The 41,316-nt window shown below is 33.4% G+C and carries 37 protein-coding genes (1 of these 37 cut by a window edge); 20 read left to right on the plus strand and 17 right to left on the minus strand.

Annotation, left to right across the window (positions count from 1 at the left end; translation table 11 throughout):
- From B0E44_RS11885 to B0E44_RS11895, 3 genes are all read left to right on the plus strand, one after another.
- Window positions 1-1,364, plus strand: the 3' portion of a protein-coding gene (locus tag B0E44_RS11885) for an MATE family efflux transporter (protein WP_077375198.1). 19 nt of this gene lie to the left of the window's left edge; 1,364 of the gene's 1,383 nt are visible here — the last part of the coding sequence; its start codon lies off the left edge, out of view; the stop codon is at window positions 1,362-1,364.
- A 68-nt stretch (window positions 1,365-1,432) separates the two neighbouring features.
- On the plus strand, window positions 1,433-2,341 hold the full coding sequence (locus tag B0E44_RS11890) for a prohibitin family protein (protein WP_077375201.1): 909 nt from the start codon (window positions 1,433-1,435) through the stop codon (window positions 2,339-2,341).
- Between the two features lie 80 nt (window positions 2,342-2,421).
- On the plus strand, window positions 2,422-2,652 hold the full coding sequence (locus tag B0E44_RS11895; RefSeq protein ID WP_077375204.1) for a hypothetical protein: 231 nt from the start codon (window positions 2,422-2,424) through the stop codon (window positions 2,650-2,652).
- Here B0E44_RS11895 and B0E44_RS11900 read toward each other — a convergent pair whose 3' ends face one another.
- The 4 genes from B0E44_RS11900 to B0E44_RS11915 form a co-directional block, all read right to left on the minus strand.
- Window positions 2,653-4,287 (minus strand): glycosyltransferase family 39 protein, encoded by a 1,635-nt coding sequence (locus B0E44_RS11900; protein WP_254423290.1) that lies wholly within the window; start codon window positions 4,285-4,287, stop codon window positions 2,653-2,655.
- Entirely contained in the window at window positions 4,268-4,900 is a 633-nt protein-coding gene (locus B0E44_RS11905; protein WP_077375206.1) for a lipid-A-disaccharide synthase N-terminal domain-containing protein, read from the minus strand. The genes B0E44_RS11900 and B0E44_RS11905 overlap by 20 nt, the downstream gene beginning before the upstream one ends.
- Window positions 4,900-5,613: a glycosyltransferase family 2 protein gene (locus B0E44_RS11910; RefSeq protein ID WP_077375209.1), complete on the minus strand. Its 714-nt coding sequence runs from the start codon at window positions 5,611-5,613 to the stop codon at window positions 4,900-4,902. The genes B0E44_RS11905 and B0E44_RS11910 overlap by 1 nt, the downstream gene beginning before the upstream one ends.
- A 113-nt stretch (window positions 5,614-5,726) precedes the next feature.
- Window positions 5,727-6,689, minus strand: coding sequence for an NAD(P)-dependent oxidoreductase (locus B0E44_RS11915; protein WP_077375212.1), 963 nt, complete (start codon window positions 6,687-6,689; stop codon window positions 5,727-5,729).
- Window positions 6,690-7,098: 409 nt separating this feature from the next.
- On the opposite strand from B0E44_RS11915, the gene B0E44_RS11920 reads away from it, so the two are divergent.
- The 4 genes from B0E44_RS11920 (at window position 7,099) to B0E44_RS11935 (ending at window position 13,544) form a co-directional block, all read left to right on the plus strand.
- On the plus strand, window positions 7,099-7,776 hold the full coding sequence (locus B0E44_RS11920; RefSeq protein WP_077375215.1) for a response regulator transcription factor: 678 nt from the start codon (window positions 7,099-7,101) through the stop codon (window positions 7,774-7,776).
- Entirely contained in the window at window positions 7,769-9,031 is a 1,263-nt protein-coding gene (locus B0E44_RS11925) for a HAMP domain-containing sensor histidine kinase (protein ID WP_077375218.1), read from the plus strand. Before B0E44_RS11920 ends, B0E44_RS11925 begins: the two co-directional genes overlap by 8 nt.
- Window positions 9,032-9,095: 64 nt before the next feature.
- Entirely contained in the window at window positions 9,096-11,507 is a 2,412-nt protein-coding gene (locus B0E44_RS11930; protein WP_077375221.1) for an outer membrane beta-barrel family protein, read from the plus strand.
- Between the two features lie 78 nt (window positions 11,508-11,585).
- Entirely contained in the window at window positions 11,586-13,544 is a 1,959-nt protein-coding gene (locus tag B0E44_RS11935; RefSeq protein ID WP_077375223.1) for an LTA synthase family protein, read from the plus strand.
- Between the two features lie 85 nt (window positions 13,545-13,629).
- Here the strand turns inward: B0E44_RS11935 and B0E44_RS11940 are convergent, their stop codons facing one another.
- Window positions 13,630-14,391, minus strand: a complete 762-nt coding sequence (locus tag B0E44_RS11940) for a phosphatase PAP2 family protein (protein ID WP_077375226.1) — start codon at window positions 14,389-14,391, stop codon at window positions 13,630-13,632.
- 86 nt (window positions 14,392-14,477) lie between these two features.
- The gene (gene meaB / locus B0E44_RS11945; protein ID WP_077375323.1) at window positions 14,478-15,566 is read right to left on the minus strand and encodes a methylmalonyl Co-A mutase-associated GTPase MeaB; all 1,089 of its coding nucleotides are present in this window, start codon (window positions 15,564-15,566) and stop codon (window positions 14,478-14,480) included.
- 140 nt (window positions 15,567-15,706) lie between these two features.
- On the opposite strand from meaB, the gene B0E44_RS11950 reads away from it, so the two are divergent.
- Both B0E44_RS11950 and B0E44_RS11955 read left to right on the plus strand, forming a co-directional pair.
- The gene (locus B0E44_RS11950; protein ID WP_077375228.1) at window positions 15,707-15,904 is read left to right on the plus strand and encodes a hypothetical protein; all 198 of its coding nucleotides are present in this window, start codon (window positions 15,707-15,709) and stop codon (window positions 15,902-15,904) included.
- Between the two features lie 52 nt (window positions 15,905-15,956).
- Window positions 15,957-16,868 carry an AEC family transporter gene (locus tag B0E44_RS11955; RefSeq protein ID WP_077375231.1) on the plus strand — a complete coding sequence of 304 codons (912 nt, stop codon included), beginning with the start codon at window positions 15,957-15,959 and terminating at the stop codon, window positions 16,866-16,868.
- A gap of 13 nt (window positions 16,869-16,881) precedes the next feature.
- Here the strand turns inward: B0E44_RS11955 and nudK are convergent, their stop codons facing one another.
- From nudK to B0E44_RS11990, 7 genes are all read right to left on the minus strand, one after another.
- The gene (gene nudK, locus B0E44_RS11960; RefSeq protein ID WP_077375234.1) at window positions 16,882-17,463 is read right to left on the minus strand and encodes a GDP-mannose pyrophosphatase NudK; all 582 of its coding nucleotides are present in this window, start codon (window positions 17,461-17,463) and stop codon (window positions 16,882-16,884) included.
- A 56-nt stretch (window positions 17,464-17,519) separates the two neighbouring features.
- Window positions 17,520-18,791, minus strand: a complete 1,272-nt coding sequence (locus tag B0E44_RS11965; RefSeq protein WP_077375237.1) for an adenylosuccinate synthase — start codon at window positions 18,789-18,791, stop codon at window positions 17,520-17,522.
- 18 nt (window positions 18,792-18,809) lie between these two features.
- A complete protein-coding gene (locus B0E44_RS11970; protein WP_077375240.1) occupies window positions 18,810-19,289 on the minus strand; it encodes a Fur family transcriptional regulator in 480 nt (159 codons plus the stop codon).
- A 19-nt stretch (window positions 19,290-19,308) separates the two neighbouring features.
- Complete coding sequence (locus B0E44_RS11975; RefSeq protein ID WP_077375243.1) at window positions 19,309-19,581, minus strand: hypothetical protein; 273 nt, start codon at window positions 19,579-19,581, stop codon at window positions 19,309-19,311.
- 15 nt (window positions 19,582-19,596) lie between these two features.
- A complete protein-coding gene (locus B0E44_RS11980; RefSeq protein WP_077375246.1) occupies window positions 19,597-21,816 on the minus strand; it encodes a bifunctional (p)ppGpp synthetase/guanosine-3',5'-bis(diphosphate) 3'-pyrophosphohydrolase in 2,220 nt (739 codons plus the stop codon).
- A gap of 132 nt (window positions 21,817-21,948) precedes the next feature.
- Window positions 21,949-23,499 (minus strand): serine hydrolase, encoded by a 1,551-nt coding sequence (locus B0E44_RS11985; RefSeq protein ID WP_077375249.1) that lies wholly within the window; start codon window positions 23,497-23,499, stop codon window positions 21,949-21,951.
- Between the two features lie 53 nt (window positions 23,500-23,552).
- Window positions 23,553-24,338 (minus strand): RNA methyltransferase, encoded by a 786-nt coding sequence (locus B0E44_RS11990; RefSeq protein ID WP_077375252.1) that lies wholly within the window; start codon window positions 24,336-24,338, stop codon window positions 23,553-23,555.
- Between the two features lie 135 nt (window positions 24,339-24,473).
- Here B0E44_RS11990 and B0E44_RS11995 point away from each other — a divergent pair, with 135 nt between their 5' ends.
- From B0E44_RS11995 to B0E44_RS12015, 5 genes are all read left to right on the plus strand, one after another.
- Window positions 24,474-25,079: a trimeric intracellular cation channel family protein gene (locus tag B0E44_RS11995; RefSeq protein WP_077375255.1), complete on the plus strand. Its 606-nt coding sequence runs from the start codon at window positions 24,474-24,476 to the stop codon at window positions 25,077-25,079.
- Between the two features lie 94 nt (window positions 25,080-25,173).
- A complete protein-coding gene (locus B0E44_RS12000) occupies window positions 25,174-26,151 on the plus strand; it encodes a GNAT family N-acetyltransferase (RefSeq protein WP_077375275.1) in 978 nt (325 codons plus the stop codon).
- On the plus strand, window positions 26,148-27,230 hold the full coding sequence (locus B0E44_RS12005) for a DegT/DnrJ/EryC1/StrS aminotransferase family protein (protein WP_077375278.1): 1,083 nt from the start codon (window positions 26,148-26,150) through the stop codon (window positions 27,228-27,230). Before B0E44_RS12000 ends, B0E44_RS12005 begins: the two co-directional genes overlap by 4 nt.
- A gap of 4 nt (window positions 27,231-27,234) precedes the next feature.
- Entirely contained in the window at window positions 27,235-28,722 is a 1,488-nt protein-coding gene (locus B0E44_RS12010) for an oligosaccharide flippase family protein (RefSeq protein WP_077375281.1), read from the plus strand.
- Window positions 28,715-29,479 carry a transferase gene (locus tag B0E44_RS12015; RefSeq protein WP_254423291.1) on the plus strand — a complete coding sequence of 255 codons (765 nt, stop codon included), beginning with the start codon at window positions 28,715-28,717 and terminating at the stop codon, window positions 29,477-29,479. The genes B0E44_RS12010 and B0E44_RS12015 overlap by 8 nt, the downstream gene beginning before the upstream one ends.
- 14 nt (window positions 29,480-29,493) lie before the next feature.
- Here the strand turns inward: B0E44_RS12015 and B0E44_RS12020 are convergent, their stop codons facing one another.
- Window positions 29,494-30,396: a glycosyltransferase gene (locus B0E44_RS12020; protein ID WP_077375284.1), complete on the minus strand. Its 903-nt coding sequence runs from the start codon at window positions 30,394-30,396 to the stop codon at window positions 29,494-29,496.
- A 52-nt stretch (window positions 30,397-30,448) separates the two neighbouring features.
- Here B0E44_RS12020 and B0E44_RS12025 point away from each other — a divergent pair, with 52 nt between their 5' ends.
- The 3 genes from B0E44_RS12025 to B0E44_RS12035 are packed head-to-tail and all read left to right on the plus strand — an operon-like array spanning window position 30,449 to window position 33,043.
- Complete coding sequence (locus B0E44_RS12025) at window positions 30,449-31,546, plus strand: glycosyltransferase (RefSeq protein WP_165688794.1); 1,098 nt, start codon at window positions 30,449-30,451, stop codon at window positions 31,544-31,546.
- 1 nt (window position 31,547) lies between these two features.
- Window positions 31,548-31,952: an FdtA/QdtA family cupin domain-containing protein gene (locus B0E44_RS12030; protein ID WP_077375290.1), complete on the plus strand. Its 405-nt coding sequence runs from the start codon at window positions 31,548-31,550 to the stop codon at window positions 31,950-31,952.
- Window positions 31,949-33,043 (plus strand): glycosyltransferase family 4 protein, encoded by a 1,095-nt coding sequence (locus tag B0E44_RS12035; RefSeq protein ID WP_077375293.1) that lies wholly within the window; start codon window positions 31,949-31,951, stop codon window positions 33,041-33,043. The genes B0E44_RS12030 and B0E44_RS12035 overlap by 4 nt, the downstream gene beginning before the upstream one ends.
- Here the strand turns inward: B0E44_RS12035 and B0E44_RS12040 are convergent.
- Both B0E44_RS12040 and B0E44_RS12045 read right to left on the minus strand, forming a co-directional pair.
- Window positions 33,014-33,931: a glycosyltransferase family A protein gene (locus B0E44_RS12040; RefSeq protein ID WP_077375296.1), complete on the minus strand. Its 918-nt coding sequence runs from the start codon at window positions 33,929-33,931 to the stop codon at window positions 33,014-33,016. The two genes, B0E44_RS12035 and B0E44_RS12040, sit on opposite strands and share 30 nt — an antisense overlap.
- On the minus strand, window positions 33,931-34,614 hold the full coding sequence (locus B0E44_RS12045) for a cell division ATP-binding protein FtsE (RefSeq protein WP_077375299.1): 684 nt from the start codon (window positions 34,612-34,614) through the stop codon (window positions 33,931-33,933). The genes B0E44_RS12040 and B0E44_RS12045 overlap by 1 nt, the downstream gene beginning before the upstream one ends.
- A gap of 267 nt (window positions 34,615-34,881) precedes the next feature.
- On the opposite strand from B0E44_RS12045, the gene B0E44_RS12050 reads away from it, so the two are divergent.
- From B0E44_RS12050 to B0E44_RS12060, 3 genes are read left to right on the plus strand one after another with little or no spacing between them, the layout of a single operon-like run.
- Entirely contained in the window at window positions 34,882-37,896 is a 3,015-nt protein-coding gene (locus B0E44_RS12050; RefSeq protein WP_077375302.1) for a tetratricopeptide repeat protein, read from the plus strand.
- 9 nt (window positions 37,897-37,905) lie between these two features.
- The gene (locus B0E44_RS12055; RefSeq protein ID WP_077375305.1) at window positions 37,906-38,769 is read left to right on the plus strand and encodes a PhzF family phenazine biosynthesis protein; all 864 of its coding nucleotides are present in this window, start codon (window positions 37,906-37,908) and stop codon (window positions 38,767-38,769) included.
- 46 nt (window positions 38,770-38,815) lie between these two features.
- A complete protein-coding gene (locus tag B0E44_RS12060; RefSeq protein ID WP_254423292.1) occupies window positions 38,816-40,627 on the plus strand; it encodes a TonB-dependent receptor in 1,812 nt (603 codons plus the stop codon).
- Window positions 40,628-40,697: 70 nt separating this feature from the next.
- Here B0E44_RS12060 and B0E44_RS12065 read toward each other — a convergent pair whose 3' ends face one another.
- Complete coding sequence (locus tag B0E44_RS12065; protein ID WP_077375308.1) at window positions 40,698-41,243, minus strand: DUF2911 domain-containing protein; 546 nt, start codon at window positions 41,241-41,243, stop codon at window positions 40,698-40,700.
- Window positions 41,244-41,316: the final 73 nt, after the last annotated feature.

Below are 41,316 nucleotides of genomic sequence, written 5' to 3' on the forward strand. Positions count from 1 at the left end.
CTAAAGAATTCTCGTATAATATAAAATTGGCTTATCCTGTTGTTCTCGGAATGTTAGGGCATACCTTGATAGGGATTGTAGATAATTATATGGTTGGTAATTTGGGCTCAACCGAGTTGGCAGCCGTGTCCTTGGGAAACAGTTTTATCTTTTTGGCAATGGCAATTGGGATTGGTTTTTCAACTGCAATAACGCCTTTGACTGCTGAAGCGAATGCTGAGAAAAATGATAAGAAGATTAGAACCACATTTCATCACGGTTTGTTGTTGTGCACCATTTTGGGAGTGTCATTGTTTATGTTAACAGTATTGTCCAAGCAATTGATGTATTTTATGAATCAGCCAGAAGCAGTTGTTATATTGGCGGCTCCTTACATTGATTGGGTAGCTTTTTCTTTAATCCCAGTTGTGATGTATCAGGGTTATAAGCAATTTGCTGATGGATTGTCTTTGACTAAATATTCGATGTATTCGATTATTTTGACTAATGTCGTACATGTGTTTTTTAATTATGTGTTGATTTATGGGTTTTGGATTTTTCCAAAATTAGGTGTGACAGGAGCTGCTTTGGGAACAGTAATTTCTAGAATAATGATGGTGGTTTTTATGCATTATCTGATGAAGCATAATGTTGTTATGAAACAGTATTTCAAAAATTTCACCTTTAAAGAAATCAAAAAATCAATTATTAAAAAGATAGTTAATCTTGGAATTCCTTCGGCTATGCAAATGTTGTTTGAAGTGACTTTGTTTACAGCAGCAATTTGGCTTTCAGGGTCTTTAGGAAAAAATAGTCAGGCGGCGAATCAAATTGCGCTTATATTGGCTTCGTCAACGTTTATGGTGGCTATGGGCTTGAGCGTTACTGCCATGATTCGAGTGGGACATTCCAGGGGAGTGGCAGAATATAAAAACTTGATTACCGTAGCTCGATCTATTTTTTTATTGGCAGTAATTACAGAAGCATTTTTTGCATTGATATTTGTAGTTTTTCATAATTTCTTGCCACATTTATTTTTGAATATGCATGATCCAGCACAGGCTTTGGATAATAAAGAGATCATTATGATTACTTCTAAATTGTTGCTGATTGCAGCTATTTTTCAAATTTCGGATGGAATTCAAGTGGTTGTTTTGGGTGCTTTAAGAGGTTTACAGGACGTGAAAGTCCCAATGTATATTACCTTTGTGGCCTATTGGGTTGTTGGTTTTCCTATTTCTTTTTATTTGGGAAAATATACCGACTTAAAAGCAGTTGGAGTTTGGATTGGTCTTTTGGCAGGACTAACAGCGGCAGCGGTGTTTTTGTATATTCGGTTTGCGCGTTTGACAAAAAAGTTGGTTCTTGAAAATTCCGAAAAATAAGTGTTTGTAAGAATGTAACTTATAATTGGTTTTAACGTATAATCACCGTACCAATTAAAAACTATAAAATGATACTATTAATTATTCTTGGGGTAGTTCTACTGATTCTCGGATTTGCATTAAGCCATAATGTTAATCCGTTTTCGAAATTTGCCAGTGTATTGAGAATTATTGGATTTGTTCTAATTGCTTTGGGAATTTTTTCTTCCATGTTTAAGCAAATTGATGCGGGAAAAGTAGGAGTCAAGTCTCTTTATGGAAGTGTTCATACAGACATATTGGAAAGTGGTTTGCATATCATAAACCCGCTTTTGGATATTACAGAATTTGACATTCAAACACAAAATTACACTATGTCTGCCATTCACGCTGAAGGAGCACAAGAAGGAGATGATGCCATTCGTGTTTTGTCGAATGATGGATTGGAAGTGGTTATTGATTTAACTGTTTTGTATCGAGTGGTGCCTACTGAGGCTCCTGTAATTTTCAAGAAAATTGGGGTTGATTATACTGATAAAATTGTTCGTCCTGTAACTCGTACGCGTATTCGTGACAACGCAGTTTATTATGATGCCGTGGCTTTGTATTCGACTAAAAGAAATGAATTTCAGCAACGAATTTTCAAGAGTATTGAAACCGATTTTAAATTAAGGGGTTTGGTTTTGGAGCAGTTATTAATTCGTAATATCAATCTTCCAATATCGGTTAAAAAATCGATAGAAAGTAAGATCAATGCAGAGCAAGATGCTCAAAAAATGACATTCGTACTTCAAAAAGAAAAACAAGAAGCCGAACGTAAAAGAGTGGAAGCGCAAGGTATAGCCGATTATCAAAGAATTATTTCACTGGGACTAACGGATAAACAATTGCAATACGAACAAATTAAAGCACAGAAAGAGCTGGCGGCTTCACCAAATTCCAAAATTATTTTTATGAATGGAAAAGGTAACGTACCGGTTATTTTGTCGGATAAATAATAACTGTTTGTTGTATATGGTTTGTTGTTTTGAATTGAACAATAAACCATAGACAACAAACCATAAACAATAAATTAAATATGGAATTACCAAAATTTTTACTGGGTGATAATACCGATTTTCCTGATGATATCTTTATCATTCACATGGATTACCCACGTTTTATTATCAATTTGAAAGATGATGAAGTTGAATTCATGGAAGAAGCAGAAGATCTTGATGAAGCCGAATTGAATGCCGAAATGGAAGGACTTATTGTTCTTGCCAATGAATTTTATGATAGAGAAATGGAACGTTACGAGAAAGAATAATCATTTCTTTGTAACGATATAATATATTCTAGTCAATCGGTCATTATGTTTTTTTGAATCTGTTGGAACATGATTCAAATCAATATACGAAACCTTTTTTAGATTGTAATTCTGGAATTCTTTTTTAGAATTTATGAGATCTTTTTCCAAAGCCAATAGACCAAATTTACTTTCAGAAGGTAAGTTTGGTTTCTTGGTTTTTTGATTTAATAGAATAGGCATACTAAAGCCATAATCCCATATAATTTCGGGTGTAAATGAGTTTAATTCGTAAGTTTTAACTCCTAGATTCTTTTCTGTTTGTCTAATTGCTTTTGCACTGGCGTAATCTGGATTTTTTAAAATGAGTTTTGTGAATGGTATTCCAAAAACAACTACGGCTACTTGTACGGCTATAACCGCATAGAATACTTTTGTGAAGTTTTTATTTCTAAGGTTTGTAAATAGCACATAAGCTATTACTAATAAAGATAAACTCAAGCCAATTAGCCAAAATTCGAATCCTGCTAAATCATTTTTTATTTTTATAAAAATTCCAACTGGAATGATAACACAAATGATTCCGATAAGTCCGAAAGCAAAATAAATAATTCCTTTTTCCTTTTTTAAACTAATGTTTTTAAAATTGTTAATTAAGTATTCAATATAAAATCCAGTGTTCATAGCCATCGGAATTAAAACTGGCAATAAATATCTTGATTTTTTTTCGGGTACTATCGAAAGTAAAACCACAGAAGCTAACGTCCAGATTAATGTAAATTGATAAGCTTTTAAATTGCTGACTCTGCTTTTTAAATACGGATAAATTAAAGCAATAAATGCAGGGACTGTCCAAATACCGCTTTGAGTAAAAAAGCTCCAATAATAATAAAAAGGTCTGGTGTTATAATTGCCCCATCGGCTGCTTTCTATTTTGGTCACTTTTAAATAGGTTGCAGGATCTGCCCATTTTACAAACAGAGGCCAAGATAAACCAATGATTAGACCTATTGCAAGAATTAGGAAAAGGTATAGTTTTTTGTCTTTTAATTGAAATTTATAGGTGAATCCATAAGCAATTAAAAAAGGTAATAATAAGGCGTAAACCGAAATAGGTCCTTTACTTAAAAAGGAGAAACCGAAAAACAATCCTGCCATGACAGCATTAAAAAGAGGTTTCTTAGAGCCATTCAATAAATCCCATAAAAACAAGATGCAAACGACCATAAAACTGTGTGTGTACATGTCCCATTGGTTGTCTCTTCCTGCGAAATAAATATAAAAAGATGTAATTAAAATCAGTCCGTTATGGAAGCTTTGTATTTTGGATAAACCTATTTTTTGTGAAAATTTATAAATCCCAAATACAAGCAACAATGTAATTAATGCAACAGGAATTCGCATTCCATAAATACTGTCAAATCCAAAAATAATTCCTGAAATGGCTGTCAACCAAGTTGGCAATGGTGGTTTTTCATATCGTGGCAAATCATTGATTGTGGTCAGTATCCAATGATTGTTATTTACCATTTCTCGGGCAGTAATAAAGTTTCGGGCTTCCATGATGTTTACTTCGATGACATCCAAATGTGGAAAAAGTATGAAAAAAGCTACAAAAAAAAGCCAGAAAGCGTAATTATGCGTTAATTTTGACATCCTTTTTTATGATTATTATATTTCTGGAATAAATGACTAAACCGATTGCATGACCAGCCAATAATACAGGATCTTTTCGGATTATGGCATAAATGAATATGATAAAGGATCCCATTAAACTAATGATCCAAAAGCCCAATGGCAAAACGGAATCTTTTATCTTTTCTGAATAAATCCATTGATATACAAAACGCAATGTAAATAATACTTGCCCTATGATACCTGTCCAAAGCAACCATTTTGGTATTGCTTCATTTCGTAAAAGATTGTCTAAATCATATACATTGTTATTGTAAGAATACCAAACTATAAAAGCAGGGAATAAAAGTATGAACCATCGGAGTGCTACATGTAATTTTTTCCAATCATTTTGCAGTTGAATGTTTCTGATGTAAATATAATAAGTAATGGTTTGGCCAAGCATAATAGAAAAATCATGTCTCAAATAACCGTAAACGAACAATAAAAAGGATGCAAATAAACTGATTTCCCAAAATAAAACAGGAGTTAATACCCTTTTGTTTTTTTCGGAAATAATCCATTGCAAAATCATTCTGCTTGAAAACAAAATTTGAGCAATGAACCCAATGGAATAAATGATGATGTTGTTCATTATCCTTGTTTAGCTACATTATAATTAATGTATTTTTTCTTCATCCATAAATAGGCAAAACAATCTTGTAACGGGCCCAATAATCGATTCCAAAGATTGAAATTTGAAACACCTGCGATTCTAGGAAAATGTCTCACTGGAGTTTGTTTTATTTTACCGTTTTGCAACAAAATCATGGCAGGTAAAAAACGGTGCAATCCATTGAACATCGGGATTCTCTTCGCCATATCGGTGCGGATTATTTTTAAAGGGCAACCTGTGTCATCCATTCCGTCATCTGTGAAAGCCCTTCTGATGCCATTGGCAATGAGGGAGGACATGTTTTTGGTAAAGGAATCTTTTCTGTTTGAACGGACTCCGGTAACAAGGTCAAATTCGCCTGCAAATTCCATCAGAATATTAAAATCTTCAGGGGCAGTTTGCAAATCGGCATCAATATAGCCCACCCAAGTAGTGTCTGCATAATCAAAACCTGCTTTGATGGCGGCGCTTAAACCTGTGTTTTTTTCGAAAGAAATATAAGTAAACTCAGCATTGTCTTTGCAAATTTTTTCAATCAGTGTTTGGCTGTTGTCTTTGGATCCATCATTAACAAATAGGATTTTTGCCTTTTTTTTGGAAATGAATAAAAACTGCTTCATTTCTTGATGAACACGGTCAAGATTGTCTTCTTCGTTATAGACTGGTACTATTATTGTTAATTCGAAATTCATGTTTTGATAAATTTTATATAAAAGTAATAGCTTAAATTTTGTTTAAATTCGAGTTTACTTTGGCTTTTGTTTATGTTAAATGATGGATTTTAAAAATGCATAGAGAACGCTTTTTAAATTTCTAAATGTTGTTGGTCAATAAAATTTTCCTGATACCATTCTATTTGTGCTTTTAATCCTTCGATTAAACTTGTTTTAGGATTATAGCCTAGTAATTTTCTGGCTTTGTCGATTACGGCTTTAGTTCTTAATTGGTCTCCAATTCTTGCTTCGACAATTTGCAGTTCTATTTTTTTATTTAAAATTTTTTCAACGATTTCAATTCCCTGTTGTGTTGTGTTTTCTTCTTCGGTGCCTAAGTTGATGATTTCATTGTTTACCAAATCTTCTTTACCAATCACACTTACCACGCCATCAACAATATCTTGAACATAGGTAAAACTTCTTAGGTGAGTTTCGCTTCCCTTATACAATGGGAAAGGAATGTCATTAAAAGCATTTGCAATTAACTTTGTATATAGTTTTTCGGGTCTTTCGCGAGGTCCGTAAACGGAATATAGTCTAAGGGAGCACGCCTTGAATTGTCCCAGTCTGCTACTTTCCAAAACCAACTGCTCAGCAGCCAATTTTGTCACGCCATAATGAGAAACCGGTGTCGGAGGAACTGTTTCGTCAAATGTGGCATGAATTCCATAAATGGATGAGGTGCCAATATTTACAAAAAGAACTAATTTTTGATTTTTAAAAGCAAAATCGATTAAGTTTTTGGTTCCGATGACGTTGTTCTCCAAATAATCCTCAAACTGGGATGTAGTTGAAATGCCTGGTTGTGCGGCAAAATGAAATATATATTCAAAATCGGTTGGTAATAAATGAAGTTGGTCAGTAAACCGTAAATCAATTTTTTCGATAGCGATCCCTTTTGAATTTAATGTACTTGCATTGAGCTGCTTCAAAGACACATCATAATAATCCGAAAAATTATCTAAGCCAACAACCTCGTGCCCCATCGACTGTAGTCGTTCGGCTGTATGTGAAGCAATAAATCCAGCCGAACCTGTAACTAATATTTTCATAGATTGTATTTTAATGATTTTATCTTTAGCATTTTTAGGGCTAATTCCTGTAGGGATAAAACTCTTTTGTTCATAAAAAAAACAAAGGCTAACAAATATTATTTTTTCAGTTAGGGATAGTCTAATTAAATGTATGTTTTGATGATACGTTTTCTAATGAATAAAAATAAGAAATATTGGTCAAATTTTCAGATCGTCAGACTTAATAAATGCTTAAGAATAAGAGGATAAGAAATATTGTTTTTTTTTAAATAAGAATGTATCATGGAGCCTTTATGACTTTATCAAACAAAGGAATCGTTCAATTTTGAATTTTTCCTGAATTTTGTATCAATAATATGATTTGAATAAGTAGTTTCATTAACAGATTTATTCAGATTTTCTTCAAAATTGATTTGTAAATTGCGGTATGAAAATTCTAATTATCGAAGATGAGCAGGAAATTGCTCTAAGCATAAAGAACTATTTTAAGACAAATGGTGTTCAATGTGAAACAGCAAACAATTGCACGTCGGCATTGAATAAAATTGATAATTACAGTTACGATTGTATATTATTGGATTTGATGTTGCCTGATGGTGATGGTTTTGATATTTTGAGAGAATTAAAAAACCAAAACAAAATAGAAGGAGTAATCATTATATCTGCAAAGGAAACTCTAGACACCCGCATTGAAGGTTTTAATCTCGGTGCAGATGATTTTCTCACGAAACCTTTTCATCTTTCGGAACTCTTAGTTCGAATGCAAGCACTCATTCGTCGCAAGAATTTTCAAGGAAATAACACTGTTGTTTTCAATGAAATTAGTATTGATATTTTTTCTAAAACGGTAACAATCAACAATGAAAGATTGGATTTAACCAAAAAAGAAATAGATTTACTATTATTTTTAATTGGTAATAATAATAAAGTCTTATCCAAAGGCGCTATTGCTGAACACCTTTCTGGCGATATGGCAGATATGCTTGACAATCATGATTTTATTTATGCACATATAAAGAACCTCAAAAAGAAACTACATGCTGCCGGAAGTGGTGATTACATCAAAACAATTTATGGTTTAGGTTATAAATGGGAAAATGAGTAAAAAATTATTACATAAAACAACCAGTAGCTTCCTTGTGTTTTCTACGGTGCTATTATTGGTGTCTGCTCCAGTATTTTATTTTATCTGTCAACAGCTTTATATTTATGAAACCGATGAGGTTTTGCTTTTTCATAAAGGGGCTTTTGTCAAAGAGACACATAAAGGTTTTGATCAAGATGATATAAAAGCTTGGAATAAATACAACCATAATGTAACGATTGTTGCTGATATGGGAATCAAAAAGGATTCTATTATTGGCAAAATGTTATTTGATTCTATTGCTGGAGAGGAAGAACCATTTCGCATATTGTATGCTCCAGTAGTTGTAAAAGGCAAGCGATACACTTATATAGAAAAGACAAATCTCGTTGAAATGGAAGGGATGGTCATAAATGTGGCTGTCATGTTTCTGTTAATTATAATTATTTTGCTTTTTGGAATTGTTTGGATTTCAAAAAAATTGGCAACTAAAATCTGGAAGCCTTTTTATAATACTTTAAGTCAAATTCAAAATTTCGAAATCGATAAAAATAAATCACCACAATTTATTCCAACTGATATCGATGAATTTGACAGCCTAAACAAAAGTCTTGAAAAGCTTATCGAAAAGAACACGGCTATTTATAAAAGCCAAAGAGAATTTATAGAAAATGCAGCACATGAATTACAAACACCACTGGCTTTATTTCAAACGAAAATTGATACTTTACTGCAATTAGAACTAAATAAAGAACAGCTTTCGGTTTTAAGTTCATTAAATAATGATGTTTCCAGACTTAATAGGCTCAATAAAAACCTACTATTGCTTTCTAAAATTGATAATGAAAGTTATCTTGAAAATAACACTATTGTTTTGAATGATTATATTGAGAAGCATCTTGATTTTTTTACGGAACAAGCAAAGTCGAAAAATATTTCAATCATAACCGAATTAAATAATAATCTTGTTATAAATGGAAATCCCGCTTTGACAGAAGTATTGTTGAATAATTTGTTTTTGAATGCTATTCGCCACAATGAAAAAAACGGAAAAATAGTTATTCGTATAACAGACAGTCAATTATCATTTGAAAATACAGGACAGCAAACTCCATTGTCAATTGATAAGTTGTTCAATCGATTTTCTAAAATAAATCCATCTTCTCAAGGGAATGGTCTTGGATTGGCCATTATTAAGAAAATAACAGAACTCAATCAATGGAAAATCAGTTATGATTTTGAGAATAAATTGCACTGTTTTTGCATTACATTTTAAAAATTCAAACTTTCTACAAAATAAGTTTTGAAATTTGTGCAAATAATTAAAAGCACAAAGCAAAATGAGGTTCAAAATAATTCTACTCTTATCATTCTTAATAGTAATTTGTTTCAATACAACAGCTCAAAATAATAAAGCGACTATTTCGGGTTTAATTAAAGATAAAAGATCTGATGTTCCTGTTCCTTACACTAATTTATTGTTGAAATCAGTCAAAGACCCAAAAGCTATTTTTGGAATACTAAGCAATGAAGAAGGTCGATTTAGTTTTCCAGCTATCCCATCTGGGAATTACACATTAGAAATTAGCACTATTGGATATAAAACGCTAAAGCAAAACATTTTCGTAGGGAACCTTTCTGCGTTTCTGGATTTGCGCACCATTCATCTGGAAGAAGATATTAATAATTTAACAGAGGTAGTTGTAAATTCTAAAACCCAAGAAGTGAGTGCAAAAATGGATAAAAAAGTTTTTACCGTAGCCGATAATATTTCTCAAAGTGGCGGTTCGGTTCTGCAATCGATGCAAAATTTACCTGGAGTTACTGCAAATGAGGGTAAACTGCAATTGAGAGGGAATGACAAAGTAATGGTGCTTATAGACGGTAAACAAACTGCTCTTACGGGTTTTGGTAATCAATCGGGTTTGGACAATATTCCAGCTTCTGCCATCGAAAGAATTGAAATCATAAATAATCCCTCGGCAAAATTTGATGCCAATGGAAATGCCGGAATTATCAATCTGATTTACAAAAAGAACAAGCAAGAAGGATTTAATGGGAAAGTCGGAATCGCTTCTGGTTATGGTGCTTTATGGGTACGCAAAGAGAATCTACCAACCATTAGTCCTCAATATCAAGTCACTCCAAAAATCAATCCTTCACTGTCATTAAACTACCGAAAAGGAAAAATAAATGCTTATTTACAAGCTGATTATCTTTATACAGAAACACTCAATAAAAATGAATTTGTAACGCGAACTTATGACGACGGAACTATTATTAATCAGCAGAGCAAACGAAATAGAGACACTCATTTTGCAACCCTAAAAACAGGAATTGATTGGGAATACAATGAACAAAATACCTTTGCTTTTTCGGGTCTTTTTGGAAGTGAAAAAATTATAGATCATGGAGAAGAACCTATTTTTAATGCTGATTATTCCCAGCGTTTGCGTCTTTGGCAATTTTTAGAAGATGAGCTTAAAACAACTGCAATGGCAAGTGTTTCTTATGAACATAAGTTCAAAGAAGCGGGACATAAACTGAATGCAGGAATCAATTATACCTATCATCGGGAAGATGAGAAATATTATTTTTCGAATACAACACCCACACTTACAGGGAATGATGCCTTCAAATTGATTTCGGATGAAAAAGTAGTCGATTTCAATCTCGATTATGTTCAGCCTTTAAAACAAGGGCGATTTGAAATGGGCTTGAAAATGAGACACAGAGAAATCCCAACGAATATGCAGTTTTTCCCTGGTGAAAACTCTGTAATAGACGAGGATGCTGGTGGATGGGCTGATTATAAAGAAAATATACCGGCAATTTATTCTAATTATATTTATGAAAATAATAAAATCGAAGCAGAATTGGGACTGCGTTTGGAATATGTAAATCTGGAATATGATGTCAACCCAGATCATCCTACTTATAAAAGTGATGGCTATTATTATATTGAGCCTTTTCCAAATATGCGATTTGGATATAAAATCGACGACCAAAACAAAATAACTGCTTTTTACAATCGCAGGGTTGACAGACCAAATGAAGTCGATATTCGAATTTTTCCAAAATACGATGATGCCGAAATTATAAAGGTTGGAAACCCAGGGCTTCAACCACAATTTACCAGTGCTTTTGAAGTGGGTTATAAAAGAAATATGGAAAAAGGATACTTTACATATTCTCTATATTACCGAATTATTAATGGAACCATAACACGAATTGCCACAACAGTTCCTGGCAGTAATTTGATTTATAATGTATTTCAAAATGCCGATGAAAGTACCTCTGTAGGAATTGAAATGATTTATTCTAAAGAAATAAACTCTTGGTATTCCTTTAATCTAAATGGGAATCTGTATCAAAATACTATTGATGCTTTTTCGGTAACCAATTTATATCCGGTTCCAAGTACATATTATGGAGAGCGTCAACAAATGGTTTCTGGTAATTTAAAATGGAACAGTAATTTACAACTAAATAAAACTCTAAAAGCTCAAGTGTCGGTAATTTATCTTGCTCCCGATATTATCCCACAAGGTAAAGTAGACTCTAGATTTTCGGTTGATTTAGGCCTCAAAAAAACAGTTCAAAAAGGCAAAGGGGAAGTGTTTCTTAATGCAACAGATGTCTTCAATACGCTAGTAATTCAAAAAGAAATTCAAGGTCAAGATTTTAGCTACAACAGTAAAGATTATTATGAAACTCAAGTAATACGATTTGGGTACAGTTATAAATTTTGATTTCTTAATTAAAACCAAAATTCAAAATATATTCAAAATTGGATTCTAAAATTTGCCTTTTAATTATTAAATAAGGCTATGTATAAATTACCCTCAAATCTCGGCAGATATTCACTTTTAGTACATTTTGTAATCTGGTTTTTGGTGCTGTCGCAATTTTTAAGAATTGGATTTTTCCTTTGGCAATACGATGAGGTTTCGTGGAATATAATTGATTTAGCAAGAACACTGCTAACAGGTTTATTCTTTGATTTGGGAACAATTGTTTTTATCTCAATCTGTAGTGTGCTGTATTATAGTGTACTGCCAAATAAATGGATTGGTTCTCTTTTAGATAAAGTACTAGTCTGTTTTTTTACGTCGCTAACAGTCTTTATACTTGTTTTTACTTTTTTTGCTGAATTAACATTTTGGGATGAATTTAAAACAAGATTTAATTTCATAGCGGTAGACTATCTTATTTATACCCATGAAGTCGTAGCCAATATCAAACAGTCGTATCCACTGCCTATTCTAATTGGCGGAGTATTGCTACTTACTTTAGTGTTCTTGTTTATTTTTTATAAAAGAAAGGCTTTTGCAACCACTTTTACTTCTACAGTTAATTTTAAAAGTAGACTTTCCGTTTTAATACCTACTATTGCTGTTGCTTTGTTTTTTGCTTTTTTTATAAACAACAATCAAGCGGAATGGTCTTCGAATCGCTACAATTCAGAGATTTCTAAATCAGGAATTTATTCTTTTTTTGCTGCTTTTAGAAATAACCAAATGAAATATGTTGATTTCTATACTTCAATTGAAAATGATAAAGCTTTTGGTTTAATTAGAAATAAATTAGCTTCTGATAATTCTTTTTATTCTAAAACTAATAATTCTATTCACAGAAAAATTACAAATAGCTCCCCTTCTCAAGAAAACAAAAATGTTGTTTTTGTTTTAGTGGAAAGCCTAAGTGGAAGTTTTCTTAAAGAATTTGGAAACACCCAAAATATCACTCCTTTTTTAGATAGCATTGCCCAAAAGAGCATCTTTTTTGAGGATTTATACGCAACAGGGACTCGTACCGTTAGAGGGATGGAAGCTGTAACTTTATGTATTCCTCCAACTCCTGGTCAAAGTATTGTTAAAAGACCGGATAATCAAAATCTCTATACGGTTTGCAGTGTATTCAAATCCAGAAAATACGATTGCAATTTTTTCTACGGAGGAGATGGTTACTTCGATAACATGAATGCTTACTTTGGCGGCAACGGATTTACTATTTATGATCGTGGTCGAGGCAGTGTTTTAAGTGATCAAATTAAAACGGTTCGTCATAATATCGATGATAAGGAAGTGACTTTTGAAAATGCTTGGGGGGTTTGTGATGAAGATATTTTTAATAAAATGTTGAAAGTTGCAGATGCACAATACAAAAAGAATAAGCCCTTTTTTAATTTTATTATGACAACTTCCAATCACAGGCCATTTACTTATCCTTCCGGAAAAATTGATATTCCTTCGGGAACAAGTAGGGAAGGTGCTGTAAAATATACCGATTTTGCTTTAAAAGAATTATTCAATAAAGCCAAAACAAAACCTTGGTTCAAAAACACTGTTTTTGTCATCATTGCAGACCATTGCGCTAGTAGTGCTGGAAAAGATGAAATTGATGTGGCAAACTATCATATTCCTGCATTCATCGTCAATTTTGATGAAAATCAAAATCAGAAAATAACGCAACAATGTTCTCAAATAGACCTTTGGCCCACTGTTTTTTCACTGTTTCATTGGAATTATGAATCTAATTTTTTTGGAAAAAATGTTCTTGACAGTCATTTTGAAGAGCGTGCCTTAATTGGAACCTATCGCAAATTAGTCTTGATGAAAAAAGAAAAAGTTTTGATTTTATCTGACCAGAAGAAACAGGCATTTTACTCCTGGAACAAAAAAGATAATAGCCTGAAGCCAATTCCGATGGATCAGTCCTTTTTAGAAGAAACAATTTCATGGTATCAAACCGCCGATTATCTTTTTACGAACAAACTTTTGAAATAGTAATTGGTATTTTTTATAATCCCAAGATTATCAAAAATAAAGATAATCTTGGGATTTAAATTTTATACGAAAAACAGAAGTCAATCTAAAATTGGATCACAAGATTACAGCCCAATTCTTTTCCGTTATAATAAGGTAGAATCAATGTTGTTCCTTTGTTTTCTTTTTCCTTTTTAGTAAAAACTTTCTTATTCAGAAAAGGATACATCCAATAGGCAGCTTTAGTGCTTAATATTCCAATTCCTGCTCCAGCGGCAACATCTGTAAACCAATGTCTGTTGTTGATAATTCTAAAAGCGCCTGTTCCGGCTGCTACAAGGTAACCGCTTATTCCGTACCAAATTGATTTGTCTTTGTATTCCTGCCAAAGAAACTCGGCTCCGGCAAAAGCAGTCGCCGTATGACCAGAAGGGAAAGAGTTATTTGAAGATCCATCGGGTCTTTCGACCTTTGTGGTGCTTTTTAGAGCTAGAACCGTGACACTCATCATAAGATAGGAACTGGCTAAAATAATCGATCGGTCTCTGAGATTGTTTTTACCTTTGTCTCCAAATGCGTTTAAGGCGTAAACCGCAGCGGCTGGTGCGTATTGTGCAAAGTCATCAATAGTAACTTTGTCATCAATATGTTCAGTGACTTCTTCTTGAACTTCGGAGTTGAAATTCTTGATTTGGTCACTTTCAATTCCAATAAGACCATAACCAATTAATGCGGTAGGAATGATTAATTGTTTGTAGTTGAACTTTAAATTTTTCACGCTATCCTGAACGAAAATAGTGTCGACTACGTTATTTTGAGCGGTTAAAATCGAAGTTGATAATAACACAAGTAAATACAGACTTTTCATTTTTTGTACTCTATTAGAATACAAAATAAAAGTTCGATTTTGAATTAATTCTGTTTTTTTTGGGAAAGAAATAATTTCAAATCTAATTACTTTTTAAAATAACTATCCAATAAAATTTGTGCTGCCGCAAAAGGGGAAATTTCATTATTCTGGACAGCCTTTTTTGTGGAATCCAGTAGCTGAATGATTTTTGGTTGATTGTAGAAATGATTTTTTAATTGTTCATCAATGGTTTCTATCATCCAAAATTGATTTTGTTCCTTGCGTTTTTCTACAAAATAATGATTTGAATTTACCAATTCAAGATAATCTAAAATGGTTTGCCAAACGGTACTAATTCCTTCTTGTGTTATAGCGCTGCAGGTTGACGTTGTTGGAATCCACCCTGATTTTTTTGCAAGGAATAAATGGAGGGCTCTGTTGAATTCTACCTTTGCTAATTGTGCTTTTTTAATGTTATCACCATCGGCTTTATTGATAACAATAGCATCGGCCATTTCCATAATACCACGTTTGATACCTTGAAGTTCATCTCCTGCACCTGCAATTTTTAAAAGTAAAAAGAAATCGACCATACTGTGAACAGCCGTTTCGCTTTGTCCAACACCGACAGTTTCAATTAGAATTATATCAAAGCCACATGCTTCGCAAAGTGTTATGGTTTCTCTGGTTTTACGTGCGACACCTCCCAAAGTCTCTCCGGATGCTGAAGGTCGAATGAATGCATTTTTGTCTTTTACCAATTCTTCCATTCGGGTTTTGTCTCCAAGGATACTTCCGTGTGAAATGGTGCTACTTGGGTCGACTGCAAGAACGGCTACTTTTTTGCCTAAACTTGTTAAGTGTTTACCAAAAGCTTCAATAAAAGTGCTTTTTCCAACACCTGGTACTCCAGTGATTCCTATTCGAATTGATTTATTGGCATGAGGTAAACATCCGTTGATGACCTCAGTTGCTTTTTCCAAATGTGAAATATTTGTACTTTCAATTAATGTGATAGCACGACTAAGAGCCGTTATATTACCTGTCAAAATCCCATCGATCAATTCTTTTGCAGAAGGTTGTATTTTTCTGGATATTTTGATTTGGTGTATAGCACTGGAACTGATGATTTCTGGAGGAGAAATACCAGCTTTTTCATTTAAAGCGCTTGGATTTGTTTTTTTTGCAGACAAAGTTTTTGTTTTGAACAAGTAAAAATACTAAAAATTGGTTGTTTTTTTCTTTTTAATATACTTTTGGATGATTTATTTCATGTAAGATATTACATGTTTTTTTGTATTTTTGTTTGAACTAATAAATCAAATTAATTATTATGGAAAGGAAATCATATTTTGTGTTTTTAATATTTATAGGGATTTTAATGACTTTAACAGGATTTAAAAAAATAATTAATTTGGAAGCTATTCCTTATGACTCACTTTCTTATAATTTAGGCCGCTATTGCGGAATATATGCAAGAGCATTTGTTGGACTTGCTCTTGTATGTAAAGGAGTTCTGAATTTAAAATAAGAAGCTGTGATTTTTTAGGGCAATTATTTTAAAGGAGTATCTTTGCAAAACTATGAACAATTTTATACTCATCTTTGTTTGCTTATTCATTGGAGTTGTTTTTCAAAATATAAAGCAAATACCCAAAAATGCGCATAAATTTTTAAATTGGATAGTCGTCTATATTTGTCTTCCAGCATTGGCGCTATATTATATTCCAAAAGTTAAATGGGACAATCAATTGCTATTTCCTATTGGAGTGGCTTGGATTGGATTTGTGATCTCGTACTTCTTTTTTAGTTACTTAGGAAAAAAAAGAGGATGGCCAAGAAAACTAATTGGATGTTTGATTATTTGTGGGGGACTAAGTAATACTTCTTTTTTAGGATTCCCAATAATTGAGGCTTTGTATGGAGAGGAAGGCTTGAGAACTGCTATTATAGTTGACCAACCAGGATCTTTTGTGGTGCTTTCTACCTTGGGTGTTTTGGTAGCGACGGTTTATTCCAAGGGGAATTTGAGTAGTGTGCAAATAGCCAGAAAGATTGCTTTTTTTCCTCCTTTTGTTACTTTCTGTATTGCTTGTTTGATGAATGTCTTTCAATTCGATTTTCAGGAGTGGGGACAATTGTTGTTAAAATCGGTGGGGAGTGCTGTGACTCCTTTGGCTTTACTTTCGGTGGGATTGCAATTGCGTTTTGAAAAACGAAGTATGCATTGGAGTTTTCTTGGATTAGGTCTTTTTTATAAACTAATTTTAATGCCTGCAATTATCTTTTTTTTATATGTGGTGGTATTTCATCAACATTCTAAGGAAATTGAAGTAGCTATATTGGAATCAGCCATGGCGCCTATGATTACGGGTTGCATATTAGCTTCTACTTATGGTTTGAAACCGAGGTTGAGTAGCATGATGATTGGTTTTGGAATTCCCATTTCATTTGTCACGTTGTTGTTTTGGTACGTGGTATTGCAATATGTTTGATTCTTGTTTTAAATTATACCAAATTGTGGATTTTGGCATATTGCAATAACATGATGGTTTTGGCATCTTTTATTTCGCCAGATTCTATCATGACATAAGCTTGTGCAAAAGGGATTTCTAGTACATCAATTTCTTCATGTTCATGTTCTAATCCTCCTCCAGAGCTTACTTTCATACTGGAATCGTATTCTCCTATAAAGTAATGCAAAACTTCGGTTACTGCTCCAGGCGACATGTAGGCTTCGAAAACTTTTTTAACTGAATGCAGGCGATATCCTGTTTCTTCTTCAGTTTCACGGATGATGCAGGCTTCGGGGTTGTCTTCATCGAGTAAACCAGCGCAAACTTCAATTAATAAACCACTTTTGTTTCCGTTTAAATAGCTTGGTAATCTAAATTGTCGGGTCAAAATAACGGTTCCTTTAGATTGATTATATAATAAAATGGCCGCTCCATTACCCCTGTCATATACTTCACGTACTTGAGTGTCCCAAGAGCCATCTTTTTTTTGATAGTCTACGGTTACTTTATTCAGAATATACCAATTGTCGGATAGTAATTCTGTTTTCTGTATTTTGTATTTAGGATTTGGCATATTGTTAGCTAATTAATGTTAAAAAAAACGTCCCGATTTATCGGGACGTTAGTTTATTATTTAAGAATTGTTTGTTTTCTATCTGGTCCGACAGAAACAATTTTTATTGGAACTTCTACTTCCTTTTCTATAAATTCAATGTACTCTTTTAGTTCAATAGGCAACTGATCATAAGTTGTCATGCCAGTTAAATCTTGATGCCATCCTTTGAATTCTTTGAATACAGGAGTTACATTTTCTGGTTCGATATTATAAGGGAAGTGAGAAATGTTTTTTCCTTTATAGTTGTATTCAGTACAAACTTTTAACGTTTCAAAACCAGAAAGAACATCACCTTTCATCATCATTAATTGAGTTACTCCGTTGATTTGAACAGCATATTTTAACGCTACTAAATCCAACCATCCGCAACGTCTTTGTCTTCCTGTAACCGATCCAAATTCGTTTCCTACTTTAGCCATTGTAGCTCCATCTTCGTCAAAAAGTTCAGTAGGGAAAGGTCCGCTACCAACACGAGTTACGTAAGCTTTGAAAATTCCGTAAACCTCTTTGATTTTATTTGGGGCAATTCCTAAACCTGTACAAGCTCCTGCTGCAGTAGTGTTTGATGAAGTTACAAATGGATAAGTTCCAAAATCAACATCTAACAATGAACCTTGTGCACCTTCGCAAAGGATTGATTTCCCTGCTCTTTGTGCTTGGTTTAAGTACTCTTCGCTGTCAATAAAGTCTAATGATTTTAATACTTCGATAGATTCGAAAAATTCTTTTTCCATTTCAGCCAAATTGTACTGAATGTTAACATCGTAGAATTTAATCATTTCTTCGTGTTTGTCAGCCAATGCTCTGTAACGTTCTTTGAAATCTTCTAATTCGGTATCTCCAACACGCAATCCGTTTCTTCCGGTTTTGTCCATGTAAGTTGGTCCAATTCCTTTAAGTGTAGAACCAATTTTTGCTTTTCCTTTTGAAGCTTCAGAAGCTGCGTCCAATAAGCGGTGTGTTGGTAAAATTAAATGTGCTTTTCTAGAAATGATTAATTTGCTTTTGATATCCAAATTAAATTTCTCAAGACCTTCAATTTCTTTTTGAAAAACTACTGGGTCAATTACTACTCCGTTTCCGATAATGTTGATGGCTGTTTTGTGAAAAATTCCAGATGGAATAGTTCTAAGAACGTGTTTTATTCCATCAAATTCTAAAGTGTGTCCTGCGTTTGGGCCTCCTTGAAAACGAGCAATTATATCATAATTTGATGTAAGAACGTCAACAATTTTTCCTTTTCCTTCATCTCCCCATTGTAATCCTAATAATAAATCTACAGTCATTCTAAGTTTTATTTGCAGTTAATTTTCTATTGTATTTTCTGTGTTTGTTTTTTTTCTGTTTCCGTATAAGTATAGGGAATGATTGGTGATTTCGATATCAAAAATTTCTTCGATTGTTTTTTTGATGGTTTGAATTCGTGGGTCACAAAATTCAATTACTTCACCAGTATCGGTCATGATGATATGATCGTGCTGTTTGTCGAAATAGGACTTCTCGTAGTGTGCTTGATTTTGCCCAAACTGATGTTTACGAACTAATGCACAATCCAATAATAATTCGATTGTATTGTAAAGGGTGGCTCTACTGACACGGTAGTTTTTGTTTTTCATTTTGAGGTATAGATTTTCTATATCAAAATGTTCTTCACTTTCGTATATTTCCTGAAGGATAGCATAACGTTCGGGTGTTTTGCGGTGTCCTTTGTTTTCAAGATACATTGTAAAAACGTTTTTTACAATCTCCTGATTTTTGTTGTTGTCTGTAGAAATGAGTGTCATATCATGCAAAGATAAATTATTATTTTAAAAGTATAAAAAAATAGGGTTTTAATTCTAAGCAGTTTACTTTATTTTTTTGTTGTTTAAGTTGGTTTTTTTGGACTTTTTCTGATGAAAATTTAGGCTCTTGTTTTTGCGTGAGGGATAGGAGCAAGCTACCAAAGTAGCGCGTATAGCCCGACAGTATCCCGATAAAAGGGCGTGTACCCGCAAAAAGAATAGCCCTTTTTGTCGGGATGGTGTCACGCCCAAATGATTTTTGAAGCTTTTGTTTTTGTTGACGATTAAACAATTTTAATCTTTAAAGTTAGTTTTTATACACTCGTGTCACTTTGTCGATTCCGTCTATTTTTTTGATGTTGTCCATTAATTTTTTCAGAATGGTGATGTTGGGTACAATTACGGATACTTGGCCTTTAAAAATACCGGCTTCACCGTTGAGTGAAATACTTTGAATGTTGACATTCATGTTGTTTGAAATCACTTTTGTCAATTCGTTTGTAAGTCCCAAAGTGTCCATTCCCATGATGTTGATGGTGGCTTTGAAGTCTTGCTGAGTGGAATCGATCCATTTGGCCTGCATAATTCGGTATGCATAATTGGACTGTAGGGAAATGGCGTTTGGACAGTCTTTTTTATGGATTTTGATACCGTCATTTATGGTTACAAAACCAAAAACTTCGTCTCCAGGTATGGGATTGCAACAACTGGATAATTTGTAATCGAGTTTGTCGTGTGTTTTTCCAAAAACGAGCATGTCGTAATTGCTGCTGATGACTTGTTTGTGAATGTCCTCGTCGGCAGTGCTATGGGAACGTTTGATTTTGTTTTTGAAAAAGTTTATTAAAGTGTTGCTTTTTTGGGCAGCATAATCTTTTAATTGTTGGTTGTCAATGGAACCTACACCGACTCTGTAAAACAAATCCAAACTTGTTTTTAGTCTAAAAAAATTAACTAGCTCGTTGATGCTTTGCTCGTTTAATGTGACTTTTAGATGCTTTAATTTACGGGTAAGGAGTTCTTTTCCGTCTTCGGCAATTTTTTTGGTGTTCTCGTTGAGGACATTTCTAATTTTGTTTTTTGCTCTTGAAGTGGTTACATAATCTAGCCAGTTGATGGTTGGTTTTTGGTTGGGAGAGGTGATGATTTCTACCTGATCGCCACTTTTTAGTTCATAATTTAAGGGGACTAATTTTCCGTTGACTCTTGTTCCTCTTGTTTTTATTCCAATTTCGGAGTGGATGCTAAAAGCAAAGTCCAGTGAAGTAGCGCCTTTTGGGAGGGATTTAATTTCTCCTTTTGGGGTAAAAATATAAATCTCTTTGGAATACAAATTCATTTTGAAATCTTCCACAAAATCGACTGCACTCGCTTCTGAGTTTTCAAGAGCTTCTTTCAAAAGGTTTAACCAGACGTCGAGACCATTTTCTTCGGAGGCTCCGTTTTTGTATTTGTAATGTGCTGCATAACCTTTTTCGGCAATTTCATCCATACGTTCGCTTCGAACCTGTACTTCTACCCAGCGGCCTTTTGGTCCCATCACGGTAATGTGCAATGCTTCGTAACCAGTTGATTTTGGTGAGGAAATCCAGTCACGTAAACGACTTGGACTGGGTCTGTAGTGGTCTGTTACGATCGAATAAATTTTCCAAGCTAAGAATTTTTCATCGTGTGGATTTGATTTATAGACGATACGCAAGGCAAATTTGTCGTAGACTTCGTCAAAAGTCACATTTTGGGCCAGCATTTTTCTGTTGATGGAATAAATAGACTTTGGTCGGCCTTTGATGATGTAATCTACATTTTCATCGTCTAATGCTTTTTTGAGTACTTCGGAAATGTCTTTGATGTATAAATCTTGTTCTTCCTTGGTTTCTCTTATTTTGCTGACGATGGAGTTGTATCTTTCTGGTTCAGTATATTTTAATCCTAAATCCTCCAGTTTGTTTTTGATTTTATAAAGTCCTAAACGATGCGCCAATGGGGCGTAAATGTATAAGGTTTCGGACGCCAGTTTGACCTGTTTGTGGTCTTCCATCGAGTCCATAGTCAGCATATTATGCAATCTGTCGGCTATTTTTATCAGGATTACCCGAACATCATCATTGAGGGTCAAAAGCATTCTACGGAAATTCTCTGCCTGCATCGATACGTTAAGGTCTTTTTGTACCAATGATATTTTGGTTAATCCTTCAACCAGCTGGGCAATTTTGGGATTAAACATTTTTTCAATGTCTTTGACGGTGATTGGTGTGTCTTCAACAACGTCGTGCATTAAGGCTGCGGCAATGGAAGTTGCTCCCAAACCAATGTCCGAAGCTACAATTTTGGCCACCGCAATAGGGTGAAAGATATAGGCTTCACCAGATTTGCGACGTTGGTCTTTATGGGCATCAACAGCCACATCAAAAGCCTTGCGTATCAGTTTTTTATCCTCTGCGGTTAATGTTTGGTAACTGATGCGTAATAGCTCCTTATATTCTTGAGCAATTGCTTTGTTTTCTTTTTCTGTATCGATTTCTATCATAACGGCATGGTTCAATTCCTAAAAATAAGAATTTTTAAGGAGATGTGCAAGGGCGAGAAGGGGATTTTAGACTGTAGACTGCAGATTTCAGATTTCAGAATTTTTGCACTTCTGCTATCTGAAATCTGTCATCTAAAGGATTCTCTTAAAATCCAAATCCTGAAAGTCATAACTAAAGTCGGTCAACTCAGAAATAGGTTTCATTTTGATTCCAACTGCTTTTCCGGTTGCATCAAATTCAAAAAACAAATGAGCATCTGCATGGAAATAAGCATTGTTCCATTTTACAACCAAGTTTTTGTCTTTATAAAGAAATAATTCTCCTGAAAGTTGTGGAGATCGTTTTGATGCAAAATATAATTTCCCTTTCTTTTCGCTAATCACAATTTCGCCAAACCAATTGTCTTTGTAAGTTCCAACATAATTGTTGAAATCAATTTTGATATTGTCCTTTTTGTTTTTGGCTACCAATGCCCAAACTTCATCAGTCACTTTATCTGCCGATTCTTCGGTGGCTTTTACTCGATTACTGTAAATCGTCACATAATCATCCGATTTAATTCCCAGATAGCTGTCTTTTATGGTATTTGTTATCGCATTAAAAGCAGCACCTGATTGCTGATTAGTCAATACTATAATTCCTAAATTTAGTTCAGGAATTAAGGTTGTCTGAGTCACGATTCCTTCTAAACCTCCTGTGTGGGTTACTTGCTTGTATCCTTTTACATCACTTAAAAACCAACCCAATCCATAAGAACTAAAATGAGTATTATAAGGAGGCCTTGTCTTTGCAGGAATTATTGTTTGTGGAGTCCACATTTCGTTATGCTCTTTCTCGGAAAATAATTGTTTGTTTTTAGAGCCGTATTTTCCGTTATTCAATTGCATGATTGCCCATTTGCTTAAATCGTTCACACTTGAGTAGATACCAGCAGCCGGGTCAAATAATTGATTTTTATATCTCGAAATTACTTTTAGTTTTCCGTCAATAGGAACGTGAGGTGCTATAACATTGCTAGTGTCTTTCAAACGGACAAATGAAGCTGCACTGTTATTCATTTCCAATGGTTTCATGATTTTGCTTTCAATAAAATCACACCAACTCATACCGCTTACTTTGTGAACTACTTCTCCAGCAACGATGTATAATAAATTATCATAATCATATTGTGTTCTAAAAGCAGAAACCGGTTTTAAATACTGTAAATTTTGTGTGATATCCTGCGCCGTAAAATTGCTTCCATCAGGCCAAATCATTAAATCTCCTGCGCCAAGTCCTAGTCCGCTTCTGTGAGTCAATAAGTCTCGAATCGTAAATTCATTTGTTACATAATCATTGTACATTTTGAAATTCGGTAAATAAGTAATGACTTTGTCATCCCATTTTAGTTTGCCTTCGTCTATTAAAATAGCCAAAGCTGCACTTGTAAAAGCTTTACTGTTGGAAGCAATTCCAAAAAGTGAATTTGCATCTACTTTTTCTTTTGTTAGAATAGATTTTACTCCGTAACCTTTTGCAAGCACCACTTTCCCATCTTTTACAACTGCTACTGCAATTCCGGGAACATTAAAGGCAGTTAAAGTTCGATTAACAACATTGTCCACTTCTTGTTCAGTAATTTGGGAAAAAGAAGGAATGCTAAACGCAAGAAGTATTAAAAGTGAAAGACTAATTTTTTTCATATTTTCATGTAATTAAATTCGAAATCTATTCTCTATTTTCTGCAGTCTAAAATCTAAAACCCTCTCTGTCTTTTGGCTTCAAATATTAAAATCGCCGCAGCTACAGATACGTTCATACTGTCAATTTCGCCCTGCATTGGGATGATAATATTTTGAGTCGCAGCATCTCGCCATTCCTGTGTCAGTCCGGTGGCTTCTGTACCTACAACCAAAGCTGTTGGCGAAGTGTAATCTTGGGTATGATAGGAAGTAGAGTTTTGCAGAGTGGCACAATAAAAATTAATGTTTCGTTCTTTCAAAAAAGAAATAATCTCAGTAGTGGTACCTGTTGCAATCTGATTAGTAAACAAGCAACCTACGCTCGACCGCACCACATTAGGGTTGTATAAATCACTTTTTGGGTTGGCAATAATCACCGCATCAAGTTTTGCTGCATCGGCGGTACGTAATAAAGCGCCAATGTTTCCTGGTTTTTCGGGAGCTTCGGCAATAATAATCAGTGGATTTTCGGATAATTTTAAATCGGATAGTTGTGTCGATTTGGCTTTGGCTATAGCCAAAACACCTTCGGTAGTATCTCTGTAAGCGAGCTTTTGATAGACAGCTGCCGTGATTTCTATCAGTTCAGCATTATTTGATAATTTACGGGCTTCCGTCTCCGAACAAACTTCGGATAAAAACAAAATCGTTTCTATTTCATATCTTCCTTTTAAGGCAAGTGAAATTTCGCGTTTTCCTTCAATCAGGAATGTTCCCGATTGTTTACGTGCTTTTGCTTTTTCCTGCAATAGTACTAAGGATTTAATAAACGGATTTTGGATGGAAGTGATTTGTTTCAAGTCAAAAAGATAATAAGTTACTAAGTCGCTAAGGTACTACCATTTTTTAAATTCTTAAAATAATCAATAGTAAGTCCTTTTTTATTTAATTTTGAAAACCTAACAGCAATCTGCAATCTAAATTCTATAATCTAAATGTTTCACCTACTCGATATCATCGGAACCATGGCATTTGCAATGTCAGGTGCGTTAACCGCTATGAGCAAAAAATTGGATCCTTTTGGTGTTTTTATTATTGCATTTGTAACCGCAGTAGGAGGCGGAACGCTACGTGATGTCATGATTGGTCGCACTCCGGTGGGCTGGATGCAGGATTTGACCTATGTTTATGTTATTATCTTAGGCTTTGGTTTAACAATATTATTTCGAAAAAGATTAGATAAATTCCGAACTTCACTGGCGTTATTTGACACCATCGGATTGGGTGTTTTTACTTTAATCGGAATCCAAAAAGGAATCGATTACCATCTTCATCCTACTATTTGTATCGCTTTAGGGACAATGACAGCTTGTTTCGGCGGAGTAACTCGAGATATTTTATGCACCGAAATTCCCGTGATTTTCCGTAGAGAAATCTATGCTACAATATGTATTCTAGGTGGAATCGTATTTTTTATCCTCCGAAAAATGAATTTAGAGGATGATATTTTATATCTCATTACCTCATTGGTGATCATCGCAGTTCGCCTAATGGCTGTAAAATACAAGTGGCATCTTTCTCCTATAGAGCATAAAAAATAAGATAGTTTTTTTATTCTTACTATTTAAGTTTTTCGCAATTCGTATTTAGAATATTCCCCCAATTGTGTACTTTTCCAGTCCTTAATACTCAATTGTGAAAAACTACAACGTAAAACGATATCAAGAAAGTGATTATGCCAATTGGAATGCTTTTATAAGCCAAGCCAAGAACGCTACTTTTCTCTTTCATCGTGATTTTATGGAATACCACAAAGACCGATTCGAGGATTATTCTTTGATGGTTTATAAAGATGAGAAGTTGGTTGCTGTTTTACCAGCCAATAGAGTAGAGGATGTTGTTTATTCCCATCAAGGCTTGACTTATGGAAGTTTAGTTTATAATGAAAAAGTAAAGCTGGTCTCCGTTATTGAATTTTTTAATGCGATTTTGTTTTATTTGAAAGAAAATAACATTCAGAAATTGCAGTTAAAATTAATTCCGTCTATTTATCATCAAAAGCCAGCCGAAGAATTAAATTATGCCCTTTTTTTGACAAAAGCCCAATTAATAAGAAGAGAGACACTTTCTGTGATTGATTTGACTAAACCATTTTTGATCGCAAGCGGAAGGAAAGAAGGAGTGAAAAAAGGTATTGTAAATAGTTTAGAAATTAGAGAAGTAAGTGATTTTGATGATTTTTGGAATATTATATTAATTCCAAATTTAGAAAGGAAATATCAAACAAAACCAGTTCATAGTTTGCAAGAGATTACTAATTTAAAAATGAAGTTTCCCGAAAATATTCGACAATTTAATGTGTATTACAAAGACGAAATTGTAGCCGGAGCAACATTGTTTGAAAGTGAAAATGTAATTCATTCTCAGTATATTTCTGCTGATGAAAATAAAAATACAATAGGGAGTTTAGATTTCTTATATCATCATTTAATAACAGAAGTTTTTAAGGAAAAGAAATTTTTTGATTTTGGAACTTCCAATGCAAAGCAAGGTAAAGTGATTAATAAAGGATTATCTTTTTGGAAAGAAAGTTTCGGTGCAAGTACTATTGTTCATGACTTTTATGAAGTGGAAACTTCGAATTATAATTTATTAGATGCGGTTTTAAAATGATAAAATTCTTAGACCTAAAAAAAATAAACGAACCTTACGAAACTGCTTTTCAAGAGAAATTGAAATCGGTTTTGTCTAGTGGTTGGTATATTTTAGGCAAGGAAGTTCAGGAGTTTGAAAACAATTTTGCACAATATTGTGGTGTCAATCACTGTGTAGGAGTTGGGAATGGTTTGGATGCGCTAACCTTAATTTTTAAAGGATATATTCAATTAGGGAAACTGCAAAAAGGAGACGAAGTTATTGTGCCTGCGAATACCTATATCGCGAGTATTCTTGCTATTCTTCAAGCTGATTTAGTACCTGTTTTAGTGGAACCAAAGTTGGAAACTTACAATATTAATCCCGAATTAATTTCAGAAAAAATCTCTCCAAAAACTAAAGCGATTCTCGCAGTGCATCTTTACGGTCAATTGGCCGATATGGATCCTATAAATGAAATAGCCACTCGAAATAATTTGATTGTAGTGGAAGATGCAGCCCAATCAGCAGGGATTATAAGTAATCTAAAATCAAATGCAGCAGCATATAGTTTTTATCCAACAAAAAACCTTGGAGCGTTAGGTGATGGAGGTGCTGTGGTAACGAATGATGCCGAGTTCGCCAAAACGATTCGGTCCCTTCGTAATTACGGTTCGGAAACAAAATATCAGAATGATTTTATAGGTGTCAACTCTAGATTGGATGAGTTGCAAGCTGCATTTTTGAACCTAAAATTACCCAATTTAAATGCTGATAATGAAAACCGAAGGGTTATTGCTAAACGTTATTTAAGTGAAATACAGAACGATAAAATTATCTTGCCCTTTTGGGATTTAAGCGACAATCATGTTTTCCATCTGTTCGTTATTCGAACCAAAAACAGAAATGATTTGCAAAACTATTTAGCAGAAAATAATATCGAAACGGTAATTCATTATCCGATTCCACCACATAAGCAAAAAGCTTTTGAATCTTGGAATGATTTGTCTTTCCCCATAACCGAAAAAATACACAAAGAAGTACTGAGTTTGCCTATGAGTCCAGTTATGACAATGGATGAGGTTAGTTATGTGATTTCAATTTTAAATAAATATTGAAATAGTGACCGAAAGCAAATCTTCATACCTGCAAATTGTAAAAGCAACCTCTATTTTTGGCGGGATGCAATTTTTAAATATTATTATTTCAATTGTTAGAACAAAACTTATTGCAATTTTTATAGGCCCGGCAGGAATGGGAATTGTTTCGTTGTTGAATTCGGCACTGAATATGGTTAGTGGTATTACGGGTTTAGGGATTGAAACCAGCGCTATAAAACACATTTCAGAACAGTATAATTCAGCCGATTTAAATTCGGCTTCTCCAATAATTGCAATAGTTAAAAAAATAGCTTTTGTAACGGGAATTTTTGGAACGCTGATTGTTGCCTTATTTTCAAGTTGGTTGAGTAAACTCACTTTTGGCAATTCAAATTACACATATTTCTTCGTTTACCTGTCAATAACCTTGTTGTTTAAACAGTTGTCTGTTGGGCAAATAGTTGTTTTTCAAGGATTTCGCAAGTTAAAAATATTGGCCAAAGCTAATTTTTATGGAAATTTGATTGGATTGTTGTTCAGTATTCCCTTGTATTACTTTTATCGAATTGATGCCATCGTTCCTGCAATTTTGGTAACTTCTGTTGTTTCTTTCTTGGTGTCTTTTTATTATTCGAGAAAAATTAAAATTGAAAAAAGTACTATTTCAAATTCTGAATTATTCGGTGAAGGAAAAAGCATAATCAAACTCGGATTAATGCTGACATTAAGTGGATTACTGACATTATTAGCATCTTATATCATTCAGATTTATGTTGGAAAAACTGGAGGATTAAAAGAAGTGGGATTTTATAATGCGGGTTTTACATTACTGAATTCGTATGTCGGAATTGTTTTTACAGTAATGAGTACCGATTATTTTCCAAAATTATCCTCAATTTGCAACGATAATAAAAAAATCAGGGTAAGTGTGATAGAGCAATCCTATATGTCTATATTTATAATTACTCCAATTATAATCCTATTTTTAACGTTTGTTCCGCTTATCATAAAGGTTTTATACACTTCAGAATTTATTTCGATTATTCCAATGGTTTGTTTTGGAATACTGGCGATGTTGTTTCGGGCTGTTTCATGGTCAATGGGCTTTATATTGATAGCCAAAGGAGATTCGAAAATGTTTGTCAAAACTGCTTTTGGATTTAATTTTTTGTCCGTGATTTTAAATATATTAGGGTATTCTTTTTATGGTTTAGAAGGACTTGGCTTTAGTTTTTTGATTTATTATTTTATACATTTAGTCGCTATAAAAATAATTACAAAGAAGAGGTATGATTTCTACTTTGATGTTGAATTTTATCGAGCTTATATGATTTGCATAGTGATGTGCGTTGCCACTTTTTTTATACGATACATTCCAAATCCATTTTTAAAATACAGTTTGATGACGATGATGGTAGTTTTATCTTTAGGTTTTGTTCTGCATCATTTGAATGAAAAAATAGGCTTGAAATTTTTATTTAATTCGATAAGTAAGAGAAAAAATGATTAAAGAGTTGGTGAAGAAAATGTATCGAAAACTACGATCGGTATATCATAAATTAAAATTTTATTATTCTGTAAATTGGACAAAAACGTTTTATTTTAATTTTAAAAAATTTCCTTTTCAAACAGCCAAAAAGCTTCCTGTCTTTTTTTATGGGAAAGTTCATTTTCAAAGTATTCAAGGTGAAATCATAATAAACGGACCGATTAAAACAGCAATGATTGGATTTGGACAACAATTTGAAATAGAAATTAAGTCTAGAGGAATTGCGCAACTTTCACTTTATGGGAAGCTAACATTTAATGGATATGCACATATGGGGAAAGATGTTATTTTGTATATCGGCCAAAATGCAGACTGTGAGTTTGGGTATATGACTTGTTTGGGGTCTAGTGTTAAGGTTATTTGTACTCATAAACTTTTTATTGGGGATTGGTCTAGAATAGGGCATGAATCGCAAATAATGGACACCAATTTTCATCCTATGATAAACACACTGACAGGTGAACAATATCCGCAACAAGGTTCAATTCATATCGGTAGTTATAATTCATTTTCTAATAGAATTTCGATAATGCCGAATACTAAAACCCCTGATTATTGTGTTGTTGCCTCAAATTCTTTGTGCAATAAAGATTATACAAGTTTTGGAAGTAATATTTTATTAGGAGGAATTCCGGCCAAACTCTTGAAAAATAATTATAGCCGTGATTGGGAAAATGAGAAAGAGCCTTTAATGAAATATTTAATTGTTCAGTTTTAGGATTAAATCAATAATTAAAGTTTAAAAAACTTTCGTTTAACCAACAAAACCCGCAATCCTAAAAGTTTAAAAAACAAACCAAAATCATTGATTTTTAACGTGTGAATAATTTCATTATGTATTCTTTTTTGAATAGCTAAATCTTCGGCTCTAGTTCGGTTTAATGCGATTGCTTTTTTTAGAATTAAGTAAGTGGAATGATTTATTTTCTTTGCTCGGCTATCCTTTTTTTTGAAGAAGTCACTTCCTAAAGAATTTGTAACTATTCTTTTTTGAACTAGAGGTTCATCTATAAAGTCAAACTCATATTGGCGGGAAGCCCGAATCCAAAAATCTAAATCTTCATAAGCCAGTGTTTCATCATAACCTTGTAAACGGTCGAATACGGTTTTCTTAATCATTGCAGATACGGAACAAATACTATTACCTCCAGAAAGAACCGATTCATAAATGTCTCCTGTAATTCTGTTTTCGATTACCTTTTTTTGCGTATTTACCGGAAAATAATAAGAGTCGAACGTGCCATTTTCTGAAATTAATTTAACATTGCCATAAACAACACCGAGGTTTTTGTAGCCGCTTTTTTTGAAAGCATCGATTTGTAACGTCACACAATTGGGTAATAGCAAATCATCGGCTGCCAAGTCAATTACATATTCCCCTTTGGCCAGTTTTAGGGCTTTGTTAAAGGATTTGGTATTTCCTAAATTGGTTTTATTGGCGATAAACTGAATTTGAGGATTTTTTTCGAGCCAATTTGTAATTACTTTTTTTGAATTATCAGTGCTGGAATCATCAACAATAATAAGTTCAATAGAAGGATATGATTGATTAATAACAGAATTTAAACTCTCAACTACGTAGGCTCCGTGGTTGTAGCACAAACAAATAATAGTAACGAGAGGATTGTTCTGCATTATTTTTTAAAATAGTTATATTTGAGACGAAAATAACAAAACGAAAATGATATTGCCCCACAAAAAATATAAAATTGCATTAATCGGTTATCGATTAAGTGGGGGCGGTAGTGATAAAGTGATGGCCAATTTATCTGTTTTTTTTGCAAAAAATAATATTGATGTTCATATTATTATTGTTTTGGATGAGGTCTCTTATCCTTATTCCGGAAAACTGGTTAATTTAGGTTTATTGAAGAATAAAGCTAATGGATTATTCAATAAGATTAAACGACTGATTTCGTTGCGGAAGTATCTAAATGATAGCGATTTTGATTTTATTATAGATTTTCGTTTTCGAACCAAAGTCATTCAAGAATTAATTTTAGCCAGATTTATTTATAATACTAAAACAATTTTTACAGTCCATAGCTTTTTGATAGACCATTATATGCCAAATAATTCTTGGTTAACCCGATTAATGTACAATCATTGTTATGCCAATGTCGCAATAACGAAGCAAATGGAAGAATTGATTGTAGAAAAGCATCAGTTGAATAGTATGGTTACAATTTCAAATCCAGTTAATTTAGAGGAGATTTATCAAAAGTGTGATGAACCAATTACTATTGATTTTGAATACATAATTGCAATTGGGCAATATGAAAACAATATAAAACAGTTTGACAAATTGATTTTGAGTTATGCCAATTCTGTTTTAATGGATAAACAAATTCACCTTGTGATAGTAGGAGAAGGCGATAGTAAAGAATTGAAGAAAGTAGCAAAAGAGTGTAATGCAATTGATTTTGTGCATTTTTTAGGATACCAAAATAATCCTTTCAAATATTTAAAAAATGCTCGATTTTTAGTTTTGAGCAGTAAAAATGAAGGAATGCCAAATGTAATTTTAGAGTCATTGGCTTGTGGAACTCCAGTTGTTTCATTTGATTGTCCTTGTGGTCCAGGAGAAATTATCAGTAATTTAAAAAACGGAATTCTTGTTGAAAATCAAAACTTGGAAAAACTTACAGAAGGAATGAATGGAATGGTTGAGGATGAAAAAATATATCAATATTGTAAGCAAAATGCAAAAGAAAGTGTAACTCCATTTTTATTGGATACAATAGGGAAGCAATGGTTGGATTTAATGCAAATTAATACGATTTAAAATGGAAATGATAAACGAGATTCAATTATTAAAAATACCTGTCGTTGAAGATGTAAGAGGGAATTTAGGAATTATTCAAAGTGATTTTTTACCCTTTGAATTCAAACGTGTTTATTATCTTTTTGATGTGCCAAGCACTGCTTTTAGAGGTGGACATGCTCATATCGATCAGCAGGAAGTTCTAATTGCTTTAAGCGGTAGTTTTGAAGTAACCGTAAATGACGGAATTGAAAAAAAACGTTATTTGTTAAACAAACCGAATGTTGGGTTGCTTATTCCCACAGGTATTTGGCGTGAATTGGAGAATTTTTCTTCGGGTGCTGTTTGTTTGGTTTTGGCTTCTGATGATTTTTTGGAAGAAGATTATATAAGAGATTTTGATGAATTCTTGAGTACCAAAAAATGAAATTATTTTATATAGTTCCCAAACTAAATAATGAAGGTGGAGTCGCTAGAGTTCTATCGTTAAAGCTGAATTACCTTGTCGAAAAGTTTGGTTATGAAGTTCATATTCTTACTCAAAATCAAGGAAATTTTCCATTGTTCTATTCTTTCCATGAAAAGATTGTTTTCCATGATATGACTCTGAACGGATCGATTTTTAATTTTTTTAGTTCTTTTCGTAAGTCTTTAAAAAGCAAAATAGAAAGCATTCAGCCAGATGTAATTATTGTTTGTGATAATGGATTGAAAGCCTATACAATTCCTTTTATTCTGTCAGATGCAATTCCGATTGTTTTTGAATGTCACGGTTCAAAATATATTGAAGAAAAACAATTGAAATCGGATTCTATTTCAAAATTCAAAAGCTCACTTAAATATAAATTCAAAGATTTTGGAGCAAATAAGTTCTCGAAATTAGTTGCTTTGTCCAATGAAAGTTTGAAAGAATGGAATGTAGAAAATGGTTTGGTTATTTCTAATCCGTCTTGGATTAAAAACATTATTGTCAACGATTTAAAAACCAAAAAAGTAATAGCTGTTGCTCGAAATTCGTATGAAAAAGGACTAGATAGATTATTGGTGATTTGGCAGAAAGTGATTGTGAAATACCCAGATTGGACTTTAGATATTTATGGGGAATCGGTGACAAATTTGAAACAAGCAGTTCTTGAGTTGGGAATTGAGTCTAATATGAATTTAAACGCACCCGTAAAAAACATTTCAGAAAAATACTTGACTTCATCTGTGTATGTTATGACTTCTCGTTCTGAAGGATTTCCGATGGTGTTGCTTGAGGCGATGGCTTCTGGTTTGCCTTGTGTCGCCTATGATTGCCCGACAGGACCAAGAGCTATTATTGAAGAAGGAGAGAATGGTTTTTTGATTGAAGATGGAAATGTAGATTCATTTGTTCAAAAACTGGAATTGCTTATTGAAGATGAAAATTTGAGAATAAAAATGGGTAAAAATGCTCAAGAGAGTGTGCAGAAATATGATTTGGACAGTATAATGCAACAATGGAAATTACTTTTTGAAACCTTGGTAAGCAAATAATTGTTTGGATTGAATTTTACAATAATATCCCAATTTGTAAAGATCAAAAAGGAAAAGTGAAGGTTTTTCGGAAAGTAAATTAGAAATTATCTTTGATTCTGTTTTGTTGAAAATGGTAGCCGTTATTGCAACGAGTTTTAGTGTTTTTAAAACAACATAAGCGGAATTGATTTTACTTTCGATATCAGGAAATTTTCCATAATTGATAATATAAACAAGATTCTCAATCGCTGTTTTTGTTTTTTCTAAAAAAAGAATAGAAGTTTCTAAATTCAAATGATAGGTTGGATTATCAATATGAAAAATTTTAATGTTTTTGGTTTTTAACACAGATAAAAAGCATAAATCTTCATAACCATATTTTGTAATGGTTGTGTCAAAAGGATATTGTGAGATGATTTCTTTTTTAATTAATAAATTAGAAGTCAGTGCATTGTTGTTTGGGTTTTTATTCCTGCTTTCAAGTGAAAGTGATTCTCTGATATTTCCATAAACCCAACGTAAAAGTTGTTCTTTGCCAGGCTGTTTTTTCTCATATTGAATACCTCCAAACACAACCGAAGCTGTTGGAATTACTGTACAATATTTTTGAATAAAATTATTCTGGACTGGAAAAGTATCGCAATCCATTATGAGCAATAAACTGTATTTTGATTGTTTTACTAATGAATTAATGTTCTCGCCTCTTCCGAGGTTGTAATTATTAATAGAAAAGGAACAGTTATTTAAGGAGTTTATTTTTTGGTTTTCCGTATTCCACTTTGAATCCGAAGCATCATCTTGACACAAAATTTCAAATTCAATTTCACAATCCAAACATTGCTTATGTAATTCTAAAACAAGCGGAAATGTATTGTAATTGTAAGCAGGAATAAGAATCGATAACATTACACCGTTCTTTGTACCACTTCAAAAATGGTTGCGTCCTCACATTTTAAGGTTTTGTATGGGTATTTCATCAATAAGGCATAATCGTGAGTAGCCATAATGACTGTTTTCCCATTAGCATTGATTTTTCTTAAAACTTCAAGAACTTCGATGCTGGTTTGCGGGTCAAGATTTCCTGTTGGCTCATCGGCAAGGATAAATTCAGGGTCGTTCAATAACGCTCTTGCGATAGCGATTCTTTGTTGCTCACCGCCAGAAAGTTGGTGTGGCATTTGATTGGCAAAATTTTTCATATTTACCTTGTCAAGTACCTCATTGATTTTCTCATCCATTCCGTCTTTATCAATCCATCCAGTAGCTTTCAAAACAAAAAGCATGTTGTCTTTTACGGAACGATCCGGAAGTAGTTTGAAATCTTGAAAAACAATACCGATTTTTCTTCTTAAAAACGGAATGTCATCTTCTTTTATAGCAGCCAAATCAAATTCAACAATTTTGCCTTCTCCTTCGGTTAAGGGTAAATCCGCATACAATGTTTTTAATAAACTACTCTTTCCAGATCCTGTTTTCCCAATGATGTATATAAATTCGCCGTGGTTGACTTCCAGATTAACATCAGATAAAATGATTTTTCCTTCTTGGTATATATTTACTTTTTTTAAAGACAGTACAGATTGTGACATAATGGAATTTGTTTATTGGGTAAAAGTAAAAAGATAAAATCCAAATACAAAAGTAAAAGGTGAAAATAAAACGCAAAAGGCAAAAAGCAAATTACAAAAGGCAAAATTTTAAAAAAAAAGAAATTTCAATTCATTAGTTTAGTTGTCCCTTCAAGAGACAAGGGTTGTGGGTAAGGTTTTATGTTTAAAAGTAATTCATAATAAAAGCCGTCAGCCTTTCGTTATAGAAACAGATTAAATATATTTGAACATTAAATAAAAACAACAATGTGTAAACTTCCCAGGCTTTTTTTATTTCTTTTTATTGTTCAAATTTCGTCCCTTTATTCGCAAGAATCGACCATTTATACTTACCCGTTAAAAGATTTTGATAAAGCGATTTCTTTATATGAAGACAAACAATATACGTCAGCACAAATCATTTTTAAACAAGTTCAAAAAACAGCTACGACCGAAGGGTTAAAGTCAGACTGTGCTTATTATATTGCCAATTGTGCCATTCATACCGACCAGGATAATGCCGAGGAGCTTATCAATGGTTTCGTGGAAGATTACCCTTCAAGCCGTAAGCAAAATCAAGCTTTTATTGATGTTGCCTATTACTATTTTGACCATAGAGAATATAAAGAATCCTTATTGTGGTTTAATAGGGTAGATGAAAGTGTTCTAAAAGATAGTGAACGCAACAAGTATAATTTCCAAAAAGGATATGCTTATTTTGATTCCAAAAAAACAAAAGAAGCCCAAAAATATTTTAGTAAAGTTGCCAATACTGATGAATACGGAACTCAAAGCAAATATTATATGGGGTTTATGGCCTACGAATCGGATGATTATGTAGAAGCCAATAAACAATTTGACCAAGTTTCCGGTAATGAAAAGTACTCTGAGAAATTATCGTATTACAAATCGGATATGAGTTTCAAATCTGGGGATTTCCAAAAAGCCATCGATTTAGGAATCAAAGCAATGCCGAATTCCACTCCCGAAGAAAAATCAGAATTGAATAAAATTATTGGTGAAAGCTATTTTAATCTAAAACAATACGACAAAGCAATTCCTTATTTGGTTGGGTATAAAGGAAAAAAAGGGAAGTGGAATAATACCGATTTCTATCAATTAGGCTATGCTTATTATGTTCAAAAGGATTATGAAAATGCGATTTCGCAATTCAATAAAATCATTGATGGAAACGATTTCATAGCTCAGAATGGGTATTATCATTTGGGAGAAAGTTATTTGGAATCAGGCAAAAAACAACAGGCTTTGAATGCTTTCAAGAATGCTTCCGAGATGAATTTTAATTTGAAACTTCAAGAAGATGCCAGTTTCAATTATGCCAAATTGAGTTATGAAATTGGGAATTCGTACCAAAGTGTTCCTGAAGTTTTATTGGGATTTATCAATAAATATCCAACGAATCCAAATAATGATGTTATTGAAAAATTGTTGATCGATTCTTATATTTCATCCAAAAACTACAAAGAAGCATTGGTTTTATTAGAAAAAAATAAAACTCCAGAAAATAGAATTGCCTATCAAAAAGTCGTTTTTTATAGAGGATTGGAATTATATACCGAAGGGAATTATTCAGAATCTTTGTCGATGTTTGAAAAAGCAATTAAGGAACAAAAAGATCCTGCGATTACTGCCCGAGCTTCTTTTTGGAAAGCCGAGTCACAATATAATTTGGAAGATTACAAAGAAGCTTTGTTGAGTTATCAGCAGTTTTCGGATTTGGCAAAAGCCAAAGAAACAGTTGAATATAAAAGCATCAATTATAATATTGCTTACGCTAATTTTAAGTTGAAAGAGTATGACGCTGCGGGAAATTCTTTTCAAAGTCAAATAGATAATAATAAAGCAGATAAGTTTCGTTTGAATGATTCCTATTTGCGTCTTGCCGACTGCCGATTCGTGACTACCAAATATCAATCAGCTCTTGATGCTTATCTTAAGGTAATAGAATCCAAAAGTGTAGATGCTGATTATGCCTATTTTCAAAAAGCACTTTGCTACGGATTTCTTTCAAAAAACAGTAAAAAGCTAGAAGAACTAAATGCATTTTTGACATTGTATCCAAAATCAGATTACCAAGATGATGCTTTGTTTGAATTAGGAAATACATACGTGGCTGATAACAAACAGGATTTAGCGATAAAAGCCTATGATAAATTGGTGACAACTCTAAAAAGTAGTTCGTATACCTCAAGAGCTATTTTGCGTCAAGGATTGATCTACTATAATTCGGATCGCGATGATTTGGCTTTAGCCAAATTTAAAAAAGTGGCTTCCGATTTTCCCAAAACTCCCGAAGCTTATGAAGCGGTTTCTACAGCTCGATTAATTTATGTGGATAACGGAAAAGTGGATGAATACGCCACTTGGGTAAGAACATTAGATTTTGTGGCCGTTACTGATTTGGAATTAGATAATGACACTTTTGAGGCCGCCGAAAAACAGTTGGGGCAGGGTAACAATAAACAGGCCATTTCGGGATACAGTAGTTATGTTTCAAAATTCCCAAATGGAGTTCATATCCTGAAAGCTAATTTTCAATTGGCGCAATTGCTTTATGAAGAAGGTTCGGAAAGTAAATCGGTTCTTAATTATGAGTATGTAATAAGCCAGCCTCGTTGTGAATATACGGAGCAGTCTTTGGTTCGATTGGCACAGATATTTTTGAAAGATAAAAATTGCGACAAAGGAATTCCAGTTTTGGTTCGAATAGAAAATGAAGCCGATTTTTCGCAGAATAAGACTTTTGCGCAAGCGAATTTGATGAAATGTTATTACGAAACAAAGGATTATCCAAATTCGGTGGTTTATGCGGATAAAGTTTTGGCTAATCCAAAAGCCGAGGAAAACGTAAAGAGTGATGCCCAAATCATCGTTGCCCGTTCTGCGATGCAATCTGGAGACGAAGCCAAAGCCAAAGTCGCTTACGCAAAATTATTAACGGTAAGCAAAGGAGAACTCGCTGCCGAAGCGTTGTATTATGATGCCTATTTTAAAAACAAAGACGGAAAATTCGAGATTTCGAATACTGCTATTCAAAAATTAGCCAAAAATTATTCAAGTTACCGCTATTTTGGTGCCAAAGGTTTGGTGCTAATGGCAAAGAATTATTATGGTTTGAAAGACAGTTATCAAGCGACCTATGTTTTGGAAAATGTAATCGAAAACTTCACCGATTATTCGGATGTAGTTGAAGAAGCTAAAACAGAATTGAACAGAATAAAAATAGAAGAAGCCAAAACGAATTCATCAATAACTAAATAAAAAAGCAAAATGAAATTACCTTTTTATATAGTAGATGTTTTTGCAGAGGAAAAGTATGCCGGAAATCAACTGGCAGTTTTTTTGGATGCTGATGGACTAAATAAGGACGAGATGCAGAAAATTGCACGTGAAATTAACTTTGCTGAAAGCACTTTTATTACTGACATTCACCCCGAAAATAATAGTGCATCAATTCGAATTTTTACCGCAGAACACGAAATGCAGTTTGCAGGCCATCCAATAATCGGGACTTCGTGGGTATTGATGAATAAAATAGTTGAAAGCCAACCTCGGAATTTTAAATTATCGGTTCCAGTTGGTGAAATTCCAATTCAGCAATCGGGAGATTTAGTTTGGTTGCAGGCAGCTCAACCTCAATTTTGGGACGTTTTCGCAAAGGAAGATTTTTTGTCTTTCAGTAATTTAAGTGCTGCTGATTTTGATGATATATTTCCGATTCAGGAAGTGACCACAGGAAGTGCGTTTGTAATTGTTCCGCTTAAAAGTAAAAAAGCGCTGGAAGATTTAAATCTCGAATTGCTTAAAATGAAAGAATGGTTGCAGGCTCATTGTAGAACAAATCATAGATCATTGTATTTCTATTGTTTTGATAAAGGGAAACTTTACAGCAGAATGTTATGCATTGAACACAATCAGATTATCGAAGATGCGGCCACCGGAAGTGCGAGTACCTGTTTGCAGGCTTTTCTTCTGAAATACCATTCACCAGAAATTAAAATAGTCAATCATCAAGGGGATTTTATCAATCGACCTTCGAGAATTTATTTTGACGGTGAGTTGTCAGGAGATTATTTTGACATCAAAATAGGAGGGAAGACACAATTCATTGCAAAAGGTGAATGGGAAGTCTAAAGGAGAAGGCAAAAAATAGAAAACAGAGATAGAAAAAAAAGTAAAGATGATAATCAAAAACATAAAAGCATTCATAAATAAACAATCAATGTTCTCAATTGTGGGGAGGGTTACGATGGGGGTTTTTCTCTTACTTTTTTCACAATTATCTTTTGCGCAAGACAAAAAAGACAAAAAGGATAATATTGGGACAGAGGTGGTAAATGTTGTTAAGCCATATACGCCAACAATTTCCGATGCTTTCAAGGTAAAAGAAGTTCCTGTAATTACAAATGAAGAAAATGCTAAAAAAGAGAGTGTGAAATATTCTATTTTGCCTTTTCCTGTGGCTTCTACTTTTTCTCCTTCCAAAGGAAATGCACAAGGAGTTGAGAAAGCAAAGCAAGAGCGTTTGTTTAAAAACTATGCAACATTTGGCATTGGTAATTATGGTGCTTTGAATACGGAATTGTATGTGAATGAGGATCTAAATAATAATGAATATATAGGAGGGATGTTTCGCCATAATTCTTCACAGGGAGGTATAAAAGAGATTACACTGGACGACTTCTATTATGACACTAAAATCGATTTGATTTACGGGTCAAATGAAGAGGAAATGGCTTGGGATTTAAAGCTAGGTTATCAAAATCAAATTTATAATTGGTATGGATTGCCAGCCGCTTTTGGGAATACATTGACACTTCCACAAAGTATGGCTTTGGTTAATGGTATTGATCCGCAACAATCTTACAATACAATTACAGCTGGAGGTTCACTGGTTTTTGAAGAAGCCTTGGTGAAAGATGTTAAACTTGAACTTACTCACTTTTCCGATGCATATAGTTCAGCTGAGAATCGATTTTTACTAGCGCCAACTTTTAAGTTTGATGTTTTGGATGAAGAAATAAAGACAAAAGTTTTTGTCGATTATGTTGATGGTAGTTTTAAAAAAGATTATTCAGGAACCAATACGGCAGATATTAAATATGGCTTTACAAATTTAGGGATTGTGCCGAGTTTTGTAATGAAAAGAGACGATTGGACAATCGATATTGGAGCAGGTTTGGTTTATAGTATGGGCAAGGATAACACGAGCAACAAGTTCTATGTCTATCCATCTGTTACAGCTTCATATAATGTAGTGAGTGATTTGATGATATTTTATGCTAGTGCTATTGGTAACTTGCAGCAAAATACCTATAAAGATTTTGTTGATGGAAATCCATTTGTTTCACCGACATTAAATATTAAACCAACCAATGAATTGTATGATATATCTGCGGGATTGAAAGGGAAATTAGCAAGTACAGTTAGTTATGACATAAAAGCATCTTATGTATATGACGAAAACAAAGCGTTATTCAAAAGCAATGATTATACAGAAAGCGATACAAATGCCAATTACGCTTTCGGAAATTCATTTCAGGTAATTTATGACGATATGAAAATCATGCGTCTTTATGGAGAAATTAAAGCCGATTTAGCCAAAGGTATTACTGTAGAAGTCGATGGAACTTTTAATAGTTATTCAAATAAATATCAGGAAGAAGCTTGGAATTTGCCAGAGATTGAATTGAATTCCAAACTTGATTTTATGGTTACCGAGAAATGGTTTGCTGGTGTAAATTTATTTTATGTAGGCGAACTCAAAGACCAACAATTAAATACCGATATTGTTTATGTTACTGCTCCTGGACCAATCACTCTAGATGGTTATTTTGATTTGAATGCCAATATTCGATTCAAATACAGTGAAAGGTTTACTACATTTTTAAAAGCAAACAACATTATGAATAACGGATATCAAAAATGGTTGAATTATCCAGTTCAAGGTTTCCAAGTAATGGTGGGAGGAAATTATAAATTCGATTTTTAAGAGAAATTTTGCTCATAAAAAAAGCTTCTTTGATAAAAAGAAGCTTTTTTTATGGTTTTAAAAATAGAATTTATTCTGTAAAAGGTACAGCTACACGTACTTTATCCCAACCTAAGTTTAGAATAATACCAGTATCCCCTTTAGTGAAAACCATTGAGAAAGCTTCGAGAGCTTCATCACCTTCTGTTACTGGAACTTTCAAACGAGCCACATCATTCGCTTCTTTGTAGGTAGAACTTCCAGAAACGTTTATGTCTTTATTAATAATTATAGTATAAGAATCTTTTTCTGGAATAGTGAATAAAGAGTAAGAACCCGCTTTAATTGTGGTTTTACCTAATTTTACATCCTTGTAAAAAGTAATTTCAGGAGCTTCATTAGCACCCGTTCTCCAAAGCTTTCCTGCTGGAGTCAATTCACTCAAAGCACGACCTTTAAGTTGTGGTCTTCCGTAAATAATTCTTGCAGTTTTGTTAGCATCTTTGTAATCGTTAGGATAAGCAGCTATATCCATTGGACTTTTATCTAAACCAGGAAATTTTTGCGCATTTGCGTTAGATGTACAAACCATCATCATTCCAAATGCCATAGTTGCAATAATCGAAGTTTTTTTCATAATAGTTATTAAATTAATTAAGAAGTTAAAAATATAGATTGTAATGCAAAAATTATATAATAGCGTGTTAAAT

Source organism: Flavobacterium sp. A45 (assembly GCF_002001005.1).
GTDB lineage: Bacteria > Bacteroidota > Bacteroidia > Flavobacteriales > Flavobacteriaceae > Flavobacterium.

What these genes read in the sequence shown, in the direction of transcription:
- B0E44_RS12030 (WP_077375290.1), top strand. Translation starts at nt 31,548, where the DNA reads ATGGAAATGATAAACGAGATTCAATTATTAAAAATACCTGTCGTTGAA.
- nudK (WP_077375234.1), bottom strand. Translation starts at nt 17,463, where the DNA reads ATGCCAAATCCTAAATACAAAATACAGAAAACAGAATTACTATCCGAC.
- B0E44_RS11910 (WP_077375209.1), bottom strand. Translation starts at nt 5,613, where the DNA reads ATGAATTTCGAATTAACAATAATAGTACCAGTCTATAACGAAGAAGAC.
- B0E44_RS11935 (WP_077375223.1), top strand. Translation starts at nt 11,586, where the DNA reads ATGTATAAATTACCCTCAAATCTCGGCAGATATTCACTTTTAGTACAT.
- B0E44_RS11965 (WP_077375237.1), bottom strand. Translation starts at nt 18,791, where the DNA reads ATGACTGTAGATTTATTATTAGGATTACAATGGGGAGATGAAGGAAAA.
- B0E44_RS11900 (WP_254423290.1), bottom strand. Translation starts at nt 4,287, where the DNA reads ATGTCAAAATTAACGCATAATTACGCTTTCTGGCTTTTTTTTGTAGCT.
- B0E44_RS11955 (WP_077375231.1), top strand. Translation starts at nt 15,957, where the DNA reads ATGAACAATTTTATACTCATCTTTGTTTGCTTATTCATTGGAGTTGTT.
- B0E44_RS12065 (WP_077375308.1), bottom strand. Translation starts at nt 41,243, where the DNA reads ATGAAAAAAACTTCGATTATTGCAACTATGGCATTTGGAATGATGATG.
- B0E44_RS11970 (WP_077375240.1), bottom strand. Translation starts at nt 19,289, where the DNA reads ATGACACTCATTTCTACAGACAACAACAAAAATCAGGAGATTGTAAAA.
- B0E44_RS12040 (WP_077375296.1), bottom strand. Translation starts at nt 33,931, where the DNA reads ATGTTATCGATTCTTATTCCTGCTTACAATTACAATACATTTCCGCTT.
- B0E44_RS11995 (WP_077375255.1), top strand. Translation starts at nt 24,474, where the DNA reads ATGTTTCACCTACTCGATATCATCGGAACCATGGCATTTGCAATGTCA.
- B0E44_RS12035 (WP_077375293.1), top strand. Translation starts at nt 31,949, where the DNA reads ATGAAATTATTTTATATAGTTCCCAAACTAAATAATGAAGGTGGAGTC.
- B0E44_RS11940 (WP_077375226.1), bottom strand. Translation starts at nt 14,391, where the DNA reads ATGAAAAGTCTGTATTTACTTGTGTTATTATCAACTTCGATTTTAACC.
- B0E44_RS12045 (WP_077375299.1), bottom strand. Translation starts at nt 34,614, where the DNA reads ATGTCACAATCTGTACTGTCTTTAAAAAAAGTAAATATATACCAAGAA.
- B0E44_RS11915 (WP_077375212.1), bottom strand. Translation starts at nt 6,689, where the DNA reads ATGAAAATATTAGTTACAGGTTCGGCTGGATTTATTGCTTCACATACA.
- B0E44_RS11980 (WP_077375246.1), bottom strand. Translation starts at nt 21,816, where the DNA reads ATGATAGAAATCGATACAGAAAAAGAAAACAAAGCAATTGCTCAAGAA.
- B0E44_RS12015 (WP_254423291.1), top strand. Translation starts at nt 28,715, where the DNA reads ATGATTAAAGAGTTGGTGAAGAAAATGTATCGAAAACTACGATCGGTA.
- B0E44_RS11895 (WP_077375204.1), top strand. Translation starts at nt 2,422, where the DNA reads ATGGAATTACCAAAATTTTTACTGGGTGATAATACCGATTTTCCTGAT.
- B0E44_RS11920 (WP_077375215.1), top strand. Translation starts at nt 7,099, where the DNA reads ATGAAAATTCTAATTATCGAAGATGAGCAGGAAATTGCTCTAAGCATA.
- B0E44_RS12020 (WP_077375284.1), bottom strand. Translation starts at nt 30,396, where the DNA reads ATGCAGAACAATCCTCTCGTTACTATTATTTGTTTGTGCTACAACCAC.
- B0E44_RS12060 (WP_254423292.1), top strand. Translation starts at nt 38,816, where the DNA reads ATGATAATCAAAAACATAAAAGCATTCATAAATAAACAATCAATGTTC.
- B0E44_RS12050 (WP_077375302.1), top strand. Translation starts at nt 34,882, where the DNA reads ATGTGTAAACTTCCCAGGCTTTTTTTATTTCTTTTTATTGTTCAAATT.
- B0E44_RS11925 (WP_077375218.1), top strand. Translation starts at nt 7,769, where the DNA reads ATGAGTAAAAAATTATTACATAAAACAACCAGTAGCTTCCTTGTGTTT.
- B0E44_RS12005 (WP_077375278.1), top strand. Translation starts at nt 26,148, where the DNA reads ATGATAAAATTCTTAGACCTAAAAAAAATAAACGAACCTTACGAAACT.
- B0E44_RS11890 (WP_077375201.1), top strand. Translation starts at nt 1,433, where the DNA reads ATGATACTATTAATTATTCTTGGGGTAGTTCTACTGATTCTCGGATTT.
- B0E44_RS11985 (WP_077375249.1), bottom strand. Translation starts at nt 23,499, where the DNA reads ATGAAAAAAATTAGTCTTTCACTTTTAATACTTCTTGCGTTTAGCATT.
- B0E44_RS11930 (WP_077375221.1), top strand. Translation starts at nt 9,096, where the DNA reads ATGAGGTTCAAAATAATTCTACTCTTATCATTCTTAATAGTAATTTGT.
- B0E44_RS11905 (WP_077375206.1), bottom strand. Translation starts at nt 4,900, where the DNA reads ATGAACAACATCATCATTTATTCCATTGGGTTCATTGCTCAAATTTTG.
- B0E44_RS12055 (WP_077375305.1), top strand. Translation starts at nt 37,906, where the DNA reads ATGAAATTACCTTTTTATATAGTAGATGTTTTTGCAGAGGAAAAGTAT.
- B0E44_RS11950 (WP_077375228.1), top strand. Translation starts at nt 15,707, where the DNA reads ATGGAAAGGAAATCATATTTTGTGTTTTTAATATTTATAGGGATTTTA.